Raw genomic sequence first — 56776 nt, 5'->3', positions numbered from 1 at the left:
CGTCTATATCCCGGTCGGCGCAAAGGTCACGATCACCTGCACCACCGACGCAACGGAGACCTTCGTTGCCGGTGCAAAATACGACAAGGTTCTGGAGCCGTTCGACGTCCGCGCGGACGGCATCGACCTCGTGCAATACGGATCTGATGACACCAAGACTCACCGGAAGATCAAACATATTCTCGGACAGAAGCAGCATGACAAGGTCGGACGCCTGCTGGTTTCGGAGTTGTTCACTGTGGGTCAAGGCGGCTGGTCCGGCTTTCCGGCGCACAAGCACGACACCGATCGCAAGGACGCCGATGGCAATATCATCGAAACGCGTCATGACGAGACCTATAACTTCCGCTTCCGCCCCAACCATGGTTCCGGCGTCCAGATCCTGCAACGCGAAGAAGGCAAGCCGGGGGATGCTTACCAACTGATGGACGGCTCCACCATCATGATCGACAAGGGCTATCACCCCTGCGCCGTGATGCCGGGATATGAGATGTATTATTTCACCATCCTTGGCGGTCTGAGCCAGCGCAGCCTGATCCAGTATTTCCAGCCAACCCATGCCTATCAGGTCGAAACGATCCCCGGCATCAAGGATATGGTGGCCAAGTTCAAATGACCGTTGCAACTCTGGCTGAGGTCCTGCAAACGGCCCTGCGCGATGGCTATGCCGTCGCCGGGCTGGTGACGCTGGGCTGGGAAGACATGCGCGCCTATGTGGCAGCGGCAGAGGCCGAAGGCGTGCCTGTGATCTTGCAGGCGGGGCCATCCTGTCGCGCCCATACGCCGCTGCCAATCCTGGGTAAGATGTTCCACCATCTGGCCGAGGCCGCATCGGTTCCGGTGGTTGCACATCTCGATCATGGCTACACCCCAGAGGATTGCCGTATTGCCATCGACAGCGGCTTTACCTCCGTGATGTTCGACGGCTCTCGCAAACCTCTTGAGGACAATATCGCCGAAACCGCTGCCATCGCCGAAATGGCCCATGCCGCAGGTGTCTCATGCGAGGGTGAAATCGGATTTGTCGGCTACTCGGGCGGCGAAGGGTCGGCAGGAACTGATCCTGAAGAGGCCCGCCGCTTTGCACTGGAAACCGGCGTGGACGCGATGGCAATCTCTGTCGGCAATGTGCATCTGCAACAGGACAAGGACGGCGGGCTGGATATTGACCGGATCCGCGCCATCGAGGCCCTCACCGAGGTGCCGCTGGTCATCCATGGCGGCTCCGGCGTACCGGTCGCACAGCGCAGAATGCTGGCCCGCGAGTCGCGTATCTGCAAATTCAATATCGGCACCGAATTGCGCATGGCTTTCGGCGCCGCCATGCGCGATGCGGTCAACCGGGACCCGGACCGCTTTGACAGGGTCAGCATCCTGTCGGAAACCCACGATCCGGTCGTTGCCGCGGCGCGCGGCGTTCTTCGCGCCTTCAAGGGAGAAGCACAATGTTGAATATCGGCCTTCTGGGCTGCGGGCGCATCGGTCAGGTCCACGCCCGTTCTGTTGGACAATTGGACGGCGTGCGCGTGACAGCCGTCGCCGATGCCGTGCCGGAAGCCGCCAGCGCGCTGGCCAGCAAGATCGGCGCGGATGTGCGCGACGCCTCGGCGCTGATCACCAGCGCGGACGTAGACGCGGTGGTGATTGGCACACCCACCGATACCCACTACGACCTGATCCATCAGGCAGCAGCGGCGGGTAAGGCAATTTTCTGCGAAAAACCGGTCGATATGTCCGCCGACCGCATCCGTGATTGCCAGAAGGTGGTGGCGGAGGCAGGGGTTGCGTTCCTGACCGCGTTCAACCGACGGTTTGACCCCAACTTTGCCAATCTGCAGCAGCGTCTGCGCGCAGGCGAGATTGGTGACGTAGAGATCGTCTCGATCCTGTCGCGCGATCCCTCTCCGCCCCCGGTCAGCTACATCAAGACCTCTGGCGGGTTGTTCCGGGATATGATGATCCATGATTTCGACATGGCGCGTTTTCTGCTGGGCGAAGAGCCAATTCAGGTCTTCGCCGTCGGCTCGGCCCTGGTCGACCCGGCTATTGGCGCGGCAGGTGACGTGGACACTGCCGCCGTCACCCTGACCACGGCCAGCGGAAAGATCTGCCAGATCTCGAACTCGCGCCGGGCTACCTATGGCTACGATCAGCGGGTTGAGGTGCATGGCTCCAAAGGGATGCTGCGCGCTGCCAACATGCTGGAGAACACGGTCGAGGTTGCCGGGGCCAATGGCTTCCAGACAGCGCCCGCGCAGCATTTCTTCCTTGAGCGCTACGAGGCTGCCTATCGCAACGAAATGGCCCGCTTCGTCGAGGCTGTTCAGGCAGGCACCACCCCGTCGCCCAGTATCGACGACGGGCTTCGCGCTCAGATGTTGGCCGATGCCGCCGCCAAATCGCTTGAGACGGGGGCACCGGTCAAACTGTAGCGGGTCAGATCATTATGCCCGGCGGCGCGCGTCTTGCGCCGCCAGCGCTTCGTTGAAACGCTCGGGCGGCCAGCCCTCAGCCAGCGCCTGATGCAGCAAATCCGCCTGCGTCTGCGGGGCCAGGCCTCCCGTCGGCGGATCTCTATCCAGATTGGTCGGAAAGGAATAGCCCTCGGCGCAGGCTGCGATTGCCGCGGCGCGCTCCGCCTCTGGCATCGCGCCCTCAGCCTCCAATTGCACCAGCGCGGGATAAAGCCGCTCGGACATGCCGAGCCGATCCACGGTTTCCATCGCGCGACCAAAGGCAGACGAGACCTGCAACAAATTCGCCATGCGCTGGACATCCTGCGACCGGTTGGCGCCTGCGGCATGAAACAAAGCCGGGTTGAAAAACACCGCATCGCCCTTGGCCAGTGGCAGCTGGACATAGCGCTCCTCGAAATAGGCGCGGAAATCCGGCCGCCGCCAGGCCACATAGCCCTCCCGGTATCTCTGCGAGAACGGCAGCAGCTTGGTTGGGCCACTTTCAACAGGCATGTCCCCATGGGCGACCGCCCCCTGCAAGGTCAGAACCGGCGACAGATCATGCACATGGGCTGGATACTGCGAGGATGTTTCCGCCGTTTGAAAGCCCAGATGATAGTCGCGATGCGCCTGCTGGGCCTCACCGCCCGGCCGAACCAGATTGATCTGCGCCGTCATCTGGTAGTTCGGCCCCAGCCAAGCCTCGCAAACTGCGGCCAACGCCACATTACCAAAGTAACGCGCGAAGACCTTCGGCGCGGCCTCGCAGAGTTTCTGAAGAGAGTTCCAGATCCGGTCATTCGAGCCTGCCGCCGCGAAGTGATCCGCACCGCCACCATTGGCCAGCTTCTCCTGCGCGATGATCTGTTCATATATCGCGCTCGCGCTGTCGATAGCGGCCGTGTCCTGATAGGCCTGTTTCAGCACCAATACGCCGGCCCCTTCGCGCAAACCTTGCGCCCATTCCGCCATCAGCCGCCGCCGGTCATCACTGTTGCCGAGCATCCCGCTGAGGGCCGTCATGTCGTAGATCGGGATATTCTTCACGATGGCACCCGCGAGCGGCACCTGATCCGCCGTCAAATCCTGTTCAACCAGCTTCCGAAAATCACTCAAGTCACATCCGGCAGGGTCGAAGTAGGTATCTCCTCTTCTTGCTGCTCTGTCCGCCATCCATGTTCTCCTTTGCGCGGTTTCAAATCTCCTGCCATCAGACTGCCGGTGTAATCACTTGTGGTCAGCCGCATGATCCATCAAAAATACATCAATGAGCCATCGCTTCCCGATTAAGGATATCGCTCGGCAGTCCGGGCTGAGCACGGCAACCGTGGACCGCGTCCTGAACGGGCGCGCCAATGTCAGCGCCCGCAGTCGCGCCAGGGTCGCGGCGGCCATCGCCGAGCTGGAGGGCCAGGAACAGCAGCTCTCAGCCCGTGGGCGACGCCTCTATTTCGACGTTGTTGTCGAGGCTCCCGAACGGTTCAGCCGGGAAATCCGTCTCGCGACCGAGGCCGTCCTTCCAACCATCGGTCCGGCGGTGATCCATACCCGCTACAGTTTCCGACAAATTATGTCCGCCGATGACTGCGTTGACATCCTCGGGCAGATCGCCCGGCGCGGCAGCCATGGGGTTGTGCTGAAGGCACGGGATCTGCCTCAGATTATTGCAACGGTGGCCGAACTGGACAGCAAAGGCATTCCTGTTGTCTGTGTCTTTACCGACCTGCCAAACAGCCCCCGCAGGCTCTATTGCGGACCCAACAATTATGCGGCGGGCCAGTCTGCCGCCTACATGATCGACAAATGCCTTCCCTGCATCCCTGGCCCGGGCGCAACCATCCTGACCACCCTTAGCCAGATGGCATTCCACGGTGAGGAACAACGGCGGCTCGGCTTCTTGCGCGTCTTGCAGGAACGCCGCCCGGATCTGAGACTGGTCACCCTCAGTGCCGGTGCCGGCCTTGCGCTGGAAACCACGGAGCTGCTGCGTCAACGGCTGGCCGAACCGGATCTCGGCCGGATAGTGGCGGTCTATTCAATGGGCGGCGCCAATCGCGCCATCATCGAACAGCTGAGCGCCTTTGGCCACCAGCCCCGCGCCTATATCGCCCATGATCTGGATGCGGAAAATCGAACCCTGATGCGTCAGGGCAAGATCACCGTGGTCCTGCAACACGACATCGCCAGCGATATGCGCAATGCCTTTCTCAGCCTGCTCAATGCCAACCACATCCTGAAGGCACCTCCCCCCGCGACTCAGAGCAGGATCTCCATGGTTACGCCCTTCGACGCCAGCGAAAGCTGACCAAAGCGTGCCTTTATCGGCTTCTTCCGGAACACAGGAATATTTCTGCGCTGGCGCTTTCAACATAGCCTGCGACGCAAATGCCCTTTTGATTGCAAGCGCCAGTCCTGGCGCTGAAAGGCCGTCTCGCCAAAGGCCGATTTTTCAGCCTCGAAGATGCAATTCTTGTTTCTCTTTGCGCTCATTCTTGGAATGCTTTCGACAATAGCCAGCAGGGAGAGCGGCATGAAAGTAGGATTTATTGGCCTTGGCAACGTCGGCGGCAAACTGAGCGGCAGCCTGCTGCGCAACGGTATCGACCTCAGCGTCTATGACCTGAACGACACGCTGGTCGCAAAGGCGGCCGAGGCGGGAGCGACGGCAGCGAAGAATCCCGCCGAGTTGATGCGCAGCTGTGACGCGGTGATCACCTGCCTGCCGTCGCCTGCGGCCTCAGATCAGGTTATGCAGCAGATGCTGCCGGAGATTGGCCCCGGCAAGATCTGGATGGAGATGTCCACCACCGATGAGGCAGAGGTCAAACGCCTCGGCGAGCTGGTGGCGCAGGCGGGCGGCACAGCCGTAGACTGCCCGGTGTCGGGCGGATGCCACCGGGCCGATACCGGAAACATCTCTATCTTCGCCGGATGTGACCGCGAAACCTTCGAACGGATCGTCCCCCTGCTGAAAACCATGGGGCGGCGCATTCTGCACACCGGGCCGATCGGCTCGGCGTCGGTGCTGAAGGTCATCACCAATTATCTGGCCACCGCCAACCTGCTGACCTGCTGCGAGGCGCTGGTCACGGCCAAGGCTGCAGGCATGGATCTCAACACCGCCTATGAGGCGATCAAGATCTCCTCCGGCACCTCATTCGTGCATGAAACGGAAAGCCAGGTGATCCTGAATGGATCCCGCGATATTTCCTTCACCATGGATCTGGTTTCAAAGGATATCGGCCTGTTTCAGGCAGTGGCGGATCGGCATAACGTCCCCCTCGAAATCAACCCGTTGATGATCAAGATCTTCAAGGACGGCGAAGCCCGTTTCGGCAGCCGCGAATTGTCGCCAAACATCATCCGGCGGCTGGAAGAGGCAACAGGGTTAGACATCAGAGCGACCGGATTTCCGGCTGAGATGGTCGACGACGAGCCGGAGGAACCGGGCTACGAGGTGATACCCACGGGCCGCAACGCAGCTAGCGGCAGCTAAACCTCCGATACGGAAAATGGTAGTGGGGGCGTCTGGCGGTGCCCCCCTTTAGGCACCTGTGCCCGGTGCGTTGGCTCGCGGGCTAGCTGCGCATAGTTCCGCCGACACATCCTATAGAGTCTTGCCAGACTCATTTTTCCCGAATTACGGTACTATTGTCCGTATTATGGGATTCACATGCAGGACCGTCAGATCCTCCTTCTGGAAGCGGTAGCGTCGTCCGCGACGCCAGTGAGCGCAAGCGAGCTGGCCAGAATGACGGCGACCCCTCGGGCCAGCCTCTATCGCCATATTGCCACCCTGCTGGCCTGCGGGTTCCTGGAAGAGATCGACACCGGCAACCGTTACGTATTGGGCATGCGGTTCATCAAGATTGCGCTGACCGGAAAATCGGACACTCATGTGATCAACGCGGTCTCCGCCGTGCTGCTACGGGTGGTCAAAGACCTGGGAGAAACCGCATTTCTGGCGCGCTACCGAGCCGGGCGCGTTGACCTCATCCATACGCAGGTCCCGACAGATCCTTCTGTTCCCCATATCTACCCCGGGTTGGGCGCGCGTCCGGTTCATGCCTGCTCCTCGGCCAAGGTTATTGCCGCCTTTCTGGCACCGGAGCTCCAGTGTGATCTGATTGAAACGCAACCCACGCGCTTTACCGACAAGACCCGCACCGACCCCGAGCAGATCACCCGCGAATTGCAGCAGGTGCGCCGCCACGGCTATGCAACCTGCGACGGCGAGATCGACGTCGGTATCACCAGCATCGCCGTACCAATCATTATTGATCGTCTCGGCGCGGTTTTTTCCATGGGCGTGGTCGGGCCATCTGCCCGCATCACTCCGGCCATTCACCCCCGAATTCTGCCAATTTTGTCGAAAGAAGCCTTTCACGCCGCTGCGGCCATTCAGCATTGCTCGGTCGTTGAGGCGGAAACCACAAATGCCATGTCACTGGCTGCAGCAAAGGAAAGGTCGAACCAACAACACTGAATTTATTGAAGGGAGAAAGAACATGAACAGAAGAGAATTCGGCGGGCTGACCGCTGCTGCTGCACTGGCCATGGCCGGTCCGTTTCGCGCCTTTGCAGACGAGACCTGCCAATCCCCCTATATGCCCAAGATTACGGGCCAAGAAGAATTTGTGTACGTCTGGACTCTCGGTGTCGAGGGGATGGGCGACGAGCAGGACAAGATCGTAACCGTCGACCTCCGCCCTGGCTCATCCACGCGCGGAGAGGTCATCCACAGCCTCTCTGTAGGGGGCCGAAACGAGGCCCATCATGGCGGCTTCTCCGCAGATCGTCGGTATTTCTGGACCGGCGGGCTTGATACCAATCGCATCTTCATCTTTGACATTCACAGCGACCCGGCGGCCCCCAAGCTGCACAAGGTGATTGAAACCTTCGTCACCGATTCCGGCGGTGTGGTTGGTCCCCACACGTTTTTTGCCCTGCCCGGCAGCATGATGATCACCGGGCTCAGCAATCAGGACGATCACGGCGGTCGCACGGCGCTGGTCGAATATAACGATGATGGAGATTACGTCGCCACCTACTGGATGCCCACCGCAAATGACATGCAGGGAGCCGTTGCGGTGGATGGCGCGGTTGCCGATGGCTACGGCTACGATATCCGCGCGCTGATCCGCAAGAATGTCATGCTTACCTCCTCCTTCACTGGCTGGTCCAACTACATGATGGATTTTGGCCAGATGTTGCAGGATCCCGAAGCGATGAAACGCTTTGGAAACACGATGGTGCTGTGGGATCTGCACACCCGCCAGCCCCGCAAGGTGTTCAATGTGCCCGGCGCACCGTTGGAAGTGCGCTTTCCCTGGGGTCCGAATGCCAATTATGCCTTCTCCACCACCGCGCTCACCTCGCAGCTGTGGCTGATCTACGAAGACGATGATGGCGAATGGCAGGCCAAATCGGTCGCGGATATCGGCAACCCGGAGGACATCCCCCTGCCCGTCGATATCTCCATCGCTGCGGATGATCAGACGCTCTGGGTCAATTCCTTCATGGATGGCAAAACCCGCCTATTTGACATCTCGGACCCGCATAACCCGTCGCAAATCTACGAGAAGACCATCGACCGGCAGGTCAATATGGTCAGCCAGAGCTGGGATGGCAAACGGGTCTATTTCTCGTCGTCGCTGCTCGCCAACTGGGACAAGAAGGGCGAGGATGATGTGCAGTATCTGCGCGCCTATTCATGGGATGGCACAGATCTGGTCGAAGATTTCAATATCGACTTCTATGCCGCTGGATTGGGCCGCGCTCACATCATGCGCTTTGGCAGCTCGGCGCTTTACTCAGCCTGACTGCCAGTTCCCGGGGCGGCCAGCTGCCGCTCCGGTCTCCCCTTGCGGACCTAAACTTGCCGGAGGATCTCCATGCGCAAGACAACACTCGCTGTTTCCATTACCGCCGCTGCGGCCTTGCTGACGGGCGTTGTCGCCCTGGCCGACACCTGGCGTCCCTCAGATCTGCTCGCACGGTTGACACCTGCTGCGCTGCGGACCGCCACCACTCCCTTTTCCGATATCTTCCCGAACGATCCCGCCTTCCAGTTCAGCCCACCGGAACCGGGATCCTATAGGCTGAACCGGCTGAAGCCCGCACCCGATGGCGCGGTTCTGACCACAAACGGAATACAAACCCGCCTGCACCAGCTGTTCGACGAGAAAATCACCCTCGTCAGCTTTGTCTATCTTACCTGTGGCGATGTGGACGGCTGCCCGCTGGCCTTCTCGACGCTTTATGACATTCATGATGCCAGCGCCCAGCTGCCCGGACTGCGCCAGAAGGTGCAGCTGATGACCATCAGCTTTGACCCCGAGCGCGACACGGTAGAGGCGATCGCCGCTTTTGCCCACCCGGTCAGCAGCGATCCCGCCAGCGCGCAGAAACTGGACTGGCACGTCCTGACCACCGCTGACGCGGAGGCGCTGCGCCCCTTGCTGGATGGATTTGGCCAGGTGGTTGATCGCGGATCCTCGGATGATCAGATCAATCACCTGCTGCGGATGTATCTGGTCGACACCCAAGGCATGATCCGCAACGTCTATGGTCTTGGCCTGATCGACCCGCGCCTTTTGATGACCGACGTGGAGACCCTACTGATGGCGGAGGCTGCAGAGTGACCCGCCGTCCGCCCGCCTTGCTGCGCCAACGTCTTGCACCATGTGCTGCGCTTCTGGCTCTGCTCTGGACCGTCCCGGCATCGACTGCGGCACCGCTACAGATCTCGGCGGAAACCTGTGAACGCTCGCCCGATAATTGGGCTGAAGCTGCGTCAAGACGTAGCCGGACGCCGCAGCTCGGCCTACCGCCATTGCAACATCCGGCCGACAACCCGCCCACAGCAGCACGCATTGCGCTTGGCCGACGGATCTTTTTTGATCGCGCCTTGTCGATCAACAACACCATGTCCTGCGCCATGTGCCATGTGCCGGAACAGGGATTTGCCAATTGGGAGCTGGCGACCTCCATCGGCGTCGAGGGCCGCAGCGTGAAGCGCAATGCTCCCAGCCTGATCAATGTCGGCCTGCTGCGGCCCCTGTTCCATGATGGGCGCGACCCTACACTGGAAACCCAGTTCATCGGACCGCTCACCGCCCGTAACGAGATGGCAAACCCATCGGTGGGCCACGTGGTTGCCTATCTTCAGGAGCAGGCTGACTATGACCGATTGTTTCGCGAGGCATTTGGTGCCTCCGCGTCTCTGGATCGCATAGGTATGGCGCTCGCGGCCTACCAGCGCGCGTTGACGCTGGGCAACAGCTCGTTCGATCGGTGGTTTTATGGCGGCGACAGCGCTGCTGTTTCTTCGGCCGCCAAACGTGGTTTTGACGTCTTTCGCGGCAAGGCAGGCTGCGTCTCCTGCCACAGCATCGGACCAGATGACGCGCTCTTCACCGATCAGCAGTTCCACGACACAGGCTACGGGCAGATGCGCGAACTGGCGCGACAGAACCCGCCCGAAACCCTGCCGGTTCAGGTCGCTCCCGGCGTGGTCCATCAGATCGACTACGCGCTAGTTCGCGCCGTCAGCGGTCCGCGGGAGGCCGATTTGGGGCGCTACGAAGTCACCGAGGATCCACGCGACCGATGGCGTTTCCGCACGCCGACGCTGCGCAATCTCGCCGTCTCGCCGCCCTATATGCACGACGGCGGGTTCGGCACCCTTGCTGAGGTGATCGACTTCTACAATGGTGGCGGTGCCAATCTGCCCGGTCAGGATCCGCGCATTCGACCGCTCCGTCTGACCGATGGCGAACAGCGAGACCTGCTGAGCTTCCTCGAGACGCTCACCTCTTCGGGACTGGACTGCCTCGTCGCGGAGGCACGCCAGCGATAGGCGCCGAACCGCCCGCGAAACCGGTCGGGCGTCCTGAAATCGCCCAAACTCCATGATCAATAGCCGAAACAGACCTGAAGAGGGCGCGTCTCACTCTAGGTGATAGCCGCGAAACTCCTTCACCGTAGAAACCGCCAGCAAGGTCTTCATCTGTGCGACCGACGGGATGTCCGACAACCGGTTGCGATAGAGGTTTTCATAGGTTTCCGTATTGCGCGCCGCGACGCGTATCAGATAGTCGAACTCGCCCGAAATCAGGTGGCATTCCAACACCTCGGGCATATGGGCGATAGTGTTCTCAAAGGCCTGGATATGCTCGCGCTGCTGACCGACCAGCTTGATCTCGATAAAGATCTGAAGCTCCAGACCAATCTTCTTGCGATCCAGCCGCGCGGCATAGCCTTCGATCATACCGCTGGCTTCCATCAACTTGACACGACGGTGACATGCGGACAAAGACAGCCCTACTTTCTCCGAGAGGCGCGCCATTGATATCTGACCATCCTGCTGCAGGGCGGAAAGAATACGAGAATCCAGCATGTCCATCGGAAATTTTCCCAATACTTAATCGTTATCCGCACATTTTTCCGAAATTTTCCGAATAGGCAAGGAAATCGAGAACCTTTCCTATCAACAACGTCATAAAATTGAGACACTTCGTCACAGGGATGACGTAACCAAGGGAGGGGCAGATGGCCTCAAAAATCGTAGTTGGCTACGACGGCAGCACAAGCGCGCGGAGTGCGCTCAACTTTGCGCTGGGTGTAGCAAAGGCACAGGGCGGCAGCATCGTAGTCGCGCATGTGCTGGAATGGTCACCATATTCTTTTCTATCCGCAGCCGAGCTGGCAGAGCGCCACAAGCGCCGCACCGAAGAGCTTGAACGCGCCGAGACCGCGCTGATCCAGCCCCTGCTCAAGGATCTTGAGACCAGCGGTGTCGAGGTCACGGCCACCGTGAAATACGGCAATATCGCCGAGGTTCTCGTGTCCATCGCGAAGTCCGAAGGGGCCAATCACGTGGTTATCGGGCGCACCGGCCATTCCGCATTGTCATCGCGGCTGTTTGGTTCGGTCGCAGGCAGTCTGGCGCAGGCCGCGCCGGTTCCGGTCACCATTGTCCCATAACTGATCGACAGGGGTCATCATGAACAGTTTTTCCAAAGCGGCCGCACTGGCCGTCCCCGGCGCCCTAGTGCTGTCGGGTCCGCTAATGGCACAGAGCATCGACCAGAAGGTCAACGATCTCTTTGCCAGTTCCACGGGCTGGTTTGTCAATTTCATCTTCAGCCCATTTCCGGGCACCAGCTTCCCGTGGATCGTGGCATGGCTGGTAATTGCAGCGACGATTTTCACCATTTATTTCGGCCTGATCCAGTTCCGCGCCTTCCCGCACTCGATCTCGCTGGTGAAGGGCGACTACTCCGACCCGAATGACGCAGGCGAGGTCAGCCATTTCCAGGCTCTGGCCACCGCGCTTTCCGGCACCGTTGGCCTTGGCAATATCGCAGGCGTCGCGGTTGCGGTTGGCATCGGTGGTCCTGGCGCAACCTTCTGGATGATCCTCGCGGGTCTGATGGGGATGGCGTCGAAATTCACCGAATGTACGCTCGGTGTGAAATACCGGAACGAATACCCTGACGGCACAGTTTCCGGTGGCCCGATGTACTACATGACCAAGGGCTTTGCTGCGCGTGGCCTGCCCGGGGGCAAGTTCATGGCGGTCCTGTTCTCGATCTTCTGCATTCTGGGCGCCCTTGGTGGCGGCAATATGTTCCAGGCCAACCAGGCCCATGCGCAGCTGACCAATGTTCTGGGCGACTATCCGGGCTGGGTCACCGGCGTTATCTTCGCTGGTGTCGTCTTTGCCGTGATCATTGGTGGCCTGAAGTCGATCGCCAAAGTCACCGAAAAAGTGGTGCCGTTCATGGGCGTGCTCTATGTGCTGACCGCGCTGGTGATCATCCTGATGAACTTTGACAAAATCGGCTGGGCCTTTGGCCAGATCTTCGACGGTGCCTTTACCGGTCTTGGCGTTGCGGGCGGCATGGTTGGCGCACTGATCCAGGGCTTCAAACGCGCGGCCTTCTCCAACGAAGCGGGCGTTGGCTCCGCGGCAATTGCCCACTCCGCCGTGCGGACCAAGGAGCCGATCACCGAAGGTTTCGTCTCGCTCTTGGAGCCGTTCATCGACACCGTGGTGATCTGCACCATGACCGCCTTGGTGATCATCATCACCGGCCAGCTGGTCAGCAACCCTGAAACCGGTCTCTACGTGCTGAACGAGGCAGGAAGCGCGATCCAGACCGTGGATGGCAATTCCGGCGTGGCTCTGACATCTGCGGCCTTCTCGTCGGCATTTGGCTGGTTCAAGTATATTCTGGCCATCGCGGTGATCCTGTTTGCCTTCTCCACCATGATCAGCTGGTCCTACTACGGCCTCAAAGCCTGGACCTTCCTGTTCGGTGAGGGCAAGACCACTGAACTGGTCTTCAAGGTGATCTTCTGCCTGTTTGTCATCATTGGCGCCGCGGCCAGCCTGGGTCCGGTCATCGACTTCTCCGATGCGGCAATCTTTGCCATGGCCGTGGTGAACATCGTCGCGCTCTACTTCCTGATGCCAATCGTCAAGGGCGAGCTGAACAGCTACATGGCACGCCTCAAGACCGGTGAAATCAAGAAGTTCCAGTAACAAAGCAGCAACCCGGCCGCCGATGGTGGCCGGGTTATTTGGCTGATCCGTCGCCGCGATTGTGCCGACCTGCGGACAGCAACACCCGCGCCTCATGGCTGCGTAAGGACCGCCGCGCCGCCGGAAAGGCCTGCCCCATACCCTCCAGCTCCGGGAACAGTTGGCAAAGCTCTGACCGCTGGGCCATATCCATCCCCGCCAGTGTCAGGTCACCGGGCTGAAAACTCTCGCTCCAGGCTCCATCGGCGCAGATGATTTCATGCTGATCGAAGAGCAGATGAATATAGGTCACATCCAGTGTTCGCGCCCGGCGGATATCGCGATCGTTGATCAGATGCACAGCCGCCACCAGCACCTCGTTTGAGCCGAACAGCAGTTCGGCACGGCTTCCCGTCAGCAGCATCCTGTGTTGCGGTGACACCATCATATCCCGGTTCGGCACAAGCTCGGCCCCCTCCTGGCCGAGCGCCCCGGCCTCAATCAGGATCGGTTGGAACTGAGGGCGGCGTGCCAACTCTGCCGTTGTAACCACCCGTCGCGCGGTCCAGCGCAGGGTTTGCAACCCGCTGTCGCGCGTCAGGACGCGATCACCAATCTCTAGATCCTCGACCGGAACCGCACCCTGCGGTGTCAGGACAAGGCTGCCCGGCGTAAAACAGGGAATGACCTCTTCGATGTTATAGAAGGTCAACGTTCCAACGGTGTCATTGTTGTTGTTCGTGACCTCGACCCGGCCGTCCTCGCGGTCAGCGCTGGTGTAGATGATCCGGGTGTTTCCAAGCGCGCGCAGCTCGCTGATATCAAGCCGGTCGTAATCATCACCACCTTCGCCACCATCGACGATATCCCCAGCCCCGCCGATCAACAGATCCCGGTCATCCTCGCCGTATAGGCTGTCCGCACCCGCACCGCCGATCAGCGTATCAGCGCCGCTTCCGCCTTCGATTATGTCATCTTCGCTGCCGCCATCCAGCGAATCGCCGCCTGCGCCGCCACTCAGCTGGTCATAGCCCTCGCCGCCCAGCAACGTGTCATTGCCGACGCCGCTGTTCATCACGTCGTCGCCACGGCCACCTTCGCCATAAAAGGATGACCCGGCGGTGCTCCCATCGAGATAGTCATTGCCATCGTCGAGGAAGATGCGGTCGGAATCTTCATAGACACCGATAAAGGCGAGGTCGTCGCCATCGCCGCCATGGATCTCATCATTGCCCTGGCTGCCCGCCAGAATGTCATTGCCAGCCCCGCCCCAGACGGTGTCGGTTCCCATGCTGCCGATCAGCGTGTCATTGCCGTCTTCACCATAAATCAGGTCATCCTGGTCGCGGCCAAAGACATGGTCGTCCCCTTCACCAGCATAGATCAGATCGTTGCCATAGAGCCCTTCGAGCTGGTCATTGCCAGCCCCGCCATAGATCGTGTCATCGCCATAGCCTGCGGTGATCGTATCGTTGCCATCGCCGCCCAACAGCAGATCGTTATCGTCGCCGCTGCTAAGCGAGTCATGCCCGATACCACCTTCCAGCGTGTCGCGCCCGGCGCCGCCCTCCAGCGTGTCGCTACCGATGCCACCTTGCAGCAGATCATCACCGGCGCCGCCCTGTAGCAGATCGTTCCCGTCACCGCCAAACAGGGTGTCCGACCCGATACCCCCTTCGACCGAGTCATCGCCGGCACCTGCATCGACCCGGTCATCCCCCTCACCTGCGATAACCGTATCATTGCCGCCGCCGGCCTCGATCACGTCGTCCTGGGAGCCATCAGCCGCGTCGGCGCTGTCGACCCGATCGCCTTCGGGATCGCCCAGGTAGTTGACGTCGATGCGCTCGCCGGAATCGGTGCCTTCGACGATGTAATCCAAGGCCGGCGGGATCGTGAACGTCAGATCGGACAGTCCCGCTCCGCCGGAAACAGGTGCGTCCCCCCCATTGTCAAAGATCACATCCAGCTGCGAAACGGGACCGTCGATTGCAATACCGATATCGGCGGCTGTGCTGCCCTCAGCCTCGATCGAGACCGTGCCATCGGCGTTGACCGTGACCTGATGGTGGGTAACCCCGGTCAACCCGGCAATGATCTGCGATGCGGGGATCAACACACCGCTTGCGTCCAGCACCCGAAGCGTAAACTTATCGTCATTCGAACTGCCGTTCGAATTCACATGCTGAAGATCAAACCGTAAATTTGTGACAGGATTGGAGAACCCGTAACTTGCGGTGATGGGATCGCTGACGCCAAAGGCACCGAAATCGGAAACCGCGTAGCCATCCTGCGAACTGTCCCAGCTGTCCGCTGTGAACGTGCCTGTCACAACCGTGGTATTGCCGCCTTCACTCAGTGAGGTAGACCCACTTTGCGCGGTGCCGTTGATGCCGGTCAACCAGATCGCATTGTCAAGAATGGCCATGTCTCGCGTCTACCTTGTACCTAACAATTAACTCCGCTCCAGCAACAGCAGCGGACACCCCGCGCCGATACAGCCGGCGCCCCCGATGACGCGCCCGCGCCCAGATCCCACAGGCGGCGCGCTGTTCGGGTCCAGGGAAAAACACATCCAACGGCCAAGATTTACCCGGCAAACACGTCCAACACAGGACCGCTCTGGGACCGGTGCTGGCCCATTTTGCGGTCAGAATATGGCGAAACGCCGGACCGGTGCCGCTGCGATGGTCCGCGCGACAGGGCTACGGCTAGAGTTTTCAATGCAAAATCAATAGCAGCGGCGGCCAAAACCTGACTAAACTGCGGTCATGCAGCGCTCAGATGGTCGCGGCGTCTGCTCGATGAAAATGACTTCGTTAACAGGGACAAACAACATGCTTCAGGAATTCAGAGATTTCATTGCCAAGGGCAATGTGATGGACATGGCCGTCGGCATCATCATCGGCGCCGCCTTTACCGCGATCGTCAGCAGCATGGTCAACGACCTGATCAACCCCATCATCGGATTGTTCACTGGCGGGATCGATTTCACCAACTCCTACCTGGTCCTTGCGGGCAACGTCCCTGAAGGTGCCAGCCTGGAGGCCGCACGTGAGGCGGGCGCCGCTGTGTTTGCTCACGGTGCCTTTGTGATGGCAGTGATCAACTTTCTGATCATCGCATTCGTGGTGTTCATGCTGGTGCGCTACGTCAACAAGGTCAAAGACGCCGCTTTCCGCAAGCAGGAAGCCATGCCCGCCGAGGAAGCCCCCGCCGGCCCCACAGAGCTGGATGTCCTGTTGGAAATCCGCGACTCCCTGAAACGGTAAGCAGACACAGACGATCCGCAGGTGGCATCCTGCGGCCGGTCGGACTAAGGCCACATCTCGGGCACCGGCGACCTCGCGTTGCCGGTGATCGGGCATTCCTTTGAGACAATGGCAGGGACCAGACAACGACATGGAAGAATGGATCGAACAATTGGGCGCGCTCTGGCCCTTGCTAATCAGTACGGCCAAGGCGCTGGTTGTGCTGGTGCTTGGCTGGATAACCGCCGGTATCATCAGCAGCGCCGTGCGCCGTCGCATCAACGCTACGCCACATCTGGATCAAACACTCGGTAATTTTGCCGCCAGTGCCGTCCGCTGGATATTGCTGGCCATCGTGCTGGTCGCCGTGCTTGGCATCTTTGGGATAGAGGCCACCAGCCTGGTCGCCATGCTCGGCGCTGCGACCCTGGCGATTGGCCTTGCTCTCCAGGGAACGCTGAGCGATCTGGCTGCGGGCGTCATGCTGGTTCTATTTCGCCCCTACAAGCTCGGCCAGTATGTCGATATCGGCGGCACCTCCGGCACCGTGGTTGACCTGAACCTCTTCGTGACCGAACTGGTCACACCGGACAACGTCCAGATCATCATTCCCAACGGTCAGGCCTGGGGTGCAATCATCACCAATTACTCCGCCCATGACACCCGCCGCGTGGATATGGTCTTTGGCATCGACTATGGCGACAGTGCCGATGACGCCAAGGAGATCATCATGGCCCTCGCCGAGGCCGATACACGGGTCATGGCGGATCCTGCTCCTTGGGTCCGGGTGACCAATCTTGGCGACAGCTCGGTCGATCTCACCGCACGTCTGTGGTGCAAGGCCGCGGATTATTGGGAGCTGAAGTTCGCAATGACCCAAGCCGTCAAAGAGGCTTTTGACGACAAGGGCATCTCAATCCCCTACCCGCACAGCGTGGAAATCAAGAAAGAGGGCTGATCTCCCGGCAGCCGCCCCGGATCAACGTGCAGGGCGGCTGTCTATGGCTTCGAAAGCGTGCTAGCGCGGGATCGCTCTGGTCATCACCAGTGTCGGCTCTTGACGGTAGTTGGCTTCGTGACTGGCGCTGTAGCCCATCTTCTCGGCGACTCGGATCGAGGCTGCGTTGTCAGGATCCAGAAGACAACAGGTTGATCGCCATTGAGTCTCCTCGGCAGCCCACCGGTGTATGCGCTCGACCGCCTCTGTCGCCAGCCCCTTCCCATGCTCCGCTGGCATCAGCCCCCAGCCCGCCTCGGGCACCGAGCCGAGCGGAGGGTCGATATCGCGCTGATAATCAGCAAAGCCGGCGGTGCCGAGATAGCGTCCGTCGTCGCGGCTGGTGATCGCCCAGTAACCGTAACCCAGCACCTGCCAATGTCCGATGTAGCGCAACAGGCGCGTCCAGGTTTCCTCGCGGCTGGCCGGGCGACCGATCGTATGACGGACAACCACCGGATCCATCCACAACGCGGTCAGCGCATCAAAATCCTCCAGCCGGTGCGGGCGCAGCGACAGCCGCTCCGTCGTCAATGTCGGCCCGGTCACGCAGGCAGGCTCCCCTGCAACACGTAGCGCAGGATTTCGACAACCTGCCGCGGTTCTTTCGCGACAGCCAAGGCAGCGGCATGTACCTCTTTCAAGGCATGTTGATGCTCATCCTGGGACAGGACAATCAGCGACTTGCCCAGAGCGGCCGCATAGCCCGCATCAAAGGCCGCGTTCCACTGTTTGTATTTTTCGCCAAAGCGGACCACGACGATATCCGCGTCTGACAGACCTTTGCGGGTGCGAATGGCATTGACCATCGCGCCTTTGTGGTCGTGCCAATACTTGTTCGGCTCACTGCCCAGAATAGCCACACCGCAGTCATCGCTGGCATCATGATCGGTAACCGGGCTGGCAAAATGCACATCCAGGCCCGCTGCACCATCAATAATCTGGTCCCGCCAATCGGTGTGAATTTCGCCTGAGAGATATACGTTCAAAGTCACGGAATGTCCTTTCCTGCGCGAGCAGCTGACGGTTTCGGCTCGCCCTGCCAGATCCTGTCTGTTGCTGGCCCCGCCAATGTGATGTGCCCTGGCGCCGGGACCATAGCCCGTTCGGCCAGCAGGCAGAGTATCCACCAGCTGCAACAATTCGTCCACCGCTTCGCGTCAGGTCAGGAAGCTAGCGCCGCCGTGCCACCAGATAGCGGCTCGGTATCGAGATCGGGTAATTGCCGGTCTCGATAATCTCGAACCCGGCCCGCTCCACGGCGGCCTCCAGCTCAGCAATACTTAGCAAAGCCACCGAGCTCGGCGCCTTTCCGACCAGACGCATCAATGGGATCAGTACCGAGAACATCCAGTACTTCAGGCTGCCACGCGCCTCGCCCAGACAGGGTGTCTTGGAAATGAACAGCTTCCCGCTCGGCACGCGTTCGGCGACCGACGCAAGTGCGGCATCCACATCCGGAACCAGATGCAGAAGGTTGAAAGCCATCACCACGTCAAACGGTCCGGCTGGCAGCGCGTCGTCACCGCAATGTTCAAAGGTCACGTTGTCCGCCCCGGCCTGCGCGGCCCTGTCGCGACCGATGCGCAGCATTCCCTCCGACAGATCGGTTGCGGTCATCGCCGAAACCGCGTCCGACAGTGCGATCGCGGTGGATCCCGTACCGCAGCCCACTTCCAGCACGTGGTCGCTCGCCTTCAGATAGGCTCTCGTGCGCTCCAACGTGTATTGATAGGCGGCCTCATCCCGGATTTTGGATTTGGCGTATTTGGGGGCAGTCCTGTCCCAGAAGCGCGCATCGGTTGTCATCTCTGTCCTCCTAAGATGGCTACAGGCTACCCATGCAGAAACCTAAGTAAAATTGCCAAAATTTGCAGGTCAGGTATACATATTTGTATGGATAAACTCGACTGGAATCATATCCGGGCGTTTCTGGCGACGGCAGAAACCGGCTCCCTCTCCGCCGGTGCGCGCAAGCTGGGGCTGACCCAACCGACCCTGTCCCGACAGGTCGCAGCCCTCGAAGCCGATCTCGGTGTGATGCTGTTTGAACGTCCGGGGCGCCGTCTGGCACTGACTTCCGCAGGGCAGGATCTGCTGGACCACAGCCGCAGGATGGGGGCCGCAGCCGAGGGCCTGTCACTGGCGGCCAGCGCCTCGGCCCAAACCATCGAAGGCACCATTCGGATTACCGCAAGCGACGTCGTGTCGGCCTATGTGCTGCCGCCTGTGCTGCGCCAGATCCGACAGCGCGCGCCGCGGCTGACGATTGATGTCGTGGCCGCCAACGACATCCGGGACCTGATGCGACGCGAAGCGGATATTGCCATCCGCCATGTGCGCCCTGACCAGCCGGAACTGATCGCGCGCCTCGTGCGCGAAGCGCGGGCGCATTTCTACGCCGCCCCGAGCTATCTGGAGCGGCGGGGTCGTCCGGCATCGACCAAGGAGTTGGCAGACCACGATTTTGTCGGTTTTGCCGATGTGGACCGTTCGATTGACTTCCTGGCACCGCTTGGAATCCATCTCGCGCCGGAAAACTTTCGGATCAAGTCCTCCAGCGGTCTTACCGCCTGGGAGCTGGTCAAACAGGGCTTCGGCATCTGCCCGATGATGGAGGATGTGGCCGAGCCCACGCCCGGCATTGAACGGCTACTGCCGCGGCTGGATCCAATCGTATTTCCGATCTGGCTGACCACTCACCGCGAGCTCCACACCAGCCGCCGCATCCGGCTGGTCTTTGACCTTCTGGCAGATTTTCTCGCCCAGAACTGAAAACGCGCCCTCAACCGGGGCGCGTTTCCAGAATAATACAGGTTTCAGCCAGAGGTCACAGGCGCCGCTATCCGCGCAATGTGCCGCCGGTGGCCTTGGTGACTTTTGTGACAATCTTGTCGCTGACCGCTTCGATATCCTTTTCGGTCAGGGTTTTTTCGGTCGGCTGCAAGCGGACCGTGATGGCCAGAGACTTGTTGCCCTCTCCCAGGCTGCCGCCGATGAACTCGTCAAAAACGCGCACATCATCAATCAGCGCCTTGTCGGCGCCTGCGGCGGCATTGACCAGGGTAAGGGCTTCGACGTCCTCGGCCACGACAAAGGCGAAATCACGCTCGACCGCTTGCAGGTCGCTTTGAACCAGCGCACCACGATTGGCCCCGGTTTTGCGTGGCATCGGAACTTCGTCAGGCCAGATGGTAAAGGCAACAGCGGCCCCCTTGATCCCCATTTCGCTCAGAACCTTCGGGTGCAGTTCGCCAAAGACACCCAGCACTTTCTTCGGACCCAGGCAGATTTTGCCATGCCGCCCCGGATGCCACCAGGGCTCTGCCCCGCGAAGGATCTGGACCTTGGCCGGCGCACCGATTGCGGCCAGAACCGCCTCGATATCTGCCTTGGCGTCAAACGTGTCGACCGCGCGGCTGGTGCCATGCACATCCTTGGGGCCGGTACGGCCAACCAGAAGGCCGGAAATCAGGTTATGCTGCTCACCCGGTTCACCACCGTGAAAAGCAGGTCCCGCCTCGAAGAGCGCCAGATCCATGAAGCCACGCGCCTGATTGCGTGCGGTAGCCTGCAACAGCCCGGGCAACAGTGCCGGACGCATGTGCGACATCTCGGAGGAGATCGGATTGGCCAGCATGGTCGCATCGTCCCCGCCACCAAACAGCGTTGCAGAGGCCTTGTCGATGAAGGTGTAGCTCACCACCTCGTTATAGCCGAGGCTGGCGCAGGTCCGCCGCGCGATCTGCTGGCGGCGTTGCTCAGGGGTCATCACCGGTGCAGGGACGCCATCTGTCAGGCGCGGCAACGGCTTACCTTCCAGTTTCGTGAGCGACGCGATACGCGCCACCTCCTCCACCAGATCAGCCTCGCCCATCACATCCGGGCGCCAGCTCGGAACATGGGCCATATTGCCCTCAAGCCGGAAACCCAGACGGGTCAGGGTCTGGCGCTGCTCTGATTCCGGGATATCCATCCCGACCAGCGACTGGACCCGCTCGGGATCCAGCTTATAGGCGCGCGCGTGATCCGGTACAGCACCTGCGATCACCACATTCGACGGCTCGCCACCGCAGAGGTCGAGGATCATCCGGGTGGCATGATCGAGACCTTCACGGGTGTATTCGGGGTCGACGCCCCGCTCGAAACGGTAGCGCGCGTCCGAGTTGATTTTCAGCGCCCGGCCAGTGGTCGCGATCTGCACATGGTCCCAGAATGCGCTCTCAAGGAACACATCGGTCGTTTCCTCGGTGCACCCGGTGTCGGCCCCGCCCATGATGCCCGCAATGCTCTCCGGGCCATTGTCGTCGGAGATGACCATCTGCCCTTCGGCGAAGGTGTAGTCCTTCTCGTCCAGCGCGGTCAGCGTCTCGCCACCCGCTGCCCGGTGGATGCGCAGATTGCCCGCTACCTTGGCCGCGTCAAAGACATGCAGTGGGCGGTTCTGATCGAAGGTGAAATAATTGGTGATATCAACCAGTGTCGAAATCGGACGCAGACCAATGGCGCTCAACCGGTCCTGTAGCCACTGCGGGCTAGGGCCGTTCTTCACGCCGCGGATCAGGCGACCGGTGAACAGCGGGCAGCCATCCAGCGTATCTGCGTCGATATTGACCTTGATCGGGCTTTCGAATCCGCCGTCGACCGGCTCGATATCAAGCGGCTTCAATGTGCCCAGCCCGCGTGCGGCCAAATCCCGCGCGATCCCCCTAACCCCCAGCGCATCCGGGCGGTTCGGCGTGATGGCGATTTCAATAACGGGATCGACCTTGGCCGGGCTATTCTCGGCCAGCCAATCGACGAAGCGATCGCCGACATTGCCCGAAGGCAGCTCGATGATGCCGTCATGTTCATCCGACAGTTCCAGCTCGCGCTCGGACGCCATCATGCCAAAGCTCTCGACACCGCGGATCTTGCCCACACCGATGGTGATGTCGAGACCGGGAATATACATGCCCGGTTTGCAAACCACGACGGTGATACCTTCACGGGCATTGGGCGCGCCGCAGATGATCTGCATCTCGCCTTCGTCGGTGTCGACCTTGCACACCCGCAGCTTGTCCGCGTCGGGGTGTTTCTCGGCATGTTTCACATAGCCCAGCGTAAAATCCTTCAGCCGGTCCGCAGGGTTCGACACACCTTCGACCTCAAGCCCGAGGTCGGTCAGTGTTTCGGTGATGTCCTCGACGGAGGCCTCAGTGTCGAGGTGGTCTTTCAGCCAAGAAAGAGTGAATTTCATCGGTCCGGTTTCCTATGGCAAGCCATGCATGTTGCAGCAGGCAATGACAAAGATTGCCCCCATGTGCAAGCCTTGGCTCCGCTCTAGGCCTAAGGATAGCTGGGGGTGAGACCCAAAAGCTCATCCAGCTGCCGACCGATCCAACCATGCGGGATGAAATGCCCGCCCGGGTGCAGATCCAGGGTGACATCATGCCCACCGCAGCTCCAGCCGGTGCGCGAAAACGTCAGGAAACTGCGGACCTGCCAATCTCCCTGCGCCTCGCCTCCGCCGGAACAGTCGAACGCCCGCCGCCACAAGGCCACCGGATAGGTCACATCACCCCCCGGCCCCATCGGAAAATCCATCACCGTGTCCGCAAGCCCGTGCACATGCCGAACCTCCTGCGGGGCCTCGGCGCAGATTTCGGTTTGATCAATACTGCCCGCCACCGCCAGCAATGCCGCAATCCCCTTGCCGCTCTGGCAGGCGTAACGCCAGGCCATGGCGGATCCGTAGGAATAGCCCGAGACAAAGACCTGTTCGGCATCGACCGGGTAGCGTTTTGCCACATCCGCCAGCACCGCATCGGCAAAGGGCACATCCTCGGTGTCTGCCGTCCAGAAATTCCAGCTCTTGCCACGGCCATTCGGGGTGACCAGCAATACGCCCCGCCGTTTGGCCGAGGCCCCGACCCGATCGGAGCGCAACGCATGTTTGCCTGTTCGCGACCAGCCATGAAAATGCATCAGCACAGGCAGCGGCGCGACACCGTCCCAGTTATCAGGCTCCATCACGTGATAGCTGCGATCTCCCAGCGCGCAGGCCAGCTCTTCGCCGCAGGGGTCTGTATCTGCCTTCCACGGCCCCATGGCCGCGACAGAGGTGGCACACATGTAAGCGGTTGAGAGCAAGAGGAGAAAACGTGTCATAGACGGGAGACTACCCGACACCACGCCCCTGTCATTTCACATGTTTGTGGGGCGGTGAACCTAGGCCCCCAAACCAAAACGCCCGCCTCAGGTACGAGGCAAGCGTTCAGAAGTCCGTCATCCGGGCCTAGCGGCTCAAACCACCGTGCAGCGTCGGCACGTCGAGACACTGGAAACCGTAGTGGCGCAGCCAGCGCAGGTCGCTGTCGAAGAAGGCGCGCAGATCAGGAATACCGTATTTCAGCATCGCGATCCGGTCGATCCCCATCCCGAACGCAAACCCCTGATAGATGTCTGGGTCGATCCCGCCAGCGGCAATCACCTTGGGGTGCACCATGCCGGAGCCGAGGATTTCAAGCCAGTCGTCACCCTCGCCAATCTTCAGCGTGCCATCTTTCCAGGAACAGCGGATATCAACCTCGGCCGACGGTTCGGTGAAGGGGAAATGCGACGCACGGAAACGCAGATCGACGCTGTCCACCTCAAAGAAGGATTTCACGAATTCTTCCAGCACCCATTTCAGGTTCGCCATGGAGATGTTCTTGTCCAGCGCGAGGCCTTCGACCTGATGGAACATCGGCGTGTGGGTCTGATCGTAATCAGCGCGGTAAACGCCACCCGGACAGATGATGCGCAAAGGCGCACCCATCTTCTCCATCGAGCGGATCTGGACGGGGCTGGTATGGGTGCGAAGCACATGCGGCGGGCGGTTATCGCCCTCGGCACGGTGCATGTAGAACGTGTCCATCTCAGCGCGTGCCGGATGGTGGCCGGGGATATTCAGCGCATCGAAATTGTACCAGTCGGTGTCAATACGCGGGCCTTCGGCAACGGAGAAACCCAGCTCGGCAAAGATCGCGGTCAACTCCTCGCTGGCCTGGCTGATCGGATGCAGAGTCCCGCTGCGCGTCGGGCGGGTCGGCAAGGTGACGTCCAGCCATTCGGTCCGCAGGCGCGCATCCAATGCGGCATCGGCCAGCCCGGCCTTCTTGGCGGCGAGTGCGGCGTTGATCTCATCCTTCAGCGCGTTCAGGGCCGGACCCGCAACCTGACGCTCTTCTGGCGTCATCTTGCCCAGCTCACGCATCTTCAGCGCGACTTCGCCCTTTTTCCCAACAGCTGCAACCCGGATGGTCTCCAGCGCGTTTTCATCGGCAGCATCGGCGATCTGCCCGAGATATTTTGCTTTAAGATCGTCCATGACGGTCCCCTGAATAATGCTGCAGCCCTGCTACCACAGCAGAAGCTGAAAGCAAGCTTTTGAACCGGTTCTCTGCCAATCGGGCGGCAATCGCGACAATCCGGCAGCCTCCCCGCCTCCGTCAGACCGTATAGCCTGCCTCTCTAGCAGATCAGCAACAGCAAAAGGGCCGCCCTTTGCAGAGCGGCCCTTTCGGAATTGTCTTGCGCCTAAGCTTAGGCTGCCAGTGCGCTCTGTGCCTGCTTCACGATGGCACCGAATGCTTCGGGCTCGTGTACGGCCAGATCGGCCAGCACTTTGCGGTCCACTTCGATACCGGCCAGGGTCAGGCCGTTGATGAAGCGGGAGTATGTCAGAGCCTCGTCGTGGCTACGCACAGCTGCGTTGATCCGCTGGATCCACAGCGCGCGGAAATTCCGCTTGCGGTTCTTACGGTCGCGGGTTGCGTATTGGTTTGCCTTGTCAACAGCCTGACGCGCGACCTTGAAGGTATTCTTGCGACGGCCATAATAGCCTTTTGCGGCCTTGATGACTTTCTTGTGACGGGCGTGAGTTGTGGTACCACCTTTAACGCGGGACATATCTCAGATCTCCTCTTAGCGGTCGTAGGGCATGAAGCCCTTGACGATCTTTGCGTCGGGTGCCGACAGGGTAGTGGTGCCGCGGGCGTCGCGGATAAACTTGCGGGTCCGCTTGATCATGCCATGGCGCTTGCCGGCCTGACCTGCGAGGACCTTGCCGGTCGCGGTCACTTTGAAGCGCTTCTTGGCGCTCGATTTTGTCTTCATTTTGGGCATTTCCGTCTCCTTCAATGCGGGTTCGGTCTATGCGCGACTCGGCATGCCACATTGGGCCGGCCACGCGAACAGGGCTGCCGTTTACGCAAGCTGGACCATAAGGGCAAGCAGATTCTTCGAGCAGACGGCCAATCCGCCCTGCTGCGGTTCAGTCAGCGCGGCCTCGACAGTCAGCGCGCGCCATGACGCTCAGGTAAAGCGGCCAATCACCCGGAAAATGGCTTTCGGGATATCGTCGATCTGATACCCGCCGGATTTGGTACTGAACGCATATAGGAGCAGACCCACCGCCACGACAAGAAAAACCGCCGACACCCTGGGGGTGCGGCGGTCGGTAGCGGCCGACAACAACGCGGGTATTGCCAGAAAAGCCAGCAACAACCCAAGCACCAGTGCCAGATCCGTATCCATGCTGCGCGTCCTCGCAGAAGACTAAGACGCGTTCAGGTTACTCCGGGTCGGTGCTGTAGATCAAACGTTCATCGCAGGGTGCCACACGCAGGATGTTGGTGGTGCCCGGAACGTTGAAAGGCACACCGGCCGTCACGACGATCTGATCGGTTTCCCCGGCGAAGCCGCCGGAACGGGCGGCACGCGCGGCACCGACCACAGCGCCTTTGAAGCGTTCCTGATCCGGCGTCACCACACAGTTGCAGCCCCAGCTCAGCGCCAGACGGCGGGCTGTCCGGTTCAGCGGCGTCAGCGCAATGATCGGCACGCCCGGACGCTCCCGTGCGGTCAGCAGCGCGGTGGTGCCGCTTTGGGTATAGCAGCAGATCGCCTTGATCTCGGTCTTCTCGGCGATTTCACGCGCGGCAGCGACAATGGCGTCGGCGACGGTATCGCCCTTGGCCGAGCGGGAAGAGGCAATGATCTGGCTATAGGTCGGATCCACCTCTACCTCGGTGGCGACATTATCCATCGTCTTCACCGCTTCAATCGGGTACTGGCCTGCCGCGGATTCAGCGGAGAGCATGATTGCATCCGCCCCCTCGTAGATCGCGGTTGCCACATCGGAGACTTCGGCGCGGGTCGGCATCGGGCTTTCGATCATGCTTTCCAGCATCTGGGTGGCCACGATCACCGGTTTGGCAGCTGCACGGCAGCGACGCACCAGACGTTTCTGGATCGGCGGCACAGCAGCAACCGGCAGTTCAACACCCAGATCGCCGCGCGCAACCATGATCCCGTCGGAGGCATCTAGGATTTCATCGAAATTGTCGACCGCAGCCGGTTTTTCGATTTTCGACAGCACAGCCGCGCGACCATCCGCAAGACCACGTGCCTCGTAGACGTCCTTGGCGCGCTGAACAAAGGACAGCGCCAGCCAATCGACGCCCAGCCCGCAGACAAATTCCAGATCGCCGCGATCTTTCTCCGACAGGGCCGCCAGCGGCAGCACCACATCGGGAACATTCACCCCCTTGCGGTTGGAGATTGTCCCACCTGTGGTGACGGTACAATTGGCGAAGTCGTTGCCGCAGGTCTCCACCTTCAGGCGAATCTTGCCATCGTTGACCAGCAGATGGGCACCGGGCTGCAGGGCTTCGAAAATCTCGGGGTGGGGAAGACAGACGCGATTCACGTCACCCTCTGCCTTGTCCAGATCCAGCCGGAAGGACGCACCTTCGACCAGCTCCTCCGAACCATTGGCAAAGACGCCGACACGCAGCTTCGGCCCCTGAAGGTCGGCGAGGATGGCAATCGAGCTGTCCAGATCGGCCTCGACCTTGCGAATAATCGCATGTTTGGCGGCAATCTCTTCGTGGCTGCCGTGCGACATGTTCAGACGGAACACATCTGCACCCGCCTCATGCAGGGCACGGATGGTCTCATAGGTTTCGGATGCCGGCCCAAGGGTGGCAACAATCTTTACATTGCGCGATCTTCTCATGGGGTCATCCTCTTCATCGGCTGGAACGGTGTTATCGCAAACATTGCTGCGGCGCTTATCGCCTAATTCCCATTTTGCCGCAACTCCCCTAAAGCTTCATCATCAAATGGCGACGGACAGATGACATATTCACCATTCTTCTTGCATGGGGCCGGGCGCCCTGCCCGCTGGGTGATCTGCTGCGATCACGCCACCAACCATGTGCCCCCCTTTGTGAACAACGGCGGACTTGGCCTGCCGCGCGCGGACATGGAGCGCCACATTGCCTATGATATCGGCGCCTATGGGGTGGCACAGCAGTTGGGGCAGCTTCTGGATGCGCCGGTCATCGCCTCCAATTTCTCGCGACTGGTGATTGATCCAAACCGTGGCCCGGATGATCCGACCCTGCTTATGAAACTCTACGACGGGACCATCATTCCCGGCAACCGCCACGCCGATGCGGCCGAGCGAACGGCGCGGATGGCGGCCTGCTACCACCCCTATCATGATGCTCTGGCCGAGCTGCTGATGCGGCCCGGCGCAATTCTGGTGTCCATCCACTCCTTCACCCGCCAGCTGCGCGGACGTCCGCCACGGCCCTGGCACATCGGAATCCTGTCACCTGACAACGAGCCCCTGTCGCCCCATATCGTCACCGAGCTGAAGGCGCAGCCGGACCTCTGCGTCGGCGTGAATGCGCCCTACACAGGCTATCTGCCCGGCGATACGCTGGATCGACATGGTACCGCCCATGCGCGCCCAAACACGCTGATCGAACTGCGCAACGATCTGATTGCCAGTGCAGCCGAGCAGCAGGACTGGGCCGAACGTCTGGCCAATGTACTACCCTGCGCCTTGGACAAATCAGGTCTCTGACACCCGATAGGGCGCGGCCACCGGTGCGAGTTGCCCCGCCCGGATGCAACTGCTAGTCACGCAGATAGTGTCATGGAAGGAGCCCGACATGGACAAGCAGACCCAGATCGAACTAGAGGCGGCCGCCTTCCGCCGGTTGCGCCAGCACCTGATGGAAGACCGCACCGATGTGCAGAACATCGACATGATGAATCTCGCAGGGTTCTGCCGCAATTGCCTGTCGCGCTGGTATCAGGAAGCCGCCAATGAACGCGGCATCGAGATGGGAAAAGCCGAGGCACGTGAAAGCTTCTACGGCATGACCATGGATGAATGGAAAGCCAACTATCAGACCGAGGCCTCTGTCGAGAAACAGGCCGCTTTTGAGACCGCATTTCAAGAGAATGTAGGAAAAGAGCCCTCCTGACGGTCCAGCGCCGCCACCACGGACCGCGAGGTTGCTGCCGCGTGAAGCGACCTGATGAAGGCCCCGGCAGGGGCCTTTTTTGCGTCACTGCGCCCCTGACACATAGGCGATCATAGCCGATTGGTCGTCGGCGGGTCAGATCACGCCGATTTCCGCAAGCGCCTGCGACAGCTCAGGCGGCAACGGCTTTTCCGCCACACGCCCTTTTCGCAGATCCGGCGGCGTGTCCTCCGGCTTCAGATAGCGCCACCCCTGAAAAGCCCGCCGCGTTGCGACCTGTGTACGGTGGATTTCCGGCTCCAGAACAATTGCACAGCGGCGGATTCCGTCGCCACCGATCACCTCGTCCAGCCGCAGAATGCGTTGACGACACTGGATTTGTCCCTTGATCACCCAATAGATCGACCCACCATTGAGGATCTCCGCTTCGCGCTTGGGCCACATCCGCGTAACATGGCGCGGCAATCCCTCCGGCAACTGCTTGCGGTACTCCGCCTGCCAGGCTGCCAGCCCGTCAACAGTTTCAGTCCCAACGGAAAGTTTCACGAGGTTGATATAGTTATCCACAAGATGCCCACAGAGTCGTCCAGATGATCAACTCTATATTGTAGGTCAGACTGGCAGATCGACAAGGTGTTGTGGTACGATGATGATAAATTTACGCCTCCGCGCGATTTCTGCGTTGAGGATATCGGCGCGGCTGGTGTAGTCAGGCCGCCACCTTGCCACGACCGACCATAGGGATTCGCCATATGAGCCGCTTTGCCGCCCCGATTGCCGAACAGATCTGGGACATGAAATACCGTTTCAAACAGGCCGATGGCACCCCCATCGACCAGACCGTCGAAGACAGCTGGCGCCGCATCGCCCGCGACCTGGCACGGGCTGAGACCGATCCCAAGATGTGGGAGGACAAATTCTACGGCGCGCTTGAGGACTTCCAGTATCTGCCCGCTGGTCGGATCACCGCCGGTGCCGGCACCGCGCGGCAGGTGACCCTGTTCAACTGCTTCGTGATGGGCACCGTCCCCGACAGCATGGCTGGCATCTTCGACATGCTGAAAGAGGCCGCGCTGACCATGCAGCAGGGCGGTGGCATCGGCTATGACTTCTCCACCATCCGTCCGCGCGGCGCCGATGTGAAAGGTGTTGCCGCAGACGCCTCTGGCCCGCTCAGCTTCATGGATGTCTGGGACGCCATGTGCCGCACCATCATGTCCGCAGGCTCGCGCCGGGGCGCAATGATGGCGACCATGCGCTGCGACCATCCCGATATCGAGGCCTTCATCACCGCGAAATCCGACCCCGCCCGCCTGCGCATGTTCAACATGTCCGTGCTGGTCACCGACCCCTTCATGGAAGCGGTAAAGGCAGATGGATCCTGGGATCTGGTTTTTGGTGACAAGGTTTATCACACCGTCCAGGCGCGGGACCTGTGGAACAAGATCATGCAGGCGACCTATGATTACGCCGAACCCGGCGTGATCTTCATCGACCGCATCAACAAGGCCAACAACCTGTCCTACGTGGAACAGATCGCGGCCACCAACCCCTGCGGCGAACAGCCCCTGCCCCCCTATGGCGCCTGCCTGCTTGGCTCGATCAATCTGGCGCGCCTGGTCAAGAACCCCTTCGAGAAAGACTCCGAACTGGATCCGCTGGCCCTGAAAGAGCTGGTCGCCACCGCGGTGCGGATGATGGACAACGTTGTAGACGTGTCGAAATTCCCGCTGGAGGCCCAGGCACAGGAGGCCCAGAACAAGCGCCGCATCGGCCTTGGTGTAACAGGCCTTGCCGACGCACTGCTGATGCTGGGGCTGCGCTATGGCTCGGACGAAGCCGCGCGGCAGACCGAGGATTGGCTGCACGCGATCGCCCGCGCGGCCTATCTGGCCTCGGTGGATCTGGCCAAGGAAAAAGGCGCCTTCCCGCTGTTCGATGCGGATGCCTACCTGGCGTCGGGCACCATGATGAATATGGACGAGGATGTGCGCGACGCAATCCGCGAACACGGTATCCGCAACGCGCTGCTGACCTCCATCGCACCGACCGGCACCATCTCGCTTTATGCGGGCAACGTGTCCTCGGGGATCGAACCCGTCTTTGCCTATGCCTATACCCGCAAGGTCCTGCAAAAGGACGGCAGCCGCACTGAAGAGGAAGTCGTGGATTACGCCGTGCAGATGTGGCGCGACAAGTTCGGCGACAAGGAGCTGCCCGACTATTTCGTCAACGCCCAGACCCTGCCCCCCTCCGACCACGTCAAGATGCAGGCGGCGGCGCAGAAATGGATCGACTCGTCGATCTCCAAGACCATCAACTGCCCCGAAGACATTTCCTTTGATGAGTTCAAGGACGTCTACATGCAGGCTTGGGACCTTGGTTGCAAAGGCTGCACCACCTATCGCCCCAATGACGTAACCGGCTCAGTCCTGACCGTCAGCGAAAGCTCCGACAAGGCGCCGGGCGAAAGCGCCGATGCACCGCATCAAAGCGATATGGGCGAGAATGGCGCCGAAGTGGTCTATATGTCAGAGCCGCTGGACCGCCCGCAGTCTCTGGAAGGTCACACCTACAAGCTGAAGTGGCCGGATTCCGAGCACGCCATTTACCTCACCATCAACGACATCATCATCAACGGCCACCGCCGCCCGTTTGAGGTCTTCATCAACTCCAAGAACATGGAGCATTACGCCTGGACCCTGGCGCTGACCCGGATGATCTCGGCCGTGTTCCGCCGTGGCGGCGATGTGTCTTTTGTCGTCGAGGAGCTGAAAGCGGTCTTCGATCCGCGGGGCGGCGCTTGGGTGCAAGGCAAATACATCCCCTCCATTCTGGCGGCGATCGGCGGCGTGATTGAAACCCATATGGTGGCAACCGGCTTCCTCGAAGGTGAAGGCATGGGGCTGAAATCAGATCCGCAAGCGGAAGTGGTTTCCCTCAATGCTCCACGCGGCAAACCCTGCCCCAGCTGCGGCCAATACGATCTGCAGATGGTGGAAGGCTGCATGACCTGCCGCAGCTGCGGCCACAGCAAATGCGGGTAACCTGCGGCACCTGATGTCTCGATAGTCGGACGCAGCATGACCTGCCCATTCAGAGGCGCTTCTTAGCCTTCTGATGCACAGTAAGTAGACCACCGGGAGCCCCGCTCTCGGTGGTTTTCTATTAGGCATACTTTCTGCAAAACACCGACTTTGTTGGAGGTTTCTTTCAGGAAAAGCAGCCTGCCTTCAACGTGGAGTTCGCCATCGGCTCCCGGGAAGAGGGAAAAAACTCGCTAGCTGCGCATCCGTCAGCTAGAAGAGATCAGACATGGTCAACACTCAGTTTTCGAACCGTGAGTCACGCATCCTGTCAGAAACCAATCGGCCTCCCCCTCGGTGAACCGATCGAGCCTGTGAGCGATTTCCAGTCAAGCCCCTGGAATGCCGACGAAAAGCGATGGCTCTTGGGACAAGAACCATCTTCAACGCGGCCATCAAACCACCATGGGCCTACGACAGATAGACCGTTAGCCGCAGGGCGCAAGCTGCTGAGAGTTTTGGATTTTTGGATGTCTTCACATCAAAATGTGAAATGGTGCGGTCGAGAAGACTCGAACTTCCACGGGTGTTACCCCACAGCGACCTCAACGCTGCGCGTCTACCAATTCCGCCACGACCGCACTGTCTTGACTTGGTGTAGCGGCGTATAGACGAGCGCGGGACGGTTGTGAAGATGCAAAATGATCATTTCTCAGGCTTTTCTGCTCGCCCGAAAAAGGAACGGGGGCGGATGATCATTCCGCCCCCGTTGACAGGTCTGATGGTGTGAAAACCAATCAGTCCGTTGAGAAACTCGGCAGCGCGGCCGCGGTGCTGGACGCCGGTACCGGTTGTGCCAATGCGCCGGTCAGGCCCGCAGCGGCGGCCTTGATCAGGGCGACTCGTTCCGGCTGTCCGGGTGCGAAGACCGGATCAACCCCGGCCTCCAGCGCGGAAACAGCTGTCTGATACCAGCCCTGTGCCTGCTCGGGCGATTTCGCAACGCCAAAGCCCTGCGCCAGGTGATGGCCGATCAGCTCTGCATAGGGACGCTGGCCGACACCAACCATGATGAGCGCCGCTCCTAGCGCCACCTCCATATTGTCACGGCGATACCCCGAGAACAGGCAGATCCCGGCGGTATTGGACAGCTGCTCGATCGACATGTTGGATTGCAGCACAAATTTCTGCACGTCGGAAATCAAGGCGTCACTGCCCGTGGTCGCCAGTTTGGCAAGATAGGGTTGAACAGCAGGCCCAAAGGCGTCGCACTGGCTGTCGACCTGTGCCTGGCTCACTCCCTGCACCTTGGCCACAAGCGCTTCGCCGGAATTGATCGCATAGGACCGGGTCAGGCAGAACTGCTCTCCCAATGCCAGCTCCGGGTCGCGCAGATTGGCAACGGTCATATAGCCACCGTTGGAACTGGTGAGCAGGCTGACCTTGCTGCAATGGCTGGTGAGCGACGCGGTGCTTGCCGCCGGTGCCGGTTGCTGGAACAGCTGAATGCCGGCCAGCCCGCCTCCGGCAGGAGCGGGTGCGGGAGCAGGCGCCGGAGCGACGGCCTGCGGCGCGGAGGCCAGCACAGTTGCTCCCGGAGCGGGTGCGGGCGCAGGGGCCGGGGTTGGCACAGCCGCCTGAACCGTGCCAGACGTCGGCTCATCCGTCATCCGGCAGACGCCCTGATGACAGGCGAAGTTTGCCGTCGTGACGCCCCGCGCCATGAAGTCATTGCGCTGATAGCCCTGCGGCGTTGAGGCAAAGACCATGACGGAGCAATGCGACGCACCGCACCAGAAGGAGCTGCCGGACACCGAGGTGTCGATCATGTAGTCGTTCTTGCCATCGCCGTTCAGATCCGCCAGCTGCATGAAACCCGAACGTTGCAACAGCTGTTCGGCGCTGGGATCGGCGCTGGCCGCGATTTCATCCACGGCCTGGCTGACTTCAAACGGCAGGCCGCCGTAGCTGCCATAGCCGGCTGCACTCGCGCTGCGGGTGCCGGTCGCCTCATCCCGCCAGATCCGCAACAGCCCGCGCACGCCATTGGGACCCTGCATCGCCTTGATCACCTGCGGGCCGCCAATCTGGGCGCGGCTGTAGGACGACACCAGGAAATCCCGTTCATATTGTGTCAGCTGCCCGGTCGCCGGGAAACCCATATGCCCCTGATACTGCGCCACGGCGCTGCGGGATTTGCGCCCCATCACGCCATCGGGGGAGCCGGCGGGAAAGCCGAAGTAATTCAGCGCCGTCTGCGTTTCACGGTTCTGCGCCCGCGCGGGCGAATAGGTCCGTTTGCGGGTCACCGGCTGTTTGCGCGCGCGGTTTTTATGCGCTTCATTTACGATCACGCCGCCGATGATACTGCCGACCAGCGCCGCGCCAAGATTGTCAGCAACCGCCGGAGCAGCCCCGGAGGTCGCCAGAATTGATGCTGCCAATGTAGTTTTAAGAGATTTTGAGAACATATTACGCGTCCCCCCCATTGATGAATACACGCAATCACGGTAGCGCACGACCCATCACGCAGGCCAGAAAATTCCGCGCATTGCTCTATAGTGGTTACAAAAGTCATAACAAAGGACACCGTCGATGGTTGAATGGATCACCACCTCCGGCCTGACCGGCTATGACGAGGCCGTCACCTTCATGGAGGAGCGTGCGGCGGGTATTGCCGCAGGAACCCACGAGGAATGTATCTGGCTGGTTGAACATCCCCCGCTCTATACGGCCGGCACTTCGGCGCGGCCCGGCGATCTGACCGACCCCGACCGTTTCCCGGTCTACGCAAGCAAGCGCGGCGGACAATATACCTACCACGGACCCGGCCAGCGCGTGGTTTACGTCATGCTGGATGTCGCCAAACGGGGCCGCGATGTGCGCTGTTTCGTCCGCCAGCTGGAGCGCTGGGTGATCCTGGCGCTCGACCGGTTCAACGTGACCGGCCATATCCGCGACGGCCGTGTCGGCGTCTGGGTGGAGCGGGACGACAAACCCCTGCGGCCCAACGGAGAGAAGACCGAGGACAAGATCGCTGCAATCGGTATCCGCCTGCGCAAATGGGTGAGCTTTCACGGCATTTCGATCAACGTGGAGCCTGACCTCAGCCATTTTGACGGCATCGTCCCCTGCGGCATCACCGAATTCGGCGTTACCAGCCTCGTGGATCTGGGGTTGCCGGTCACGATGACGGATGTGGATGTGGCGCTGAAGCAATGTTTCGATGTCGCCTTTGCCACAACCGATACCTGTGCCCTTGACTAGGCGTCAGCCCCCGTTGCGCGACAGGCCGATCATGACGTCATGCGCTGACGCAGGTCGTCGATCGCTGCAAACACCAGCTCCGGCTGGGCATAGAGCAGCATGGTACCGGCGCGTTTGCTGACCCGGATCTGAAGGTTGGCGTGACCACTCCCCAGCGCGGCCTGCAATTTGTCGACCGGCGTCACGGTATCTTCTCCGCCATGCAGATAGATGGTCGGCGCGGCCTTGGCACAATGGCGCATGTCGCGCGAGCGAACCGCCAACCGCAGATCAATTTCGTAGCCGCCGCGCCCCTGCTGCATCATCATCCTGTGGCTCTGGTCCAGAACCGCGCTCAACGCGGGGTCAGCCAGCAGTTGACGGTCCGCGCTTTCGCGGGCGATCTGGCGCGACACCAGGACCTGCGGCCCCTTTTGCCGCACGGACCGTGACCAGCTGCGCACCACAAGCGGCAGCACCGCGCTGGCATGGACCGCGCTCAGCGCCAGCGCGCGCTGATGCCCGCGCAGGGCCCTTGCATGTCCGATACTGGGCAATGGCAGTGTCGCGCCGATACAGACCACCCCGCCCAGCCGGTCACGCAGCCTGCGCCCGGCGGCGGCGGCAAACAGGCATCCGCTGCGATGCCCCATCAGGATGGGATTGACCAAACCCTCCGCGTCGATCAGCGCATCCAACTGGGTTACGAATAAATCAATCGGATCAGTCCCGCTCGGCAAACTGTCCGAGCCACCATAGCCGCAGCGCAAAGGTGCCAGACACCGCAGGCCACGCGCCCGCAACTGCGGTTGCAGCCGCTGGATCGCCGCAACCCCGTCAAAGATACCATGGACAAAGATCACCGGCTGGCCGCGCTCGGCGCCAAACTGCAAATATTGTGAAGTCAGCCCGGACGCCAGGCTCAGTACGCGTTGTGGGGGTGACGCGCGACCCGCAGCGATATCGTGATCGCGAGTCGTCTGCTGCATGAGATAGGCAAGGAACCGCAGCATCTCAGGGCAGTTTGGCGCTGCAGTTTTGCTGAGCATCTGGCCCAGAAGGGCCAGTTCAGGCCCGCGTTCGCCACCGGTCCCGATGCGCAGCTCAATCCAGTCGGCCTCAATCAACAGATGACGCAGCAGCGACATTTCCTCCGGATCAAAGCCGAACCGCAATGCCACCTGATCTGCCGCCACATCCGACCAGCCGGTCGTAAGCTGTTCCACCAGAACCGCCGGTGCCGAGGGGTCCACGGCCCGTAATCGGCCGCGCCATGCAGCCATGTCAGACGGGCGCGCGCCAGAAAGACCATCGACGGCGCCCAGCCTCTCCCCGCGGCCGCCCACCGCTTGGCACATCAGCAGCCGCCCCCCCTCGCCCCGCAGCAACGTAAGTGCAGGGCGCGGGCTATCCTCATCAAAAAGCGTGTGCCACAGCGGCAGCTTGGCATCAGCAACCCCAATGGCCTGAGCGATCCAGGGCGCGGTGATGCGCCCACGGCTCGGCCAGTCATCACCTGCGGCCAGAATCTCCGCCTCGCGCGATACCAGCAGCCAGTTTCTCGCACCGCAGGGAAGCACTGCCTGAAGCTCTGGCCAGGATCCATGGTTCTGCGCCGCGATCAGGCGACTCCTGAGATAGATGGCGCGGTCAAAGTGACGTCCGATCAGCGCCGCCCCGGCAAGCTCGCCTTCAGGTGACAAATGCGCCGAAAGCCCCAGCCCATCAGAAGAGCCCGCAGATCCCTGCCAGGAGCTGGCAACCGCCTTACCGGCGCCAACCGGCGTCGATCCTATCAGTGCGCTCTTGGCTTTCCCGGCGACACCATCATAGCCCGCACGGATCAGCCGGTCCCGCCAGGCGACCGCATTGGACGCGCCAAGAACAGAGCCGTAGACGGCCGCTGCCACCGTCTCGTCCGACAGCCCCCTTAGATCACCACTATCCTCTGCCGTCTTACCCACGGCCCCTCCTCAGCAACATACACAGGCCAAACGCCCGTCACTTTGCAAAACCATGGCGCATCTGCGCAGGTTGGTATGAACATAAGCAGCCCCGACCAATACGAGACTGCCGCAACTTTCATTTCCGGTTCCCCTTCGCCGGGCGCTGCAAAGACACCACGGGCAGGCCAGGGACAGGCCGCCATAAACATGAAACCCACATCGCTCCGCCTGGACAGCTGCGCTGCCAAGCCCCCTCCCGATATCGGTTCAGTTCTCAGTTCTTCAGGCCCTATGGCCGAGACTGCCGGGACCCTAGGATAAACGGGTCACACATATCAATATAAATTTCATCCAAAGGTAGAATAACTGGTCCGCGACTTCGCGCCTGTGCATCAGCACAGCAACACGAGCCGCGACAGGCCAGGACAGCCCGCCGGTAATCGCTTACTCTGAGAACATGCGGCCTCTATCAGGCGGCGGCGCCCACGGCCTTACGCATTATCTCCGCATGTGCCTGCAAAACACCCGGATCGGCCATTATGCCCGGTGGTCGCACTGTATCGCCGTCGCGACGTGGCAGCACGTGGAAATGCAGATGGAACACCTCCTGCCCACCCGCAGCCTCGTTGAACTGCTGAATGGTAATCCCTTGGGCGTCAAATGCCTGCATCGCGATCCGACCGATCTTCTGCACGGTCGCCATGACCGCCGCCAGCTGGGCCGGCGATGCGTCAAGGACATTCCGGCAGGGCGTCTTGGGGATCACCAGCATATGCCCGTCGGAGCGCGGCATGATATCCATGAACACCAGCGTGTCATTGTCTTCGTAGACTTTGTGCGCTGGCAGTTCTCCGAGCAGAATTTTTGCGAAGATATTGTTTGGATCGTACACCGCCACTATCTGCCCTCCGTAGCTATCAACGGGAACTTGCGTGGCTATCGCCCGCTGGTCAAGCACACAAGGACCGCCCGTTCGATAAAACACGGCTAAATCCTTCCCGGACGACCCAAGGCCGGGGGGCGCTTCGCCGTGACATACGCCGGACCACGGCGCCAAAGGATCAGAAAGGCAGCCCGAAAGGGCCTGCCCGCGACAATTATTCTTGATCCATATCAAACTCCGCCATTGAAGGCCTGTTGCCGGCGAACTAAAACGCAGGATGAGTCTAGGCCCGCCGGGGACGGTGTTTGTTGGCCTATCGTTATGCAACAGGAGGCACCTTAATGGCAGATGCAGCCATTCATGGTCACGGCCACGAAGACGAGCGCGGTTTTTTCACCCGCTGGTTCATGAGCACGAACCATAAGGATATCGGCATTCTCTACCTGATCGTTTCGGCGATCGTTGGTTTCATCTCCGTCGCGTTCACCGTTTACATGCGGCTTGAACTGATGGATCCCGGCGTTCAGTACATGTGCCTTGAAGGTGCACGTCTTTTTGCAGATGCGTCTGCGGCATGTACCCCCAACGGGCATCTGTGGAACGTTCTGATCACCGGCCACGGCATCCTGATGATGTTCTTCGTGGTTATTCCCGCGCTGTTCGGCGGGTTCGGCAACTACTTCATGCCGCTACAGATCGGCGCGCCGGACATGGCGTTCCCGCGGATGAACAACCTGTCGTTCTGGATGTATGTCGCGGGCACCTCGCTCGCGGTTGCCTCGGTCCTCGCACCGGGCGGCAACGACCAGGCCGGTTCCGGCGTCGGCTGGGTTCTCTACCCGCCGCTGTCCACCAACGAAGGCGGCTTCTCCATGGACCTGGCGATCTTCGCCGTTCACGTCTCTGGTGCGTCCTCGATCCTCGGTGCGATCAACATGATCACCACCTTCCTGAACATGCGTGCCCCCGGCATGACCCTGTTCAAGGTGCCGCTGTTCTCCTGGTCGATCTTCGTCACCTCCTGGCTGATCCTGCTGTCCCTGCCCGTTCTGGCCGGCGCGATCACAATGCTGCTGATGGACCGCAACTTTGGGTTCACCTTCTTTGACCCTGCCGGCGGCGGCGACCCGATCCTGTATCAGCACATCCTGTGGTTCTTCGGCCACCCGGAAGTGTACATCGTGATCCTGCCGGGCTTTGGCATCATCTCCCACGTGATCGCGACCTTCGCCCGCAAACCGGTCTTCGGCTACCTGCCGATGGTCTGGGCGATCATCGCGATTGGTGTTCTAGGCTTTGTCGTCTGGGCGCACCACATGTACACCGTCGGCATGTCGCTGAACCAGCAAGCCTACTTCATGCTGGCCACCATGGTGATCGCGGTTCCGACCGGGGTTAAGGTGTTCTCCTGGATCGCCACCATGTGGGGCGGCTCGATCGAGTTCAAAGCTCCGATGATGTTCGCCTTCGGCTTCCTGTTCCTGTTCACCGTCGGCGGTGTGACCGGCGTGGTGCTGTCGCAGGCGGCTGTCGACCGCGCCTATCACGACACCTACTACGTGGTTGCGCACTTCCATTACGTGATGTCGCTGGGTGCTGTCTTTGCGATCTTCTCCGGTGTGTACTTCTACTTCGGCAAGATGACCGGTCGTCAGTACTCCGAGCTGGGCGCCCAGATCCATTTCTGGATGTTCTTCATCGGCGCCAACCTGACCTTCTTCCCCCAGCACTTCCTGGGCCGTCAGGGCATGCCGCGTCGTTACATCGACTACCCGGAAGGCTTTGCGTACTGGAACAAGATCTCGTCCTATGGCGCGTTCCTGTCCTTTGCATCGTTCCTGCTGTTCTTTGGCGTTGTGATCTACTCGCTGCTGCGCGGTGCCCGCATCACCCAGAACAACTACTGGAACGAATATGCGGATACGCTGGAGTGGACCCTGCCCTCTCCGCCGCCGGAGCACACGTTCGAAATCCTGCCCAAGCAGGAAGACTGGGATCGCTCCCATTCGCACTAAGGTGTTGATGAACTGAATGACAGACAGGCCCCGGAGCACCCGCTTCGGGGCCTTCTTTGTGCCCGCAGCACCGACCCGGTTCCCCCCTTTGCAGCTGCGACGCATGGCCCTGTCGAGATGCTGGACAGGCCGCTGGCGGACGCTAAATTCACGCCATGCCGTATCAATGGATCACAGCCCGAACCGACAGCAATCAAGAGCTGCACCTCTGGCCGCATCAGTCGCTGCCGCCAGAGGGCTATGTCCGCTTTCTGGGGGTGCTTGCGGCGCTGATCACCATCCCGATGATCCCCCTTTTGGGCAGTGCGGCGCTCTGGGGGGTTCTGCCCTTTGTGACAGCGACGCTGTTTGCGGTGAAATGGGCACTGGATCGCAGTCGCCGTGACCGGCATGTGCTGGAAGTGCTGACGCTGGACTCCACCGATGCGCATCTGGAGCGCATCAACCCGACCGGACAGCGCCAGAACTGGCGTTGTAACCGCTATTGGACACAGGTCGAACTGCATGCCGATGACGGACCCGTGCCGAATTACGTCACCCTGCGCGGCAGTGGCCGAGAGGTCGAAATCGGCGCCTTCCTGTCCGAGGAGGAACGCAAGGCGCTCTATGAGGATCTGAAGACCGCGCTGCACCGGCACAGCCCGTGACACCCCGATGCCGGAGCGCCCCGCATAACTGCACCTTTGACTTTGGCCGGGGCGCCGCGTATCAGAGGCATATGTTCATTACGTCCGTATCCTTTTCGATCCAGTATTATCCGCTGTTTTCATAACGGCGGACGTATTCTCATTTCTTGATGTTCATCCCGCCGCGTTCCGGCGGACAGAGGCAGCATCTCACATCATCCCAACGGCAGCGCGGCACAGACCGGAGCCCGATGTCGATGTCGCTTTCCACCAGATTTCCCCGCGTTGGCCTGATTGGTTTTGGCGCCTTTGGCCAGCTGATCGCCCGTCACCTGTCGCCGCTGGTGCCGATCTGCGTGCATGATCCAGCCTCAGGCTGTGACCTGCCGCAACACCCGTCCCTGCGTTTCTGCCCGCTTGCCGAAACCGCCGCCTGCCCGCTGGTCATTCTTGCCGTCCCTGTCAGTGCGATGGAGCAGCTCTGCCACGAGATTGCACCGCTGCTCACCCCCGGCGCATTGGTGATGGATGTCGGTTCTGTCAAAATGGCGCCGGCGGAGGTGATGCTGCGGACCCTGCCGCCTGAGGTCCAGCTTCTGGGAAGCCATCCCTTGTTCGGCCCCCAAAGCGCCGCGCAGGGTCTCGCCGGTCAGAAAATCGCCCTCTGCCCCTTACGCGGCGGGCGCCCCTTGCGTCTGGCGGCGCTGCTGCGCCATGTCTTCGGGCTCGATGTCATCTGGACCACACCCGAGGCCCATGACCGCGAGCTGGCGACAGTACAGGGTCTGACCCATCTGATCGCCCAGGCGCTCAGTCAGGTTGCATCGGGTCCCCTGCGGATGACCACAGCCAGTTTCGAACTGATGCAACAGGCCAGCCGGATGGTCGCCGGAGATGCCCCCAACGTGCAGCAGGCGATCCTGCGCGACAATCCCTTTGCCGCTGAGGTGCGCGAGGCCTTCCTGCAATGCGCGGCCGACCTCGGCCAATCATCCACATACCAGCCCCGGGCAACCCCCTGGTCGGCAACCCAATGCCCAGCAAAAAGCCCGCCAAAGGTGGCGGGCTTCTGATCTGACAGCGATTGGCTCAGATCAGCGTCAGCAGTCGCCGCTCTGGCAGAGCTGATCCTTCACCAGGGGGCCGACTTTGCCGAAATCCATCTGGCCAGTGTATTTGCCCTTCAGGGCGCCCATCACCTTGCCCATGTCACGGATCGACTGCGCACCAGTATCAGCAACCGCAGCCTTGACCGCCTCGGCGATTTCGTCGTCGCTCAGCTGTTTGGGGAGGAACTCCTCGATGATAGCAATCTCACCCAGCTCGCGTTCGGCCAGGTCCAGCCGTCCGCCTTCCTCATAGGCGCGTGCGCTTTCGTTGCGCTGCTTGGTCATCTTGCCCAGAATGGCGAGGATCTCTGCATCGCCAATTCCGCCCCCTTCACCATCGACCCGGTCGGCAATTTCACGGTCCTTGATCGCGGCATTGATCAGACGCAAGGTTGCCAGTCGGGCAGCTGCGCGGTCCTTCATGGCCTGTTTCAGGGCCATATTGACCCGAGTTCGCGTATCCATTTATCTGTCCATTCCCACGGAGTCGGAAACCGGATCTTTACCTAAAGTGGTAGTCAAGTTCAAGTTGGGGCCAGACAAATGACGTTGGGGCACCCAAACACCGTTAGATGGTGCCGGCCTCGCCCCGCAAACAGGCCCAGATCGCAGCGACGGAGGCTTGACGGCTTGGCGCACACCCCTTAGATACCCGTGAATTTTGCCCATATTGGAGAGTCGCGCCATGGCCGATACCGTCCCACCCAAGCCCACCGCATGTTTGGCACTGGCTGATGGCACCATCTTTTATGGAAACGGCTTTGGTGCCACCGGCGAAACCGTCGCTGAACTCTGCTTCAACACGGCCATGACCGGCTATCAGGAAATCATGACCGACCCCTCCTACGCGGGGCAGATCGTGACCTTCACCTTCCCTCACATCGGCAACACCGGCGTCACCCCCGAGGATGACGAAACCGCCGATCCCGTCGCCGCAGGCATGGTGGTGAAATGGGATCCGACACAATCCTCCAACTGGCGCGCCACCGAAGAGCTGAAAACCTGGCTCACCCGCACCGGACGTATCGCCATCGGCGGCGTTGACACCCGCCGCCTGACCCGTGCGATCCGCCAGCAGGGCGCCCCGCATGTGGCCCTGGCCCATGATCCCGACGGCAATTTCGACATCGAAGCACTGATCGCCAAGGCCCGCGAATGGTCGGGCCTTGAAGGGCGCGACCTGGCCAAGGACGTTACTTGCGCGCAAAGCTATCGCTGGGACGAAATGCGGTGGGCCTGGCCCGAGGGCTATACCCGTCAGGAAGACCCCAAGCACAAGGTTGTCGCCATCGACTACGGTGCCAAGCGCAATATCCTGCGCTGCCTCGCATCGGCGGGTTGTGACGTGACCGTCCTGCCCGCCTCTGCCACCGCTGATGAGGTGCTGGCCCATAACCCCGATGGTGTCTTCCTCTCAAATGGTCCCGGTGATCCCGCCGCCACTGGCGTTTATGCCGTGCCGATGATCCAGCAGATCCTCGACACCACGGATCTGCCGATGTTCGGGATCTGCCTCGGCCACCAGATGCTGGCACTGGCGCTTGGCGGCAAGACCGTCAAAATGAACCACGGCCACCACGGCGCCAACCACCCGGTGAAGGAAAACGCCACCGGCAAAGTTGAGATCACCTCGATGAACCACGGGTTTGCCGTCGACGGGCAGAGCCTGCCTGACGGTGTCGAAGAGACGCATGTGTCGCTGTTCGACGGCTCCAACTGTGGCATTCGCATCTCCGATCGTCCGGTCTATTCGGTGCAGCACCACCCCGAAGCAAGCCCCGGCCCGCAGGACAGTTTCTACCTGTTCGAGCGCTTCGCCGAGGCTATGGCTGCGCGCAAATCTGCGTAAATTCAGCGGGGCTGAGATAAGCCTACGCAAAAAACACGGTTCCATGGCAAGCTTTTGCCATGGAAAACAGGGGCTTGAGAAATACGCCCCTGTAAAAACCTCTTGCTCGAATCCATGACCGCATAAACTGTGCTGTCATGGTTGAACACAACCTCAAATTCCTAGAGGCGGCACGACCCCTCATTCGGCGCGAACGCCAGACCTCCTTTGAACGGCGGCTGGTGGAAGATCACGCCGTCAGCAAGGATCACCTGATGCGGGCGCTGGTTCTGCGTCAGCATCAGCGCGCTCCGATTGACCAGATCCTTGTTTCCGAAGGGTGGGCCAGTCAGGAGCAGGTTCTGGATGCGCTGTCGTCCCAGCACGGGATGCCACGGGTTGATCTGGGCGGTCATCGCCCCCAGGCGCGTCTGCTCGCGCGCAAACCCGCCCGGTTCTGGCTGCGTCGCTGTGCGCTGCCATACATGCAACTGGGGCAGACTGTGATCGTCGCGATAGCGCATCCAGCCGCCTTTGCCGAGGTGCAGCGCGACCTTGCAGAAAGCTTTGGCGATGTGCGGCCGGTGATCGCAAGCGAAGCGCAGATCACCGAACTGCTCAGCAGTCATTTCCGCGAGGATCTTGCCCGCGACGCCAGCGCCTCTGTACCGCTGCGCTATAGCTGCCGCACTTTGCGCCAACCGAACTGGCTAGGCCTGCCGCTGCTGACGGGGCTCGCCGGCCTTGGCCTGACCGCGACCCGGCCAAGGCTGGTTTTTACCCTGCTCTGCGGGTTGGCGCTCTTTACGCTCTTGCTGTTCATTCTGCTGAAATGTGCAGGTTTCGTATCCCATTTGCAGGACCGGCGGCGGCGACGTCTGCACGAGAGCACGCAGCCTCTACCAAAGCAGCCGCCCAGCGCAGGCTCTCTACAGCTGGCGGCCACGGGACGGCGCCTGCCGCGCATGTCGATCCTTGTCCCGCTCTACAAAGAGGCCGAAATCGGCCGCGCCCTCCTGCGACGCCTGTGCAAACTCACCTACCCGCGCAGCCTGCTCGAAGTGCTTCTGGTCCTCGAAGAAGACGACGAGGTCACCCGCAACGCCATCCATTGCGCCGATTTACCCGATTGGTTCCGCGTGATCGAAGTGCCCGCCCACGGCGGCCTGACCACCAAGCCACGGGCGATGAACTACGCGCTGAACTACTGCCGGGGGGAAATTATCGGTGTTTGGGATGCCGAAGATGCCCCGGATCCCGACCAGTTGGAACAGGTCGCACGTGCCTTTGCGCAGGGCGATAACGATCTGGCCTGCCTGCAAGGCGCGCTCGACTACTACAACCCGGATCAGAACTGGATCTCGCGCTGCTTCACCCTCGAATACGCCAGCTGGTTCCGCATCGTACTGCCGGGCATCGCCCGCCTCGGGCTGGTGGTTCCGCTGGGTGGCACCACGCTGTTTATCCGCCGTGACATTCTGGAACAGCTGGGAGGCTGGGACGCCCATAACGTGACCGAGGATGCCGATCTTGGCGTCCGCCTCAGCCGCCTTGGCTATCGCACGGAAATGCTGCCCACCACCACCTATGAGGAGGCCAACTGCCGCGCATGGCCCTGGATCAAGCAACGCTCGCGCTGGCTGAAGGGGTTCATGGTCACCTATCTGGTCCATATGCGCCGCCCCGCCGTACTGGCGCGGCAATTGGGCTGGCGCCAGTTCCTCGGCCTTCAGGCCTTCTTCCTCGGCACCGTTGGCCAGTTCCTGCTGGCGCCCTGCCTCTGGACCTTCTGGCTGATCACCCTCGGCCTTGGCCATCCCAGCGCCCCGTTGCTGCCCGCAGGCGCGCCCTATCTGGCCGCTGCCGCCCTGGTTTTCTTTGAACTCCTTGGCATCATCATCGCCGTTACAGCGGCCTTTGCCAGCGGTCGGCGATCGCTGGCGATTTGGGCGCCCAGCATGATGCTCTATTTTCCGATGGGTGTGATTGCCGTCTACAAGGCGCTCTACGAGCTGATTTTCAAACCGTTCTTCTGGGACAAGACCGCGCACGGCCAACCCGCGAAGGCTCGCAAGCCGCTCGCCCCGAGGCTCCCGACCGGTGGCACCTAGCCCTTGCTGCGATCGCCCGCGTCCTGTTTCAGCCGGGTCATGAAGGCGACAGAAATATGATCCTTCAGCGCCCGCCCCGCCGCCTCTTCATCGCGACGCTCGATCGCGTTCACGATGGTCTTATGTTCGGCCTGCGCAATCCGGCCCCGCCCCTCCGCCGCCAGCGAGGTGGTCGCCATCAGCGCCATCGTGCGGTGGACCAGGTTCAGCTGCTGCACCAGATACCGGTTATGTGACGCCAGATGGATCTGCTCGTGAAACCGGCGGTTGGCCTTCGCAAGCTCCGTCGGATTGTCTACAAAGGCATCGTCAGAGGCGACCATCTCCTGCAGCACCCGGACCTCCTCCTCGGTAGCGTGCCGCGCCGCAAGGCTGGCCGCCAGCCCTTCCAGTTCGCGCCGCACCACATATAGCTCCGCCATCTGGTTGTGATCCAGCGAGGCAACAATCAGCGACCGGCCATCGCGCTCCAGCAGCGATTGGGTCTCCAGCCGCTGCAACGCCTCGCGGATGGGCGTGCGCGAGACACCGAACCGTTCGGCAAGGTCGCTCTCGACCAGACGGTCTCCGGGCCGGTAAACCCCGACATCGATGGCTTCAAGGATCAGCGCGTAAGCGTCGGTCTGGCTGGTGCTGCGGGTCAGGTTCATGTCGATCCTTGGGTTGTTGACCCCCGATGTCTACAGGTCCGGCCGCCGTGCAATCAACCCCGCCCCGACCACGCAGTTAAAATCAGCCCCTCGGATCGACCCGAAGACGCCACGACGATGTAGTGCACCGGCGCATGGCGACAGTTGCAATCATGCGGCGGGCGACCTAGGTCACAGGCCATGGTATCGCAATCTTTTTCTCACGTCCGCCATTGGGTGTTCGATCTCGACAACACCCTCTATCACCCCTCCGCCCGGCTGTTCGATCAGATCGAGGTCAAGATGACGGACTACGTCATGACCGCGCTTGGCGTCGACCAGCAGATGGCCAATAAGCTGCGAGATGACTACTGGCGCGAACATGGCACCACCCTTGCCGGGCTGATGGCCCATCACGATCTGGACCCGGACCCGTTCCTGATCGAGGTCCACGACATCAATTTCGATCATCTGACGCCGGACAGCCTGCTGGCCGAACGGATCCGGGATCTGCCGGGCAAGCGGATCATCTATACCAATGGCACCGCCCCCTATGCCGAGCGGGTGCTGGCGGCGCGGGGTCTTGAGGGCTGCTTTGACGAGATCTACGGGGTCGAACATGCCAATTACCGCCCCAAACCCGAACGTCAGGCCTTTGACATCATCTTTGCCAAGGCAAAGATCGACCCGACAAAGGCTGCGATGTTCGAGGACGATCCGCGCAATCTGCAGGCGCCGCATGATCTGGGGATGCGTACGGTGCATGTGGCACCAACCGCGGCGACCGGCGCGCATATTCACCACCACACGGATGATCTGACCGGGTTTCTCGGGCTGCTGTAGCCGCCTGCGGACAGCGTAAGGTGGCACCGGCCTGCGCATCCTGTCGCACCCCCGTGGCGCGCCGCCGCACCCGACTTTTTCCGGGACTGATAACCTCTATATGGCAGGTATCTTTTCCGCGCAGGCCCGGCCCTTCCGCCATCAGGCTGCGCACTCCGCCACAGCCAAGGATGCCCGCCCGATGAATGACCTGACGTTCGACCACAGCCAGCACCGCACCACTGTGACCGCAGCCCCGGCGGCGGCTCCCGTGCCTGCCGACAGCCATAACAGTGGCGCCACAAAGGCGCTTCTCGCTATCCTCCTTTATGTTCTGCTCTGGGGCCTCGCTGTTGCGATCTGGGGCCTGCCCGCGCTGTTCCTCCCTGCGGTCGCCAAGACCGGCATCATGTTTGTCGTCTTGGTGATGATCACCCGTGGCTAGGGGCGCGGCGCCAATTGAACCCCGAAAAAGGCCCGGCATAAGGACAGTATGTCGCTTGTCATTCCAGCTGCCAGCGGCCTATCTCAGGACCAGTGATGAAAGGCAGGTCTGATGACTGACAGCTGTGACATTCTGATTTCGGGTGGCGGTATCGCCGGGCTCACCGCCGCCGCAACTTTTGGCGCCGCCGGGTTCCGGGTGATCTGCGTCGACCCGACTGCGCCCGTAACACTGCGCGACGAGGCCGGTGCCGATCTGCGAACCACCGCGATCCTGCAACCGGCAAAGGCGCTGTTGCAGGACGCCGGGATCTGGACCCGGCTCGACGCCCACGCCGCGCCGCTGGACATCATGCGGATCATTGACGCTGGCGGGGCCGAGCCGGTGGCCCGTGTCACCAAGGATTTCAAATCCGCCGATATCTCCGATCAGCCCTTTGGCTGGAACCTGCCCAACTGGCTCCTGCGGCGGGAACTTTTGGCGCGTCTGGACGATCTGGAGACGGTGGATTTCCGTGCGGGTCTGGGCACCACCGGCCTGTTCACGCGCACGGACTCCGCCCAGGTCACCCTGAGCGATGGCACCCGGGTCACGGCCCGTCTTGTGCTCGCCTGTGACGGGCGCGACAGCCCGATGCGGCGGGCAGCGGGCATCCCTGTGCGGACCACCCGTTACGGACAGAAGGCGCTGGCCTTCGCCGTGACCCACGACCTGCCCCATCAGAATGTCTCGACCGAAATTCACCGCTCCGGCGGCCCCTTCACTCTGGTGCCGCTGCCCGATCACGACGGTCGACCCTCCTCCGCGATTGTCTGGATGGAACGCGGCCCAAGAGCCCAGGCATTGCAGCGGATGGATCAGGCCCCGTTCGAAATCGAGATGAACCGGCGCAGCTGCGGTGTGCTGGGAGACCTGCGGCTGGCCTCACGCCGCAGCATCTGGCCGATCATCAGCCAGTCTGCCGCCCGCATGTCGGGCGAACGCCTTGCCCTGATGGCCGAAGCCGCCCATGTGGTGCCACCAATCGGCGCCCAGGGCCTGAATATGTCGCTGGGAGATCTGCGGGTGCTGCTGGATCTGGCACAGACCCGGCCCGAGGCCCTGGGCGACGCCAGGATGCTCGAGAGCTATCACAAGGCCCGCCATGGCGACATTCTGATGCGGGTGAAGGGGATCGACCTCTTGAACCGGACCTCGATGCTGTCGCCCCGCCCGCTGCGCGATTTGCGCGCGTTTGGCCTGAATGCGCTCTATTCCATGGCCCCCGTACGCAAGACCCTGATGCAGATGGGGCTTGGGGTAAAATAGGGATCCGGCCCCCTGCGGGGACCGGTGCCTTCGGCGAGAGTATTTGGGGAAAGATGACAGGGCTGTCGCATCCGGGCGACGGCGGCGTCTAGCCGAGCGGGCCGGGTCGGCGCTCTTCGCTCAAGAGCACATTGGCATCCACATTGCCCACCCCGGGCAGGGTCATGATCCGGCGCCGCAGCACGCGTTCAAAATCAGCAATGTCGCGCGCCGTCACCCGCAGGCGATAGTCATACATGCCCAGCACATGTTCGACCGTCTGCACCTCCGGGATGGCAGTCACCGCACGTTCGAAATCCTCAAGCGAGACGCGCCCCTTGGTGGCCAGTTTGAGCCCCAGAAAGACCGTCACACCAAAGCCCAGCTTGCCGGCATCAAGATCCAGCTTGCGGCCCCGGATGATCCCCGTCTCCTGCAGGCGGCGGATGCGGCGCCAGGTTGCGGGCTGGCTCAGCCCCAGTTCGCGCCCCAAGGCGCCGGCCGATTGCGTGGCATCCCGTCCCAATGCGCGCAGCAGCGCGCGGTCGATGTCATCCAGCGCCATCATATCGGCAGCGCCTCGTCCGATTTGATGCGTGCCACATGCATCAGCGCCTCGATGTCGGTGATATGCGGCAGGATCAGGATCTGGCTGCGGTAAATCCCCTGATAATGTGCCATGTCCCGCGCAATCACCGAGAGCCGCACATCGACCTGGCCGAGGAAGGTCTGGATTTCCAGCACCTCCGGGATCTCACGCGCGGCGGGGATGAATTCATCAAAGGCGCGGGGATTGGTCTTGTCCAGCGTGATCCGCAGCGAAACCTCCACCTCATAGCCAAGCGCACGCCAGTCGATCACCGCCCGCTGCCCAAGGATCACGCCGGTCTCGCGCAGCTTCTCCAGCCGCCGCGACAGGCGCGAGGCTGTGAGGCCAAGGCGATCCCCCAGATCAGGCAGCGATTGTTCTGGATCCGCCTGAAGATGGCGAAGTATGCGTCGGTCCAAGTCATCAAGCATGATTTTCATTATAATTACGTAACACACGAATGACCATTGCAATAATTTGCAGATTTTCGCGCCAGATACGCCTCTCCTTTATTGAAAACATGCCTATGCTGCATCCAAACACGAACCAAAAGGACGATGATCATGCGTGTATACTATGACCGCGATTGCGACGTTAACCTGATCAAGGACAAGAAAGTGGCCATCCTGGGCTATGGCTCTCAGGGCCACGCCCACGCGCTGAACCTGCGCGACAGCGGCGCCAAGAACCTTGTCGTCGCCCTGCGCGAAGGCTCCCCTTCCGCGAAGAAAGCCGAAGGCGAAGGCCTGCAGGTGATGGGTATCGCAGAAGCGGCGGCCTGGTGTGACGTGATCATGTTCACCATGCCCGACGAACTGCAGGCAGAAACCTACAAGAAATACGTCCACGACAACATCCGTCCGGGTGCCGCGATCGCGTTTGCCCACGGCCTGAACGTGCACTTCGGCCTGATCGAGCCGAAAGAAGGCGTCGACGTCATCATGATGGCCCCCAAAGGCCCCGGCCACACCGTGCGCGGTGAATACACCAAAGGCGGCGGCGTGCCCTGCCTGGTGGCTGTTGACACCGACGCCACCGGCAAAGCGCTGGAAATCGGCCTGTCCTATTGCTCTGCCATCGGTGGCGGCCGCTCCGGCATCATCGAAACCAACTTCCGCGAAGAATGCGAAACCGACCTGTTCGGCGAGCAGGCGGTTCTCTGCGGCGGCATCGTCGAGCTGATCCGTTGCGGGTTCGAAACTCTGGTCGAAGCCGGTTACGCACCCGAGATGGCCTATTTCGAGTGCCTGCACGAAACCAAGCTGATCGTTGACCTGATCTATGAAGGCGGCATTGCCAACATGGATTACTCGATCTCCAACACCGCGGAATACGGCCAGTATGTCACCGGCCCGCGCATCCTGCCCTACGAGCAGACCAAAAAAGCCATGAAGGACGTGCTGACAGACATCCAGCAGGGCAAATTCGTGCGCGACTTCATGCTGGAAAACGCTGTGGGCCAGCCCACCATCAAAGCGTCGCGTCGTGCCAACGACGAGCACCAGATCGAAGTGGTCGGCGGCAAGCTTCGCGACATGATGCCTTGGATTTCCGCAGGCAAGATGGTCGACAAAGAGAAGAACTAAGGCGCCCGCGAGACTGCTCGCACACCCTAGCTCTCCGGGGCGCTCCTGTTTGGGGCGCCCTTTTTCATTTATTTCACTGAGGTGATCCGATGCCAGACTCCCCCGGTGCCGCCAATTGGGCCAAGCTGTTGTTCCTAGGTGTGATCTGGGGCGCCTCCTTCATGGCGGTGTCACTGGCGCTCAGGGGCTTTGCGCCGCTGACCATTGCCGCGCTCAGGATCTCCATCGGTGCAGCCTGTCTGCTGGCGGCTGTCTACGCCATGGGAATCGGCCTGCCCACCCTGCGCAACCGCGACGGCCGCATCATCTGGGCCTGCGCGGCTGGCATGGGGCTCTTTACCAATGCGCTGCCCTTCACCCTGCTTAGCTGGGGGCAGACTTTTGTGGCCAGCGGCTTTGCCGGGGTCTGCATGGCGGTGGTGCCGCTGTTTGTGCTGCCGCTGGCGCATTTTCTGGTGCCGGGAGAGCATATGACCCTGCGCCGCAGCATCAGCTTCCTGATCGGCTTTGCCGGTGTGGTGGTGCTGATCGGGCTCGACGCCCTCCGCTCTGCCGGAACGGATTTTGAATCGCTGGCCCGCCTCGCCTGCCTTGGGGCCTCGCTCTGTTATGCGATCGGTGCGATCATCACCCGGCTCTGCCCACAGGTGAATATGCTCTCGCTCTCGGCAGCAACCCTCCTGTGCGGAGCCACAATGATGGTGCCGGCCGCGCTTTGGGTCGAAGGGCTGCCAGAGCTGCCCGCCCCCCTGCCACTGGGCGCCGTGATCTACCTCGGCCTCTTGCCCACCGCGCTCGCCCAGGTGCTGCTGGTGCAGGTCGCCCGCAGCGCAGGCCCGGCATTCCTGTCCACCGTGAACTATCAGGTGCCGGTCTGGTCGGTGATCTTTGGTGCGGCGCTGCTGGGGGAAACCCTGCCACCGCAGCTGTTTGCCGCGCTGGCGCTGATCCTCGGCGGCCTGCTCCTCAGCCGCAGCCGCCGCCCGCGCATGGCCTGAACCGCAAATCGTTCGATAGCGGACAAAGCAATTGCGATTGACCCGGCCACTCCGTCGGGGTCTTGTCGCGCGACACCACAAAGGGAGATCGCGATGCCCGATATCGCTCCGCGCTACTGGCTGATGATCGCCACCCTGGGCTTTGTCTGGGGTGGGACATTCCTGCTGATCAAGCTGGCCCTGACGGGCACGACGCCGTTCTGGCTCGCGGCCAGCCGCATCGGGTTTGCAGCTTTGCTGCTGACCGCGATCTGGGGTCTGCGCGGGTTCAGGCTGTTCAAGGATGAGACCAACTGGCCATCGCTGGTGATCATCGGCGTCCTCAGCACCGCGCTGCCCTTCATGCTGATTTCATGGGGCCAGCAGCATGTCTCCTCTGGATTTACCGGCGTCAGCATGGCGGCGATTCCGCTGATGGTGCTGCCCTTGGCGCATGTCTTTGTGCCGGGAGAGCAGATGACCCTGCGCCGCCTGATCGGGTTTTCCATCGGCTTTGTCGGGGTCGCGGTCCTGATCGGCAGCAAGGCGTTTCAGAGCACCGGCACCGCATTGGAGGGCTATGGCCGGGCCGCCTGCCTGTCCGCCGCCGCCTGCTATTCGGTCAGCTCCATCCTGACCCGGCGCCTGCCGCCAGTGGATCCGCTGGGGCTGGCCGCCATCCTGCTCATCATCGGTTCTGCCGTGACCCTGCCTGCGGCCTGGCTGCTGGAGGGACCACCGGTGATCCCGGACATGCAAATCCTGGGCATTGCAGCGGTTCTGGGCCTGATCCCCACCGCCGCTGCCAATCTGCTGCGGGTCATTGTCGTTCGTGAAGCAGGCCCCACCTTCATGACACTGACCAACTATCAGGTTCCGGTCTGGGCGGTGGTTCTGGGGGCCATATTTCTGGGCGAGGAACTTCCTCCCTCCATGCTGCTGGCGATGGCCCTGATCCTCGGCGGTCTGGGCATCAGCCAGTTCGGTGCGTTGCGGCGATTGTTTGGCTCCCCGCGCAAGCTGCGGCCCTGAGACAAGGCAAAACCCGCCACCCGGTCACGGGTAGCGGGTCCATCTCAGCTGTCCATCGGCCTGTCACAAGCCCTGTAATGTAACAAGCCCTGTCACAGGGCATGTCCGACGACCGGACTATTCAGCCACAGCCGCCTCAACCGCAGCAACCACGCTATTCACCGCCTCTCTCAGCACGGCAGCATCTTCGCATTCGGCCATGACCCTAACCAGCGGTTCGGTGCCTGACTTGCGGATCAGCAGACGTCCCTGCCCCGCAAGAGAGGCTTCGGCGCTCTGGATCGCGCTCTGCACCTGATCTGTTTCCAGCGGTGTCTGCCCGGCGGCAAATCGGACATTCTTCAGCAGCTGCGGCACCGGGGTGAACTGCTGCGCCAGCTGCGATGCCGGGCTGTCGGAGCGGATCATCTCCGCAAGAAAATGCAGCCCTGCCATCAGCCCGTCCCCGGTGGTCGCGTAATCCGACATGACAATATGGCCGGACTGCTCGCCGCCGAGGTTGAAGCCGCCTTCGCGCATCCGTTCCACGACATAGCGATCACCAACTGCCGTCCGCTCAAGCCCGATCCCGCGCGCGTCGAGGTGCCGCTCAAGCCCCAGATTGGACATCACCGTCGCCACCAGAGCCTTGCCGGACAGAAGGTCATCCTCGGCCCAGCGGGTCGCCAGCAGCGCCATCAGCTGATCGCCATCCGCCACTTTTCCGGTCTCGTCGATCAGGATCACCCGGTCGGCATCCCCGTCAAGACAGATCCCCACATGGGCGCCATGGGCCACAACGGTCTCCGCCGCGGTCCCCGGATGAGTAGAGCCACAATCGCGGTTGATATTGGTGCCATCGGGTGAAACACCCACCGGTATCACATCGGCGCCCAGCTCCCACAGGATTTCCGGCGCAGCCCGGTGGGCAGCCCCATTGGCGCAATCAATCACCACCTTCAGCCCGTCCAGCCGGATATCGCGGGGCAGCGAGCTTTTGACCCGCTCACCGTAGCGGAACCGTGCGTCATCAATCCGTTTCGCACGCCCGATATTCTGCGCCTGCGCGGGTTCGACACCGGCCTCGATCAGAGCTTCCAGTTCCATTTCGACGGTATCGGACAGTTTGAAACCATCCGGTCCAAAGAACTTGATCCCATTATCCGCCGCCGGATTGTGGCTGGCCGAGATCATCACGCCAAGATCGGCGCGCATCGAGCGGGTCATCAGCCCCACCGCCGGTGTCGGCACCGGGCCAAGCAGCAGCACATTCATACCGGTCGACGTCAGCCCCGCGGTCAGTGCGCTTTCGAACATGTAGCCCGACAGGCGGGTGTCCTTGCCAATCACCACACGGTGCACCCCGGAGGCGTCGCGGCGGAAGTACCGGCCAACAGCCGCGCCAATGCGCAGCGCCATGTCCGCTGTCATAGGATGGATATTGGCCGTGCCACGCACGCCATCCGTGCCAAAAAACTTGCGCATATCAGCCCTTTCGGTCGGGTCTTATCGGACGGCCTGCCACAGGCGAACCGCCTGCGCCGTCTCGGCAACATCATGCACCCGCAGGAATTGCACGCCTTGGGCCAGGGCTGCAAGCCCTACCGCGATAGAGCCCGGCGCGCGGGCGGCAGCATCCGGCTCATGGCCCAGCTTGCCGATAAAGCCCTTGCGCGACACCCCCAGCAGGATTGGACAGCCCAACCCATGGAACAGGCTGAGATTGCGCAACAGGGTCAGATTGTGGTCCAGCGTCTTGCCAAACCCGATGCCCGGATCAACCACGATCTGCTCCCGCACCACCCCGATATCTTCCAGCCGGTCGATCTGCCCCTTCAGGAAATCATAGACATCCAGCAGGACGTTCTCATAGGTCGGATCTTCCTGCATCGTCGCCGGGTCGCCCTGGGCGTGCATGATACAAGCAGGAACCCCGGCCTGCGCAGTCAAGGGTGCCAGAGCCGGATCAAAGGTAAATCCCGACACGTCGTTGGTCAGGCTCGCTCCGGCATCCAGCGCCTCGGCCAGAACGACCGCCTTGCGCGTATCAATGGAGATCGGCACCTGCGAACGGGCGCGGATCGCTTCAATCACCGGAGCGGTGCGGCGGATCTCCTCATCTTCGGGGACCAGCGCGGCACCGGGGCGGGTGGATTCTCCGCCAACGTCGATGATGCTTGCCCCATCGGCAACCATCTGCAAAGCCGCCGCACAGGCGGCGCTGACCTCATCATGCTGCCCGCCATCCGAGAAACTGTCAGGGGTCACATTCAGGATGCCCATGATCTGCGGCTGCGTCATATCCAGCCCGGCAATCGTTGCCCGCCGCGCCGTCAGCCGGTGGCGCACATCCTCGGGCAGCAGACCGGCAGGCATCAGCCGCGGTGGCGCGCCGCGCTCCAGCACTTCCACCTGGGTAAACCAGAGCCCGCCACTGATCAGCGACAACGCCCCCTCGGGGCGATTGTCCCCATGTTGTACCAGCGGTCGGTAATAACTCACAGTTGGGTCTGCTCCACATCCACGGCGCGCAGCGGCACCCCCGGATTGCCAGGCAGTGCGGCGCCAATCACGATCATCTCGCCGGCCTCGAATGTGGCGGCGAACCAGGCAGCCAGCGCCACCGCGTCAGAGGGCGCCGCCGAAGGGCCATCTACCGCATCCAAAACGATTTTTGACGGAGCCCAGACGCAAATCTGCCCGTTTTTCATGGCCCAGTCCAGCTCCGTTCGCGTCGAAACGACGACGCAGCGATCATCCTTTGCCGCGAGCCGCCAGGCGTTCTGTTCAATCGCCAGCAGATCAATCCGGCGCTGGGTCCATTTGTGACCGGTCTGCGGCGTGGCCAGCTCATGCGCCCCAACACAGAGGATCAACGGACGCTTGCGGCACTGCATCTGGTCGATCCAGCCGGTCAGGTGGTCACTGTCGATGGCACGGTTGGACAAATACATCAGCCGCGGATGCGGGCGCTCTTCACTGTCGACACCGGTCGCGACCTGATTGCGGGCGCGCACGATTTCCACACCCAGCGCCCCCGGCCCGCGATCCAGTTTCTCAATCCGCACAAAGGCCCGCACGGCCTGCGGTTCCAGCAGGATCCGCTCGGCCACGCGCTCCGCCAGGGTTTCCAGCAGGTTCAGACGTTCTTCGGACAGCTCACGCGCAATCGCCTCTGTCACCCGGTCATACGACAGGATGCGGTCGACATCATCATCCAGATCCGCAGGCAGCGGCGCAACTTCGACAACCACATTGAAGCAGATGCGCTGGGTGGTTCCGCGTTCTGCCTGAAAGGCGCCGATTTCCACCTCGACGATGTGATCCCTGAGCGAAATCCGATCCAGCGGTCCGCGCGCTGCAGTGGCCTCCGACCGTTCGGAAGGATGCGCAAATGCGAGACGAATTTCTGAAGACATGACGGTCGAGCCCCTGAACTGGCTATCTGGCGGTGAGGTTCCAGCATAAACATGCCGCGCCCGCATAACAGGCCTTCATGCGCCATACCAGTGGCCGAAAACGGCGCTGCCAGGGTTTCAACCACGGCAAGCACCCGCCCCCTGACACGCCTTAGTTGTTGAGCGCAGTCCGAAAACGATCATCGCGGTAAAAGAGATGGACGCCGATCCGCGCGGTCTTGGTAAAGCTCTTGCTCCAGCGCGGACGCACCGCTGTGGTATGGTAATAGGTCGCGCCATCGGTGATCCCGGTGATCGCCCCATCCATCACCAGACGGGCCACTTTGGAGACCCGCTCAAATGCGGTTTTCTCGCGGATCACTTCCTTATGGCCGTCGCATGTGTAGGTGAACTGGCACTGATACTTGCGCCCGGTCCCCTGGTTGATCACGCCGCACAGGCTGTCAGGGAACTGCGAGGATTTCACGCGGTTCATAATCACCTCGGCGACGGCGAACTGGCCCTTCACGGTTTCACCGCGCGCCTCGAAGTACAGCGCTTCGGCCAGGCAGGCAAAATTCTCGCCCCCCTTGGCGGCCGGAATGGTGTCCAGCCATGCCTTGGTGAATTTCACTTCGGTCGCCTTGGCCTTCTTGGCCGAGCGGTTGAAGTTGAAGAAATTGTTCAAACGCCCGGTCGGC

At 61.3% G+C, this 56776-nt stretch carries 55 protein-coding genes and 1 tRNA gene (2 of these 56 cut by a window edge); 29 read left to right on the top strand and 27 right to left on the bottom strand.

Annotated elements, in window-relative coordinates; genetic code table 11:
• The 3 genes in view from VWY34_RS07870 to iolG are tightly spaced (each overlapping or abutting the next) and all read left to right on the top strand, a layout consistent with a single transcriptional unit that may run on beyond the window.
• On the top strand, positions 1 to 616 hold the 3' portion of the coding sequence (locus VWY34_RS07870) for a 5-deoxy-glucuronate isomerase (RefSeq protein ID WP_416535861.1). Its footprint begins 242 nt before the window's first position; the window shows 616 of its 858 coding nt (coding positions 243-858); the start codon falls outside the window, past its left edge; its stop codon occupies positions 614 to 616.
• Positions 613 to 1452 (top strand): class II fructose-bisphosphate aldolase, encoded by an 840-nt coding sequence (locus VWY34_RS07865; RefSeq protein WP_416545141.1) that lies wholly within the window; start codon positions 613 to 615, stop codon positions 1450 to 1452. The genes VWY34_RS07870 and VWY34_RS07865 overlap by 4 nt, the downstream gene beginning before the upstream one ends.
• Entirely contained in the window at positions 1446 to 2432 is a 987-nt protein-coding gene (gene iolG, locus VWY34_RS07860; RefSeq protein WP_416545139.1) for an inositol 2-dehydrogenase, read from the top strand. Before VWY34_RS07865 ends, iolG begins: the two co-directional genes overlap by 7 nt.
• A 12-nt stretch (positions 2433 to 2444) precedes the next feature.
• Here the strand turns inward: iolG and VWY34_RS07855 are convergent, their stop codons facing one another.
• The gene (locus tag VWY34_RS07855; RefSeq protein ID WP_416545137.1) at positions 2445 to 3629 is read right to left on the bottom strand and encodes a phytanoyl-CoA dioxygenase family protein; all 1185 of its coding nucleotides are present in this window, start codon (positions 3627 to 3629) and stop codon (positions 2445 to 2447) included.
• 94 nt (positions 3630 to 3723) lie between these two features.
• On the opposite strand from VWY34_RS07855, the gene VWY34_RS07850 reads away from it, so the two are divergent.
• The gene (locus tag VWY34_RS07850) at positions 3724 to 4761 is read left to right on the top strand and encodes a LacI family DNA-binding transcriptional regulator (protein WP_416545135.1); all 1038 of its coding nucleotides are present in this window, start codon (positions 3724 to 3726) and stop codon (positions 4759 to 4761) included.
• Positions 4762 to 4820: 59 nt separating this feature from the next.
• On the opposite strand, the gene VWY34_RS07845 is transcribed toward VWY34_RS07850, so the two are convergent.
• Complete coding sequence (locus VWY34_RS07845; RefSeq protein ID WP_416545133.1) at positions 4821 to 4988, bottom strand: hypothetical protein; 168 nt, start codon at positions 4986 to 4988, stop codon at positions 4821 to 4823.
• Here VWY34_RS07845 and VWY34_RS07840 point away from each other — a divergent pair.
• From VWY34_RS07840 to VWY34_RS07820, 5 genes are all read left to right on the top strand, one after another.
• Entirely contained in the window at positions 4987 to 5952 is a 966-nt protein-coding gene (locus VWY34_RS07840; RefSeq protein WP_416545131.1) for an NAD(P)-dependent oxidoreductase, read from the top strand. The two genes, VWY34_RS07845 and VWY34_RS07840, sit on opposite strands and share 2 nt — an antisense overlap.
• 177 nt (positions 5953 to 6129) lie before the next feature.
• On the top strand, positions 6130 to 6942 hold the full coding sequence (locus tag VWY34_RS07835; protein WP_416535856.1) for an IclR family transcriptional regulator: 813 nt from the start codon (positions 6130 to 6132) through the stop codon (positions 6940 to 6942).
• Positions 6943 to 6964: 22 nt separating this feature from the next.
• Positions 6965 to 8278, top strand: a complete 1314-nt coding sequence (locus VWY34_RS07830) for a selenium-binding protein SBP56-related protein (RefSeq protein ID WP_416545129.1) — start codon at positions 6965 to 6967, stop codon at positions 8276 to 8278.
• 72 nt (positions 8279 to 8350) lie between these two features.
• Positions 8351 to 9100, top strand: a complete 750-nt coding sequence (locus tag VWY34_RS07825) for an SCO family protein (protein ID WP_416545127.1) — start codon at positions 8351 to 8353, stop codon at positions 9098 to 9100.
• A complete protein-coding gene (locus VWY34_RS07820) occupies positions 9097 to 10317 on the top strand; it encodes a cytochrome-c peroxidase (RefSeq protein WP_416545125.1) in 1221 nt (406 codons plus the stop codon). The genes VWY34_RS07825 and VWY34_RS07820 overlap by 4 nt, the downstream gene beginning before the upstream one ends.
• A 90-nt stretch (positions 10318 to 10407) precedes the next feature.
• Here VWY34_RS07820 and VWY34_RS07815 read toward each other — a convergent pair whose 3' ends face one another.
• Complete coding sequence (locus VWY34_RS07815; protein WP_416545174.1) at positions 10408 to 10857, bottom strand: Lrp/AsnC family transcriptional regulator; 450 nt, start codon at positions 10855 to 10857, stop codon at positions 10408 to 10410.
• A 152-nt stretch (positions 10858 to 11009) separates the two neighbouring features.
• On the opposite strand from VWY34_RS07815, the gene VWY34_RS07810 reads away from it, so the two are divergent.
• Both VWY34_RS07810 and VWY34_RS07805 read left to right on the top strand, forming a co-directional pair.
• Positions 11010 to 11444 (top strand): universal stress protein, encoded by a 435-nt coding sequence (locus tag VWY34_RS07810; protein WP_416535851.1) that lies wholly within the window; start codon positions 11010 to 11012, stop codon positions 11442 to 11444.
• A gap of 19 nt (positions 11445 to 11463) precedes the next feature.
• The gene (locus VWY34_RS07805) at positions 11464 to 13008 is read left to right on the top strand and encodes an alanine/glycine:cation symporter family protein (RefSeq protein WP_340544732.1); all 1545 of its coding nucleotides are present in this window, start codon (positions 11464 to 11466) and stop codon (positions 13006 to 13008) included.
• Positions 13009 to 13042: 34 nt separating this feature from the next.
• Here VWY34_RS07805 and VWY34_RS07800 read toward each other — a convergent pair whose 3' ends face one another.
• Positions 13043 to 15415 carry a Hint domain-containing protein gene (locus VWY34_RS07800; RefSeq protein WP_416545123.1) on the bottom strand — a complete coding sequence of 791 codons (2373 nt, stop codon included), beginning with the start codon at positions 15413 to 15415 and terminating at the stop codon, positions 13043 to 13045.
• 409 nt (positions 15416 to 15824) lie between these two features.
• On the opposite strand from VWY34_RS07800, the gene mscL reads away from it, so the two are divergent.
• Positions 15825 to 16259, top strand: a complete 435-nt coding sequence (gene mscL / locus VWY34_RS07795; RefSeq protein WP_340544729.1) for a large conductance mechanosensitive channel protein MscL — start codon at positions 15825 to 15827, stop codon at positions 16257 to 16259.
• Between the two features lie 130 nt (positions 16260 to 16389).
• Positions 16390 to 17196 (top strand): mechanosensitive ion channel family protein, encoded by an 807-nt coding sequence (locus VWY34_RS07790; RefSeq protein ID WP_416538424.1) that lies wholly within the window; start codon positions 16390 to 16392, stop codon positions 17194 to 17196.
• A 60-nt stretch (positions 17197 to 17256) separates the two neighbouring features.
• Here the strand turns inward: VWY34_RS07790 and VWY34_RS07785 are convergent, their stop codons facing one another.
• The 3 genes from VWY34_RS07785 to VWY34_RS07775 all read right to left on the bottom strand — a co-directional run bounded on the left by VWY34_RS07785 (position 17257) and on the right by VWY34_RS07775 (position 19044).
• Positions 17257 to 17784 (bottom strand): GNAT family N-acetyltransferase, encoded by a 528-nt coding sequence (locus tag VWY34_RS07785; protein ID WP_340544726.1) that lies wholly within the window; start codon positions 17782 to 17784, stop codon positions 17257 to 17259.
• A complete protein-coding gene (locus VWY34_RS07780; protein ID WP_416535848.1) occupies positions 17781 to 18230 on the bottom strand; it encodes a YtoQ family protein in 450 nt (149 codons plus the stop codon). The genes VWY34_RS07785 and VWY34_RS07780 overlap by 4 nt, the downstream gene beginning before the upstream one ends.
• A gap of 178 nt (positions 18231 to 18408) precedes the next feature.
• Positions 18409 to 19044 (bottom strand): class I SAM-dependent methyltransferase, encoded by a 636-nt coding sequence (locus VWY34_RS07775; RefSeq protein WP_416545121.1) that lies wholly within the window; start codon positions 19042 to 19044, stop codon positions 18409 to 18411.
• Positions 19045 to 19131: 87 nt separating this feature from the next.
• On the opposite strand from VWY34_RS07775, the gene VWY34_RS07770 reads away from it, so the two are divergent.
• On the top strand, positions 19132 to 20010 hold the full coding sequence (locus VWY34_RS07770; RefSeq protein ID WP_416540569.1) for a LysR family transcriptional regulator: 879 nt from the start codon (positions 19132 to 19134) through the stop codon (positions 20008 to 20010).
• Positions 20011 to 20077: 67 nt separating this feature from the next.
• Here VWY34_RS07770 and pheT read toward each other — a convergent pair whose 3' ends face one another.
• The 7 genes from pheT to pyk form a co-directional block, all read right to left on the bottom strand.
• Positions 20078 to 22474: a phenylalanine--tRNA ligase subunit beta gene (gene pheT, locus VWY34_RS07765; RefSeq protein ID WP_416545119.1), complete on the bottom strand. Its 2397-nt coding sequence runs from the start codon at positions 22472 to 22474 to the stop codon at positions 20078 to 20080.
• Between the two features lie 89 nt (positions 22475 to 22563).
• Positions 22564 to 23385 (bottom strand): alpha/beta hydrolase family esterase, encoded by an 822-nt coding sequence (locus VWY34_RS07760; RefSeq protein WP_416545117.1) that lies wholly within the window; start codon positions 23383 to 23385, stop codon positions 22564 to 22566.
• A 127-nt stretch (positions 23386 to 23512) separates the two neighbouring features.
• On the bottom strand, positions 23513 to 24586 hold the full coding sequence (pheS, locus tag VWY34_RS07755; RefSeq protein WP_340544717.1) for a phenylalanine--tRNA ligase subunit alpha: 1074 nt from the start codon (positions 24584 to 24586) through the stop codon (positions 23513 to 23515).
• 215 nt (positions 24587 to 24801) lie between these two features.
• Positions 24802 to 25167: a 50S ribosomal protein L20 gene (gene rplT / locus VWY34_RS07750; protein WP_014873789.1), complete on the bottom strand. Its 366-nt coding sequence runs from the start codon at positions 25165 to 25167 to the stop codon at positions 24802 to 24804.
• Positions 25168 to 25182: 15 nt separating this feature from the next.
• Complete coding sequence (gene rpmI, locus VWY34_RS07745; RefSeq protein WP_014873788.1) at positions 25183 to 25383, bottom strand: 50S ribosomal protein L35; 201 nt, start codon at positions 25381 to 25383, stop codon at positions 25183 to 25185.
• Between the two features lie 189 nt (positions 25384 to 25572).
• Entirely contained in the window at positions 25573 to 25794 is a 222-nt protein-coding gene (locus VWY34_RS07740) for a hypothetical protein (RefSeq protein WP_340544710.1), read from the bottom strand.
• 37 nt (positions 25795 to 25831) lie between these two features.
• Positions 25832 to 27277: a pyruvate kinase gene (pyk, locus tag VWY34_RS07735; protein ID WP_416535844.1), complete on the bottom strand. Its 1446-nt coding sequence runs from the start codon at positions 27275 to 27277 to the stop codon at positions 25832 to 25834.
• Positions 27278 to 27397: 120 nt separating this feature from the next.
• Between pyk and VWY34_RS07730 the strand changes: the two genes are divergently transcribed.
• Both VWY34_RS07730 and VWY34_RS07725 read left to right on the top strand, forming a co-directional pair.
• Complete coding sequence (locus VWY34_RS07730) at positions 27398 to 28135, top strand: N-formylglutamate amidohydrolase (protein ID WP_416545116.1); 738 nt, start codon at positions 27398 to 27400, stop codon at positions 28133 to 28135.
• A gap of 88 nt (positions 28136 to 28223) precedes the next feature.
• The gene (locus VWY34_RS07725) at positions 28224 to 28541 is read left to right on the top strand and encodes a DUF1244 domain-containing protein (protein ID WP_416535842.1); all 318 of its coding nucleotides are present in this window, start codon (positions 28224 to 28226) and stop codon (positions 28539 to 28541) included.
• 135 nt (positions 28542 to 28676) lie between these two features.
• Here the strand turns inward: VWY34_RS07725 and VWY34_RS07720 are convergent, their stop codons facing one another.
• Positions 28677 to 29108 (bottom strand): DUF1489 family protein, encoded by a 432-nt coding sequence (locus VWY34_RS07720; RefSeq protein ID WP_416538417.1) that lies wholly within the window; start codon positions 29106 to 29108, stop codon positions 28677 to 28679.
• A gap of 185 nt (positions 29109 to 29293) precedes the next feature.
• On the opposite strand from VWY34_RS07720, the gene VWY34_RS07715 reads away from it, so the two are divergent.
• On the top strand, positions 29294 to 31588 hold the full coding sequence (locus VWY34_RS07715) for an adenosylcobalamin-dependent ribonucleoside-diphosphate reductase (protein WP_416545114.1): 2295 nt from the start codon (positions 29294 to 29296) through the stop codon (positions 31586 to 31588).
• 533 nt (positions 31589 to 32121) lie between these two features.
• Here the strand turns inward: VWY34_RS07715 and VWY34_RS07710 are convergent.
• Positions 32122 to 32208: transfer RNA gene (locus VWY34_RS07710), tRNA-Leu, on the bottom strand.
• A gap of 156 nt (positions 32209 to 32364) precedes the next feature.
• A complete protein-coding gene (locus tag VWY34_RS07705; protein ID WP_340544704.1) occupies positions 32365 to 34038 on the bottom strand; it encodes a peptidoglycan-binding domain-containing protein in 1674 nt (557 codons plus the stop codon).
• Between the two features lie 124 nt (positions 34039 to 34162).
• Between VWY34_RS07705 and lipB the strand changes: the two genes are divergently transcribed.
• Positions 34163 to 34834 (top strand): lipoyl(octanoyl) transferase LipB, encoded by a 672-nt coding sequence (gene lipB / locus VWY34_RS07700; protein ID WP_416539331.1) that lies wholly within the window; start codon positions 34163 to 34165, stop codon positions 34832 to 34834.
• 29 nt (positions 34835 to 34863) lie between these two features.
• Here the strand turns inward: lipB and VWY34_RS07695 are convergent, their stop codons facing one another.
• On the bottom strand, positions 34864 to 36777 hold the full coding sequence (locus tag VWY34_RS07695) for an alpha/beta fold hydrolase (protein WP_416545112.1): 1914 nt from the start codon (positions 36775 to 36777) through the stop codon (positions 34864 to 34866).
• A gap of 451 nt (positions 36778 to 37228) precedes the next feature.
• Positions 37229 to 37657, bottom strand: a complete 429-nt coding sequence (locus VWY34_RS07690) for an HIT family protein (protein ID WP_416545110.1) — start codon at positions 37655 to 37657, stop codon at positions 37229 to 37231.
• A 326-nt stretch (positions 37658 to 37983) separates the two neighbouring features.
• Between VWY34_RS07690 and VWY34_RS07685 the strand changes: the two genes are divergently transcribed.
• From VWY34_RS07685 to VWY34_RS07675, 3 genes are all read left to right on the top strand, one after another.
• Entirely contained in the window at positions 37984 to 39657 is a 1674-nt protein-coding gene (locus VWY34_RS07685) for a cytochrome c oxidase subunit 1 (RefSeq protein WP_340544700.1), read from the top strand.
• 155 nt (positions 39658 to 39812) lie between these two features.
• Complete coding sequence (locus VWY34_RS07680) at positions 39813 to 40304, top strand: DUF2244 domain-containing protein (protein WP_416545108.1); 492 nt, start codon at positions 39813 to 39815, stop codon at positions 40302 to 40304.
• A 230-nt stretch (positions 40305 to 40534) separates the two neighbouring features.
• Positions 40535 to 41356, top strand: coding sequence for a prephenate dehydrogenase/arogenate dehydrogenase family protein (locus VWY34_RS07675; RefSeq protein ID WP_416535792.1), 822 nt, complete (start codon positions 40535 to 40537; stop codon positions 41354 to 41356).
• A 27-nt stretch (positions 41357 to 41383) separates the two neighbouring features.
• Here VWY34_RS07675 and VWY34_RS07670 read toward each other — a convergent pair whose 3' ends face one another.
• Positions 41384 to 41857, bottom strand: a complete 474-nt coding sequence (locus VWY34_RS07670; protein WP_416545106.1) for a GatB/YqeY domain-containing protein — start codon at positions 41855 to 41857, stop codon at positions 41384 to 41386.
• 220 nt (positions 41858 to 42077) lie between these two features.
• Here VWY34_RS07670 and carA point away from each other — a divergent pair, with 220 nt between their 5' ends.
• Both carA and VWY34_RS07660 read left to right on the top strand, forming a co-directional pair.
• Positions 42078 to 43241, top strand: a complete 1164-nt coding sequence (carA, locus tag VWY34_RS07665) for a glutamine-hydrolyzing carbamoyl-phosphate synthase small subunit (RefSeq protein WP_260087337.1) — start codon at positions 42078 to 42080, stop codon at positions 43239 to 43241.
• 137 nt (positions 43242 to 43378) lie between these two features.
• Entirely contained in the window at positions 43379 to 45331 is a 1953-nt protein-coding gene (locus tag VWY34_RS07660) for a glycosyltransferase (RefSeq protein ID WP_416545104.1), read from the top strand.
• Here the strand turns inward: VWY34_RS07660 and VWY34_RS07655 are convergent.
• Positions 45328 to 45981, bottom strand: a complete 654-nt coding sequence (locus VWY34_RS07655; RefSeq protein WP_340544695.1) for a GntR family transcriptional regulator — start codon at positions 45979 to 45981, stop codon at positions 45328 to 45330. The two genes, VWY34_RS07660 and VWY34_RS07655, sit on opposite strands and share 4 nt — an antisense overlap.
• A gap of 180 nt (positions 45982 to 46161) precedes the next feature.
• Between VWY34_RS07655 and VWY34_RS07650 the strand changes: the two genes are divergently transcribed.
• The 3 genes from VWY34_RS07650 to VWY34_RS07640 all read left to right on the top strand — a co-directional run bounded on the left by VWY34_RS07650 (position 46162) and on the right by VWY34_RS07640 (position 48535).
• Entirely contained in the window at positions 46162 to 46803 is a 642-nt protein-coding gene (locus VWY34_RS07650) for a pyrimidine 5'-nucleotidase (RefSeq protein ID WP_416545102.1), read from the top strand.
• A gap of 181 nt (positions 46804 to 46984) precedes the next feature.
• Positions 46985 to 47227 (top strand): hypothetical protein, encoded by a 243-nt coding sequence (locus VWY34_RS07645; protein WP_340544693.1) that lies wholly within the window; start codon positions 46985 to 46987, stop codon positions 47225 to 47227.
• 111 nt (positions 47228 to 47338) lie between these two features.
• A complete protein-coding gene (locus VWY34_RS07640; RefSeq protein WP_416545098.1) occupies positions 47339 to 48535 on the top strand; it encodes a UbiH/UbiF family hydroxylase in 1197 nt (398 codons plus the stop codon).
• Between the two features lie 88 nt (positions 48536 to 48623).
• On the opposite strand, the gene VWY34_RS07635 is transcribed toward VWY34_RS07640, so the two are convergent.
• Positions 48624 to 49082, bottom strand: a complete 459-nt coding sequence (locus VWY34_RS07635; protein WP_416545096.1) for an Lrp/AsnC family transcriptional regulator — start codon at positions 49080 to 49082, stop codon at positions 48624 to 48626.
• Complete coding sequence (locus VWY34_RS07630; protein ID WP_340544689.1) at positions 49079 to 49534, bottom strand: Lrp/AsnC family transcriptional regulator; 456 nt, start codon at positions 49532 to 49534, stop codon at positions 49079 to 49081. The genes VWY34_RS07635 and VWY34_RS07630 overlap by 4 nt, the downstream gene beginning before the upstream one ends.
• A 132-nt stretch (positions 49535 to 49666) precedes the next feature.
• Between VWY34_RS07630 and ilvC the strand changes: the two genes are divergently transcribed.
• The 3 genes from ilvC to VWY34_RS07615 all read left to right on the top strand — a co-directional run bounded on the left by ilvC (position 49667) and on the right by VWY34_RS07615 (position 52698).
• Positions 49667 to 50689, top strand: a complete 1023-nt coding sequence (gene ilvC, locus VWY34_RS07625; protein ID WP_340544688.1) for a ketol-acid reductoisomerase — start codon at positions 49667 to 49669, stop codon at positions 50687 to 50689.
• An 89-nt stretch (positions 50690 to 50778) separates the two neighbouring features.
• Positions 50779 to 51687, top strand: a complete 909-nt coding sequence (locus tag VWY34_RS07620; protein WP_416535787.1) for a DMT family transporter — start codon at positions 50779 to 50781, stop codon at positions 51685 to 51687.
• Positions 51688 to 51780: 93 nt separating this feature from the next.
• The gene (locus VWY34_RS07615; protein ID WP_416535786.1) at positions 51781 to 52698 is read left to right on the top strand and encodes a DMT family transporter; all 918 of its coding nucleotides are present in this window, start codon (positions 51781 to 51783) and stop codon (positions 52696 to 52698) included.
• Positions 52699 to 52815: 117 nt separating this feature from the next.
• Here the strand turns inward: VWY34_RS07615 and glmM are convergent, their stop codons facing one another.
• The 4 genes from glmM to VWY34_RS07595 form a co-directional block, all read right to left on the bottom strand.
• The gene (glmM, locus tag VWY34_RS07610; RefSeq protein WP_416535785.1) at positions 52816 to 54162 is read right to left on the bottom strand and encodes a phosphoglucosamine mutase; all 1347 of its coding nucleotides are present in this window, start codon (positions 54160 to 54162) and stop codon (positions 52816 to 52818) included.
• Between the two features lie 21 nt (positions 54163 to 54183).
• The gene (folP, locus tag VWY34_RS07605) at positions 54184 to 55179 is read right to left on the bottom strand and encodes a dihydropteroate synthase (protein WP_416543181.1); all 996 of its coding nucleotides are present in this window, start codon (positions 55177 to 55179) and stop codon (positions 54184 to 54186) included.
• The gene (locus tag VWY34_RS07600; protein ID WP_340544682.1) at positions 55176 to 56096 is read right to left on the bottom strand and encodes a dihydroneopterin aldolase; all 921 of its coding nucleotides are present in this window, start codon (positions 56094 to 56096) and stop codon (positions 55176 to 55178) included. Before VWY34_RS07600 ends, folP begins: the two co-directional genes overlap by 4 nt.
• 151 nt (positions 56097 to 56247) lie before the next feature.
• On the bottom strand, positions 56248 to 56776 hold the 3' portion of the coding sequence (locus VWY34_RS07595) for a cell wall hydrolase (protein ID WP_340546285.1). Its footprint extends 155 nt past the window's final position; the window shows 529 of its 684 coding nt (coding positions 156-684); its start codon lies off the right edge, out of view — the gene reads right to left on this strand; its stop codon occupies positions 56248 to 56250.

This window comes from Phaeobacter sp. JH20_02 (genome assembly GCF_048056915.1).
GTDB classification, from domain to species: Bacteria; Pseudomonadota; Alphaproteobacteria; order Rhodobacterales; family Rhodobacteraceae; genus Phaeobacter; species Phaeobacter bryozoorum.
Note: the sequence above shows the minus strand (reverse complement) of the source record. Positions and strands in the feature narration are given on the sequence as shown.

Bases quoted from the DNA above. Each gene is read 5' to 3' on its own strand.
- VWY34_RS07620 (WP_416535787.1), top strand. From the start codon at position 50,779: ATGCCAGACTCCCCCGGTGCCGCCAATTGGGCCAAGCTGTTGTTCCTA.
- VWY34_RS07600 (WP_340544682.1), bottom strand. From the start codon at position 56,096: ATGTCTTCAGAAATTCGTCTCGCATTTGCGCATCCTTCCGAACGGTCG.
- VWY34_RS07790 (WP_416538424.1), top strand. From the start codon at position 16,390: ATGGAAGAATGGATCGAACAATTGGGCGCGCTCTGGCCCTTGCTAATC.
- VWY34_RS07805 (WP_340544732.1), top strand. From the start codon at position 11,464: ATGAACAGTTTTTCCAAAGCGGCCGCACTGGCCGTCCCCGGCGCCCTA.
- VWY34_RS07800 (WP_416545123.1), bottom strand. From the start codon at position 15,415: ATGGCCATTCTTGACAATGCGATCTGGTTGACCGGCATCAACGGCACC.
- pyk (WP_416535844.1), bottom strand. From the start codon at position 27,277: ATGAGAAGATCGCGCAATGTAAAGATTGTTGCCACCCTTGGGCCGGCA.
- VWY34_RS07855 (WP_416545137.1), bottom strand. From the start codon at position 3,629: ATGGCGGACAGAGCAGCAAGAAGAGGAGATACCTACTTCGACCCTGCC.
- lipB (WP_416539331.1), top strand. From the start codon at position 34,163: ATGGTTGAATGGATCACCACCTCCGGCCTGACCGGCTATGACGAGGCC.
- pheS (WP_340544717.1), bottom strand. From the start codon at position 24,586: ATGGACGATCTTAAAGCAAAATATCTCGGGCAGATCGCCGATGCTGCC.
- VWY34_RS07685 (WP_340544700.1), top strand. From the start codon at position 37,984: ATGGCAGATGCAGCCATTCATGGTCACGGCCACGAAGACGAGCGCGGT.
- VWY34_RS07650 (WP_416545102.1), top strand. From the start codon at position 46,162: ATGGTATCGCAATCTTTTTCTCACGTCCGCCATTGGGTGTTCGATCTC.
- VWY34_RS07645 (WP_340544693.1), top strand. From the start codon at position 46,985: ATGAATGACCTGACGTTCGACCACAGCCAGCACCGCACCACTGTGACC.
- VWY34_RS07630 (WP_340544689.1), bottom strand. From the start codon at position 49,534: ATGCTTGATGACTTGGACCGACGCATACTTCGCCATCTTCAGGCGGAT.
- VWY34_RS07865 (WP_416545141.1), top strand. From the start codon at position 613: ATGACCGTTGCAACTCTGGCTGAGGTCCTGCAAACGGCCCTGCGCGAT.
- VWY34_RS07770 (WP_416540569.1), top strand. From the start codon at position 19,132: ATGGATAAACTCGACTGGAATCATATCCGGGCGTTTCTGGCGACGGCA.
- VWY34_RS07675 (WP_416535792.1), top strand. From the start codon at position 40,535: ATGTCGATGTCGCTTTCCACCAGATTTCCCCGCGTTGGCCTGATTGGT.
- VWY34_RS07810 (WP_416535851.1), top strand. From the start codon at position 11,010: ATGGCCTCAAAAATCGTAGTTGGCTACGACGGCAGCACAAGCGCGCGG.
- VWY34_RS07730 (WP_416545116.1), top strand. From the start codon at position 27,398: ATGACATATTCACCATTCTTCTTGCATGGGGCCGGGCGCCCTGCCCGC.
- VWY34_RS07850 (WP_416545135.1), top strand. From the start codon at position 3,724: ATGAGCCATCGCTTCCCGATTAAGGATATCGCTCGGCAGTCCGGGCTG.
- VWY34_RS07815 (WP_416545174.1), bottom strand. From the start codon at position 10,857: ATGCTGGATTCTCGTATTCTTTCCGCCCTGCAGCAGGATGGTCAGATA.
- VWY34_RS07705 (WP_340544704.1), bottom strand. From the start codon at position 34,038: ATGTTCTCAAAATCTCTTAAAACTACATTGGCAGCATCAATTCTGGCG.
- VWY34_RS07845 (WP_416545133.1), bottom strand. From the start codon at position 4,988: ATGCCGCTCTCCCTGCTGGCTATTGTCGAAAGCATTCCAAGAATGAGC.
- mscL (WP_340544729.1), top strand. From the start codon at position 15,825: ATGCTTCAGGAATTCAGAGATTTCATTGCCAAGGGCAATGTGATGGAC.
- VWY34_RS07775 (WP_416545121.1), bottom strand. From the start codon at position 19,044: ATGACAACCGATGCGCGCTTCTGGGACAGGACTGCCCCCAAATACGCC.
- rpmI (WP_014873788.1), bottom strand. From the start codon at position 25,383: ATGCCCAAAATGAAGACAAAATCGAGCGCCAAGAAGCGCTTCAAAGTG.
- iolG (WP_416545139.1), top strand. From the start codon at position 1,446: ATGTTGAATATCGGCCTTCTGGGCTGCGGGCGCATCGGTCAGGTCCAC.
- VWY34_RS07725 (WP_416535842.1), top strand. From the start codon at position 28,224: ATGGACAAGCAGACCCAGATCGAACTAGAGGCGGCCGCCTTCCGCCGG.
- VWY34_RS07835 (WP_416535856.1), top strand. From the start codon at position 6,130: ATGCAGGACCGTCAGATCCTCCTTCTGGAAGCGGTAGCGTCGTCCGCG.
- VWY34_RS07840 (WP_416545131.1), top strand. From the start codon at position 4,987: ATGAAAGTAGGATTTATTGGCCTTGGCAACGTCGGCGGCAAACTGAGC.
- VWY34_RS07670 (WP_416545106.1), bottom strand. From the start codon at position 41,857: ATGGATACGCGAACTCGGGTCAATATGGCCCTGAAACAGGCCATGAAG.
- VWY34_RS07680 (WP_416545108.1), top strand. From the start codon at position 39,813: ATGCCGTATCAATGGATCACAGCCCGAACCGACAGCAATCAAGAGCTG.
- pheT (WP_416545119.1), bottom strand. From the start codon at position 22,474: ATGAAATTCACTCTTTCTTGGCTGAAAGACCACCTCGACACTGAGGCC.
- VWY34_RS07640 (WP_416545098.1), top strand. From the start codon at position 47,339: ATGACTGACAGCTGTGACATTCTGATTTCGGGTGGCGGTATCGCCGGG.
- VWY34_RS07830 (WP_416545129.1), top strand. From the start codon at position 6,965: ATGAACAGAAGAGAATTCGGCGGGCTGACCGCTGCTGCTGCACTGGCC.
- glmM (WP_416535785.1), bottom strand. From the start codon at position 54,162: ATGCGCAAGTTTTTTGGCACGGATGGCGTGCGTGGCACGGCCAATATC.
- VWY34_RS07635 (WP_416545096.1), bottom strand. From the start codon at position 49,082: ATGATGGCGCTGGATGACATCGACCGCGCGCTGCTGCGCGCATTGGGA.
- VWY34_RS07740 (WP_340544710.1), bottom strand. From the start codon at position 25,794: ATGGATACGGATCTGGCACTGGTGCTTGGGTTGTTGCTGGCTTTTCTG.
- VWY34_RS07825 (WP_416545127.1), top strand. From the start codon at position 8,351: ATGCGCAAGACAACACTCGCTGTTTCCATTACCGCCGCTGCGGCCTTG.
- VWY34_RS07655 (WP_340544695.1), bottom strand. From the start codon at position 45,981: ATGAACCTGACCCGCAGCACCAGCCAGACCGACGCTTACGCGCTGATC.
- VWY34_RS07715 (WP_416545114.1), top strand. From the start codon at position 29,294: ATGAGCCGCTTTGCCGCCCCGATTGCCGAACAGATCTGGGACATGAAA.
- VWY34_RS07760 (WP_416545117.1), bottom strand. From the start codon at position 23,385: ATGACACGTTTTCTCCTCTTGCTCTCAACCGCTTACATGTGTGCCACC.
- rplT (WP_014873789.1), bottom strand. From the start codon at position 25,167: ATGTCCCGCGTTAAAGGTGGTACCACAACTCACGCCCGTCACAAGAAA.
- ilvC (WP_340544688.1), top strand. From the start codon at position 49,667: ATGCGTGTATACTATGACCGCGATTGCGACGTTAACCTGATCAAGGAC.
- carA (WP_260087337.1), top strand. From the start codon at position 42,078: ATGGCCGATACCGTCCCACCCAAGCCCACCGCATGTTTGGCACTGGCT.
- VWY34_RS07615 (WP_416535786.1), top strand. From the start codon at position 51,781: ATGCCCGATATCGCTCCGCGCTACTGGCTGATGATCGCCACCCTGGGC.
- VWY34_RS07660 (WP_416545104.1), top strand. From the start codon at position 43,379: ATGGTTGAACACAACCTCAAATTCCTAGAGGCGGCACGACCCCTCATT.